This window comes from uncultured Butyricimonas sp. (assembly GCF_959596855.1).
In the GTDB taxonomy this organism is placed as follows: Bacteria; Bacteroidota; Bacteroidia; order Bacteroidales; family Marinifilaceae; genus Butyricimonas; species Butyricimonas muris.
This window is the reverse complement of the sequence record NZ_CAUFYA010000006.1, coordinates 1-57,671: the sequence shown is the minus strand read 5'-3', so window position 1 is coordinate 57,671 and position 57,671 is coordinate 1. Positions and strand designations below refer to the sequence as shown.

General features: G+C 45.1%; 42 protein-coding genes (1 of these 42 running past the window's edge). 14 read left to right on the top strand and 28 right to left on the bottom strand.

What is annotated here, in order from left to right:
• The 10 genes from Q5866_RS04250 to cdd all read right to left on the bottom strand — a co-directional run.
• Positions 1-639 carry the 5' portion of a hypothetical protein gene (locus tag Q5866_RS04250; protein WP_303179042.1) on the bottom strand. Its footprint begins 162 nt before the window's first position, so the window shows 639 of its 801 coding nt (coding positions 1-639); it begins with the start codon at positions 637-639; the stop codon falls past the left edge of the window.
• A gap of 418 nt (positions 640-1,057) precedes the next feature.
• Entirely contained in the window at positions 1,058-2,206 is a 1,149-nt protein-coding gene (locus tag Q5866_RS04245) for a FimB/Mfa2 family fimbrial subunit (protein WP_303179040.1), read from the bottom strand.
• A gap of 36 nt (positions 2,207-2,242) precedes the next feature.
• Positions 2,243-5,203: a FimB/Mfa2 family fimbrial subunit gene (locus Q5866_RS04240; protein WP_303179038.1), complete on the bottom strand. Its 2,961-nt coding sequence runs from the start codon at positions 5,201-5,203 to the stop codon at positions 2,243-2,245.
• Between the two features lie 17 nt (positions 5,204-5,220).
• Positions 5,221-6,027: a hypothetical protein gene (locus Q5866_RS04235; RefSeq protein WP_303179036.1), complete on the bottom strand. Its 807-nt coding sequence runs from the start codon at positions 6,025-6,027 to the stop codon at positions 5,221-5,223.
• Positions 6,028-6,398: 371 nt separating this feature from the next.
• Positions 6,399-7,772, bottom strand: coding sequence for a TlpA disulfide reductase family protein (locus Q5866_RS04230; RefSeq protein WP_303179034.1), 1,374 nt, complete (start codon positions 7,770-7,772; stop codon positions 6,399-6,401).
• Positions 7,769-9,211: a RagB/SusD family nutrient uptake outer membrane protein gene (locus Q5866_RS04225; RefSeq protein ID WP_303179032.1), complete on the bottom strand. Its 1,443-nt coding sequence runs from the start codon at positions 9,209-9,211 to the stop codon at positions 7,769-7,771. The genes Q5866_RS04230 and Q5866_RS04225 overlap by 4 nt, the downstream gene beginning before the upstream one ends.
• 12 nt (positions 9,212-9,223) lie before the next feature.
• Positions 9,224-12,142 (bottom strand): SusC/RagA family TonB-linked outer membrane protein, encoded by a 2,919-nt coding sequence (locus Q5866_RS04220; protein ID WP_303179030.1) that lies wholly within the window; start codon positions 12,140-12,142, stop codon positions 9,224-9,226.
• A 52-nt stretch (positions 12,143-12,194) separates the two neighbouring features.
• The gene (locus Q5866_RS04215) at positions 12,195-13,364 is read right to left on the bottom strand and encodes a FecR family protein (RefSeq protein ID WP_303179028.1); all 1,170 of its coding nucleotides are present in this window, start codon (positions 13,362-13,364) and stop codon (positions 12,195-12,197) included.
• 65 nt (positions 13,365-13,429) lie between these two features.
• Positions 13,430-13,960: a sigma-70 family RNA polymerase sigma factor gene (locus tag Q5866_RS04210; RefSeq protein ID WP_186978098.1), complete on the bottom strand. Its 531-nt coding sequence runs from the start codon at positions 13,958-13,960 to the stop codon at positions 13,430-13,432.
• A gap of 307 nt (positions 13,961-14,267) precedes the next feature.
• Positions 14,268-14,744: a cytidine deaminase gene (cdd, locus tag Q5866_RS04205; protein WP_186978100.1), complete on the bottom strand. Its 477-nt coding sequence runs from the start codon at positions 14,742-14,744 to the stop codon at positions 14,268-14,270.
• Between the two features lie 50 nt (positions 14,745-14,794).
• Here cdd and Q5866_RS04200 point away from each other — a divergent pair, with 50 nt between their 5' ends.
• The 7 genes from Q5866_RS04200 (at position 14,795) to Q5866_RS04170 (ending at position 22,541) form a co-directional block, all read left to right on the top strand.
• Positions 14,795-15,712 carry a glucosaminidase domain-containing protein gene (locus tag Q5866_RS04200; RefSeq protein WP_099294060.1) on the top strand — a complete coding sequence of 306 codons (918 nt, stop codon included), beginning with the start codon at positions 14,795-14,797 and terminating at the stop codon, positions 15,710-15,712.
• Positions 15,713-15,727: 15 nt separating this feature from the next.
• Positions 15,728-16,267, top strand: a complete 540-nt coding sequence (locus tag Q5866_RS04195; protein ID WP_186978102.1) for a DUF4199 domain-containing protein — start codon at positions 15,728-15,730, stop codon at positions 16,265-16,267.
• Between the two features lie 2 nt (positions 16,268-16,269).
• On the top strand, positions 16,270-17,217 hold the full coding sequence (locus Q5866_RS04190) for a glycosyltransferase family 2 protein (protein WP_099294064.1): 948 nt from the start codon (positions 16,270-16,272) through the stop codon (positions 17,215-17,217).
• Between the two features lie 68 nt (positions 17,218-17,285).
• Entirely contained in the window at positions 17,286-18,944 is a 1,659-nt protein-coding gene (locus Q5866_RS04185; RefSeq protein ID WP_186978104.1) for an MFS transporter, read from the top strand.
• 129 nt (positions 18,945-19,073) lie between these two features.
• Positions 19,074-20,021, top strand: a complete 948-nt coding sequence (locus tag Q5866_RS04180; protein WP_303179024.1) for a nitronate monooxygenase family protein — start codon at positions 19,074-19,076, stop codon at positions 20,019-20,021.
• 2 nt (positions 20,022-20,023) lie between these two features.
• Positions 20,024-21,265, top strand: coding sequence for a pitrilysin family protein (locus tag Q5866_RS04175; protein ID WP_303179022.1), 1,242 nt, complete (start codon positions 20,024-20,026; stop codon positions 21,263-21,265).
• Between the two features lie 7 nt (positions 21,266-21,272).
• Entirely contained in the window at positions 21,273-22,541 is a 1,269-nt protein-coding gene (locus tag Q5866_RS04170) for a pitrilysin family protein (protein ID WP_303179020.1), read from the top strand.
• Positions 22,542-22,604: 63 nt separating this feature from the next.
• Here the strand turns inward: Q5866_RS04170 and Q5866_RS04165 are convergent, their stop codons facing one another.
• From Q5866_RS04165 to Q5866_RS04155, 4 genes are all read right to left on the bottom strand, one after another.
• Positions 22,605-24,125, bottom strand: coding sequence for a M56 family metallopeptidase (locus Q5866_RS04165; protein ID WP_303179018.1), 1,521 nt, complete (start codon positions 24,123-24,125; stop codon positions 22,605-22,607).
• An 11-nt stretch (positions 24,126-24,136) separates the two neighbouring features.
• On the bottom strand, positions 24,137-24,493 hold the full coding sequence (locus Q5866_RS04160) for a BlaI/MecI/CopY family transcriptional regulator (protein WP_099294076.1): 357 nt from the start codon (positions 24,491-24,493) through the stop codon (positions 24,137-24,139).
• A 119-nt stretch (positions 24,494-24,612) separates the two neighbouring features.
• Entirely contained in the window at positions 24,613-24,816 is a 204-nt protein-coding gene (locus Q5866_RS21070) for an energy transducer TonB (protein WP_368502010.1), read from the bottom strand.
• Between the two features lie 76 nt (positions 24,817-24,892).
• Positions 24,893-25,585 (bottom strand): energy transducer TonB, encoded by a 693-nt coding sequence (locus Q5866_RS04155; protein ID WP_303179016.1) that lies wholly within the window; start codon positions 25,583-25,585, stop codon positions 24,893-24,895.
• A 100-nt stretch (positions 25,586-25,685) separates the two neighbouring features.
• On the opposite strand from Q5866_RS04155, the gene Q5866_RS04150 reads away from it, so the two are divergent.
• Entirely contained in the window at positions 25,686-26,213 is a 528-nt protein-coding gene (locus Q5866_RS04150; protein ID WP_303179014.1) for a DUF4251 domain-containing protein, read from the top strand.
• Positions 26,214-26,253: 40 nt separating this feature from the next.
• Here the strand turns inward: Q5866_RS04150 and Q5866_RS04145 are convergent, their stop codons facing one another.
• From Q5866_RS04145 to Q5866_RS04080, 14 genes are all read right to left on the bottom strand, one after another.
• Positions 26,254-28,908, bottom strand: a complete 2,655-nt coding sequence (locus Q5866_RS04145) for a zinc-dependent metalloprotease (RefSeq protein WP_303179012.1) — start codon at positions 28,906-28,908, stop codon at positions 26,254-26,256.
• Between the two features lie 7 nt (positions 28,909-28,915).
• Entirely contained in the window at positions 28,916-31,426 is a 2,511-nt protein-coding gene (locus Q5866_RS04140) for a zinc-dependent metalloprotease (RefSeq protein ID WP_303179010.1), read from the bottom strand.
• Positions 31,427-31,437: 11 nt separating this feature from the next.
• Positions 31,438-34,026: a zinc-dependent metalloprotease gene (locus Q5866_RS04135; protein ID WP_303179008.1), complete on the bottom strand. Its 2,589-nt coding sequence runs from the start codon at positions 34,024-34,026 to the stop codon at positions 31,438-31,440.
• Between the two features lie 119 nt (positions 34,027-34,145).
• Positions 34,146-35,066 (bottom strand): hypothetical protein, encoded by a 921-nt coding sequence (locus Q5866_RS04130; protein ID WP_186978118.1) that lies wholly within the window; start codon positions 35,064-35,066, stop codon positions 34,146-34,148.
• 24 nt (positions 35,067-35,090) lie between these two features.
• Complete coding sequence (locus Q5866_RS04125; protein ID WP_186978120.1) at positions 35,091-36,560, bottom strand: RagB/SusD family nutrient uptake outer membrane protein; 1,470 nt, start codon at positions 36,558-36,560, stop codon at positions 35,091-35,093.
• A gap of 11 nt (positions 36,561-36,571) precedes the next feature.
• Positions 36,572-40,243, bottom strand: coding sequence for a SusC/RagA family TonB-linked outer membrane protein (locus tag Q5866_RS04120; RefSeq protein ID WP_255469609.1), 3,672 nt, complete (start codon positions 40,241-40,243; stop codon positions 36,572-36,574).
• A 159-nt stretch (positions 40,244-40,402) separates the two neighbouring features.
• Positions 40,403-41,566 carry a FecR family protein gene (locus Q5866_RS04115; protein WP_186978123.1) on the bottom strand — a complete coding sequence of 388 codons (1,164 nt, stop codon included), beginning with the start codon at positions 41,564-41,566 and terminating at the stop codon, positions 40,403-40,405.
• Between the two features lie 257 nt (positions 41,567-41,823).
• Positions 41,824-42,366 (bottom strand): RNA polymerase sigma-70 factor, encoded by a 543-nt coding sequence (locus Q5866_RS04110; RefSeq protein ID WP_186978124.1) that lies wholly within the window; start codon positions 42,364-42,366, stop codon positions 41,824-41,826.
• A 122-nt stretch (positions 42,367-42,488) separates the two neighbouring features.
• Entirely contained in the window at positions 42,489-43,721 is a 1,233-nt protein-coding gene (locus Q5866_RS04105; RefSeq protein WP_186978125.1) for a nucleoside recognition domain-containing protein, read from the bottom strand.
• An 89-nt stretch (positions 43,722-43,810) separates the two neighbouring features.
• The gene (gene folD / locus Q5866_RS04100; protein ID WP_186978126.1) at positions 43,811-44,686 is read right to left on the bottom strand and encodes a bifunctional methylenetetrahydrofolate dehydrogenase/methenyltetrahydrofolate cyclohydrolase FolD; all 876 of its coding nucleotides are present in this window, start codon (positions 44,684-44,686) and stop codon (positions 43,811-43,813) included.
• A gap of 139 nt (positions 44,687-44,825) precedes the next feature.
• A complete protein-coding gene (ffh, locus tag Q5866_RS04095) occupies positions 44,826-46,151 on the bottom strand; it encodes a signal recognition particle protein (RefSeq protein WP_099294100.1) in 1,326 nt (441 codons plus the stop codon).
• Between the two features lie 116 nt (positions 46,152-46,267).
• Positions 46,268-46,927: an aspartate kinase gene (locus Q5866_RS04090; protein WP_099294102.1), complete on the bottom strand. Its 660-nt coding sequence runs from the start codon at positions 46,925-46,927 to the stop codon at positions 46,268-46,270.
• 48 nt (positions 46,928-46,975) lie between these two features.
• Complete coding sequence (locus Q5866_RS04085) at positions 46,976-47,473, bottom strand: prolyl-tRNA synthetase associated domain-containing protein (RefSeq protein ID WP_099294104.1); 498 nt, start codon at positions 47,471-47,473, stop codon at positions 46,976-46,978.
• A 120-nt stretch (positions 47,474-47,593) separates the two neighbouring features.
• Positions 47,594-48,520, bottom strand: a complete 927-nt coding sequence (locus tag Q5866_RS04080) for a TIGR01212 family radical SAM protein (protein WP_186978127.1) — start codon at positions 48,518-48,520, stop codon at positions 47,594-47,596.
• Positions 48,521-48,794: 274 nt separating this feature from the next.
• Between Q5866_RS04080 and ppdK the strand changes: the two genes are divergently transcribed.
• From ppdK to Q5866_RS04050, 6 genes are all read left to right on the top strand, one after another.
• Positions 48,795-51,527, top strand: coding sequence for a pyruvate, phosphate dikinase (gene ppdK / locus Q5866_RS04075; protein WP_186978128.1), 2,733 nt, complete (start codon positions 48,795-48,797; stop codon positions 51,525-51,527).
• An 854-nt stretch (positions 51,528-52,381) separates the two neighbouring features.
• A complete protein-coding gene (locus Q5866_RS04070) occupies positions 52,382-53,638 on the top strand; it encodes a DUF3575 domain-containing protein (RefSeq protein WP_303179001.1) in 1,257 nt (418 codons plus the stop codon).
• Positions 53,635-54,651, top strand: a complete 1,017-nt coding sequence (locus Q5866_RS04065; protein WP_186978129.1) for a DUF5119 domain-containing protein — start codon at positions 53,635-53,637, stop codon at positions 54,649-54,651. Before Q5866_RS04070 ends, Q5866_RS04065 begins: the two co-directional genes overlap by 4 nt.
• Positions 54,652-54,692: 41 nt before the next feature.
• Entirely contained in the window at positions 54,693-55,793 is a 1,101-nt protein-coding gene (locus Q5866_RS04060) for a fimbrillin family protein (RefSeq protein WP_186978131.1), read from the top strand.
• A gap of 97 nt (positions 55,794-55,890) precedes the next feature.
• Positions 55,891-56,946, top strand: coding sequence for a fimbrillin family protein (locus tag Q5866_RS04055; protein WP_186978133.1), 1,056 nt, complete (start codon positions 55,891-55,893; stop codon positions 56,944-56,946).
• 8 nt (positions 56,947-56,954) lie between these two features.
• A partial coding sequence (locus tag Q5866_RS04050) for a FimB/Mfa2 family fimbrial subunit (RefSeq protein WP_303178999.1) occupies positions 56,955-57,671 on the top strand: 717 nt, incomplete at its 3' end.

Below are 57,671 nucleotides of genomic sequence, written 5' to 3'. Positions count from 1 at the left end.
ATCCCAAACAATAACCGTCCCGCTCACCACGTTTTTTGTCGGGAAACTATAACATTCGTAGCCTCGCCCAAGGTTATAAGAATCCCATTGGGGAATAATAGTATAATCATTCACCTGAATCTCGTCCAACTCCGGACGATCGAAAAAAATATCCATCGCGTAAAATTCATCCTCGTTCACCACGTTCACGACAAGCCCCCCAACCAGACGGTTCATCACCACCGTTTCAGAAGCATTTGCACCGTCCACTCGAGCCACACCTCCAAACAATTCGGGAAGAGTATAATAATCAGATTGCAAAAACAACACTTTCTTGTCCTTATCTCTCAAAACAACATAGTTCGATTGTTCCTCTCTATCATTACCCAACACGAAAAACGTATGTTCGCCGGCATCCAAATCCTTGAACGCTATTGGTTCTCCCGCGGCAAAATAAACCGGTTCACATACTTCATCGGACTTCAAATAAGTAAGGTCATACACCGAAGCAGACATCCCTTCCTCCGGAATCACACCTTCACCGGAACGCACAGCCAACTCCAAACCTCTTTCCGGAATTTCCGTTTGCTCCATTTCACTTTTCTGGGAACAAGCCCCGAAAAGGAATAAACAAAAAACTGCAACTAGAACTTTTCTCATAATTTCGCAATTAAAATTTACACTTGTAATTCTATCTGTCTCTCAATTATTTAGCAATCAACCAATAAACTAATTCATTTTGTTTAATAATGACAAAACAATGTTTCATATATTAAATATCAGATGATTACAGTCTTAAAACATATCAAAAAATGTTCAATTAATGATAACTTAATAATATCCGAAGACAGCACGCCTAATAGAAATACAACTCTCTGTGTATGAATTTTAAAAATAAACAGATGGATAATTACAAATAATAAAAAATGTCTTATATTTGTGAATCATTAAACGAAGGTTATTTGATTCTCAATAAATTATCATATAAACTTTTATAGATAATTATAAATATCACAACATAAAAAAAGGCCAACTAATTTGCAATAAACCAGTTGGCCTTCAAAATTTATCTATAAAACTAATCGGTCACAACGACATCTTCTTCCTCTCCTTTCTCCCAATCCACTTCCGAGCCTCCCGGTCGAACAAAATCTTCCCGCTCGCCAATTTCCACGTCCTCCGAATTTCCCGTTTCCCAATCACCGGGGAACACCTCGAGCGTCACGTCGGTTTCCTTAACTTCAATCTTATCGCCCGGCAATTCCTCCGTCTTCCCAGTTTCATCTTTCGTTTCCACCTTGTTCACGGTCGATTCGAGTTGCCCGTCACCGGAATTGCTCTCGTTCACCTCCACGTTCATGGAAACTTCCGTGTCCGGTTTGGTTTCCGCAACAACATTTATCACTTGAGCCAAAACCACCTCTTGTGAAGCATCCTTCGCGATAATATTACACTGGATATTATTACTCTCCCCGGTACTGCCACTACCGCTCTCGCTCACCACCGCGATATTCATCGTCGCCGAGTAATTCTTATTCTCGTCATCCGCCCGTGAAAAACTTCTTGCCGCTCCGCCTTTCGTCATGGTCACGAACACCGTTCCGGGATTCTTCCACTCCGTGTCCCCGAAAGCAAGCGTTGTCCCCACGTTGGGCACAAGCACTCCTGCCTCCGCGATTTTCCCGGAATTATCCGTCATCTGTACTTTAGTGGTCGAGAGCGTTCGTTTCACGGTAAGCTCCACTTTGACCTCCTCCTCGCCTACCGTCAACGTGTTTTTCGCAAAAAGCACATCTCCAAGCGGGGTGAAATTAGCGGCATTCTCCTTCCTCGTCAATTGAATCTTCATATCGGCAAGAGCCGTACCCACCGTTTCCCCGGAAATATTCCCGTCCTCCGGCACATTCCCCACGAATGCCACCGTGTAGCTTCCCTTCTCCAATTCAACGCTCTTGATGTCCGCCACGGAATTATATTTATAATTTTTCAACAACTTCCCCGCCTGATCAAACACGTACAAACGCACGTGCGAGATAATCCCTTTCAACCCGGCATCATCCAGACTACCGATACCGCTCTTCAAGGCAAATTCAACCTTCACGGCTCCCGCCGGGTTGACCGGTTCCGGTTCCGGCTCCGGTTCAGGACTATCCCCTCCGCTACCGCCACAACCACAGAATCCCAGCGACAGCGACAACACCATGAATATATAAATCAATTTTTTCATACTATACATTTTAACGGTTACTACTCGCACGCTTCATCACTTCATATTCGTGGAATCCCTCGGTATCTCCACCGACTTTGAATGTCCTGTTACGAGAATTGCCCTCTCTCTACCGGTTCGCAATGAATACAAACGCACCAAGATCGTGCACGACGCTACACCGTCCGGCATCTCAAGTACGCCCGTTAAAGTTCCATTTCCAGTCCCATAACTCGGTTCCATGTTCAACCATCCCTCTCCATCAATAATTTCTGAACGAACCTCCCATTCCGTATTAGAAGACACATCCAGCACAAACATATCTCCCGCCATCAAAGAACACGAATCTTTAACACTCGTTTCGAGTCTTTCTTCTTTCGCCTCCGCCTGCTCTATCGAAACGCTCTCCGTGTTACGTTGCCCGACACGCACATTCAACTGTCCGGTACACCTCCAACTTCCATATAAGGCTTCCTTCATAACCACTTTCAAAGTCGCGTTACCACGCCCTGTCAAAATTCCGGCTCCGGTAATACTATCAGCCTGAATAAATTCTCCCTGCCCCGGTATCACAGTCACGCAATCTCCATCACTCGCAAACGAACAAGTCCACTCGGAATCAGTTTTAATCTCAACCTCGTACACCCCTCCCTCAACCGGAACATTAATCCGTTCCGGGGTTACTTCCAGCCATGTTCCGTCAGGACTAAAATCCTTCGATTCAGGAGCATAAACATACAATTCACCGGCATTATATCGCTCCAACAAACCGGTAGGTAATATTCCTGTCAAGTTAGGATTACGCGGCATATCAAGATCCCGCAAACCGGTTAACCCGCTAAATGATTCCGGTATAGAAGTGATCCCGCAATCGAACAAGGTTAAATTTTCTATAGAACTCATTCCCCCCAGCCAAGCTGGAAGCCCACTTTGTCCAAAAACGGGTGAATTAATCATCAGGTCTGTCAAATTCAAGTTCTTTATCGCCTCGATATCTGAAGGCACCATCACCGCATTTGCCAATGACAAATCTTCCAAGACACTCCACTTGCTCACTGACACGGGTACTTGAATACGACTAAAACCATAAAGTCCCAATTCACGAAGAGAACCTCCCGGCAGATTCCACAACCCGTCCGGTATTTCGCAATTCGCCCCACCAACGAGGTACAACGCTTTCAACTCCGCCAATTTACCGAAATCCATCTCTATCGATGCAACACTCGCCTGTGACAATAACGGTAAATAATCATAATCGTATTCATCATCTTCTTCGTAATCCGGCACCCCTATAATCAGCACCTGCAATTGCGTCAAATCCCCGATATGAGCCGGAATTTGAGTCAACGTCTTACTCTTTACTTCCAGATATTTCAATCCGGCAGGCAATTCCGGAAGAGTCGTACTATTCACACTAACACTCAATTCCTCGAGATTACTCAATTCCTTTATAAAAGAGGGAATTTCTGTCAACATACCATAATACTCGCCATCCGACATATTGAAACATTTTAATGCCGTCAGTTCCTTGAAAGAAGCCGGCAAACTCCAAGCAATTGCCTGCTCTCCACTCAACGTTCTCGCTATCGCCTTTGAAGCTGTATTTGCGGCCGCCGCCGTCTTTGCGACACGGTTCCGGCTATAATCATCCTCGTAATCATCCAAATCTGAATAACCGATCCCAACAACACGTCCTTCCGCGTTCAACTCAATCTCGTACCACAAGTTAATATTATCCCCTTTCCAACTCGAGGGAATCTCAACACCAGCCGCTTTCATGGCTTCCCGTAACTCCAACACAGCAGCCTTGTCAGCTGCCGCAACATCCGGCATTTTAGGCAACACGATTACGACACAACAAGTAGTATCAATCACAACATTTTGCACGGGTGCAGGCAACGCATACAATCTATTATACGAAGAATCCTGTATTGTAATATAATCCATGGTATAATTTCCACACGCCACCCGACCGCGAGAATGCAATATGAGCGTATCTCCACTTATATCAATTCCATAATACTCCTCTCCTTTATTACCATGCACACTAAAAGAATTTTCCCTTCCCGGGTCTAAAAAGTTCATGTAAATCTCCTTCACCTGCTCCACGTTCAATGACATTGCTTCCATGACAATTTTCACCTTCAAGCTATCAATATATACTTTTTGAGTAGCTGTGATATCCTCGCTCTCCGTAGCCCCCCATTCTTCCAAACTCATCTGGATATCCACATCAAAAACACCTCCCACGATATTCACCTTCGCGTTGATCGTGTGAATCTTGTTTGCTTCCACTTTATTCTTCAATGTAGACACGTAAGTCTTTATTTCGCCATTCTCCACGATCACAAATTCCAAGCGAGCCAGAGAATCGATACAAGTCGGGAACGCTACCGCCTGCCCCATCATCAGTTCTCCGTCCTTACTCATCGGCACTTTCAATTGTGCTTTCGTGTCTTTAGGTGTCCCGTTAAAACTTACGGATTTGGGCGAACCTAACAAAGTCACGCTTTGCAACTCCACGCCTCCTTTCAACCCACTCACGTTGACATCCAAACGTCCCACCATACGGCTCAAAGAAGCATCACTCGTCTTATCCTCTCCCACCGTGATCTTATCCGTACCGGAGAAAATGCTACCGGGTAAAATAATATCGCCGTTTGCATCCGTTTGCAACGTTACAACAATATCATCCAGACTTTCCAGTCCACTAATCTGCTCTCCGTCAATATTAGAAAGATAAGCAAACGTATAAGTTCCCAAAGGTAATTTCACGGGTGTCACATCCGCCAAACTGGCAAACTCTTTTTTTTGCGAGAAACTACCGTCCTCGTTAAAAATCAATAGATGCAACTTATTAATTTCCTTGCTTAATGCCTCCGCCGACAAATCAGCAGACCTGCTACTGAAAGTCAAGGCAACTTCCTTTCCCGGGACTTCTCCTTCCAGTTGATCTTCCCGGCATCCCGTGAATAACACGGTTGACAATACCACGAGAGTATATAATATTTTTTTCATTTCGTTATCATTTTAGATTATAATTCTGACACTTCCTCAACACAAGTCACCGTATTCCTAACCTTCGCGGAACGGGCGATGGAAGACGCACGCTCCAAAGTAATATTCAATGTCAATTTTTGGTTCTGCTCGATACATTTCGAGGACTCGAAATCAAAATAATACGTATTTCCAAATTCATCATACGCGAATATTTCCCCTTTTACCGGAGTACTCTCGGGGAAACAATAAGCAAGCACCCCGGCTTCCAAATAATAACTATTATAATATTGCGGAACCAGCGCATAATCGCTCAACCAAATAGTATCCTGTTCCGAATACGGTCTTATCAGATTTACCTCTACTCGTGCATACTCGTCTTTATTAAGCACATTCACAGTCAAACCACCCACCAAGCGAGTCATTTCGACCATTTCCACTTCATTAGCACCATTCACTTTAACAACACCCCCAAGAAGTTCAGGTAACCTATAATCTTCCCATCTCAATTGAACTGTTTTCATATCATCTCCATCCAACGACACCAGACAGTTATACTCCTCTGTTTTATTTCCCAAAACAAAAAACGTATGCACCCCGGCATCTAAATCCGTAAAGGATATTTTCTCATCAACAGCAAAATACAACGGTGTACACGGCTCATTTACCCCAAGATCCGTAAGATCATAAACCGCAGCCGGTATCCCTGCGGCAATCAAACTGTCGCCGGAACGTACAGCCAGAGCCAAACCACTACCGGGAATTTCCGTCTGTTCCTCTACATCTTTTCGGGTACAAGCCCCCAAAAAGACCAAACACAAAATTGCAACTAGAACTTTTCTCATAATTTCACGATTAAATTTAAACTTGTATTTCTATCTATTTTTCAATTACTTAGTAAACACATAATCACTCGGCCTTTTCCGTTCGATATGGACGGAGCAACTAATTACACTCTAACAATCAAACGATTATCTCCCCACCACACGCTCAAAAAAGGATCGTTTATTGATAATTCGCCTCGCAACACACGACAATTATCGACAAATTCACAACTATCTGATTGTGAATTTCGAAAATAAAATAGTTATTATTTACTAATAATGAAAAAAGTCTTATATTTGTACATTATTAAACGATCGTTATTTGATTTTAAACAAAACAAAGCCTGATCGTCAAAATGACAATCAGGCTCTATCAGTTCAAAACCAAGAAACTACTCCTTTATCAATTGTTCCAGTTGCATTTTCAATTTAGGATCAGAAGGTCGTTTGGCATAAGCGTCCACGATCTTACCTTCCTTATCAATAATAACAATCCGGGGAACCGCTCGAATCAGGTAACTCTTTGCCAGCGTTGATTTAAAACCGTCCGGCACATTCAAATGATACTCGGCACCTTTCTTGTCCTTCACCATCTGCTTCCAAAGTCCCACCAACTCGTTCCCCGTATCCAAAGACATCGAAACAAACACGATAGGCAGTCCTTCCAGTTCATCCGCCAATTTCTCCATGTAGGGCATCTCGGCACGACAGGGAACACAACCCGTGAACCAAAAGTCCAGCACTTGTACTTTCCCTTTAAAATCGGAAGAAGAATACTCCTTTCCCTTCACGTCGACCGCTTTAAATTCCGGTGCGGGCATTCCCCGCAAAATAGCCTCATTCGCTTCCCGGGCAGCCTGATAACGAGCTTCGATAACCGGCAATTGGGCTACTGCCATAGAATCGGTAATCAGCCGCCGCACGCTCATCATATAATTCGGGAATTGATCCGAATACCCCTTCTGCAACGTAAAATCCAACAGATTTACCAAAAACAGGGAACGTACCTTTTCATCCTCTATCCGCTTACCGTAAATCTCCATAAAATTATCCGGCGACACTTCCAACATCCCCTCTTTTTCCATCCGTTCGAAAGCAGCCAACATGATCTGGAACCATTTCGGCACCCGGGTAATCAGCGGATCATCAAACTTCAAATCTTTTAGAAAATCATAATAATCATCCGGCAACTGCACGTTCTTGTTCATAAACATAGCCATCAACGCCGGACCTTCCAGCAACTGATTGTAAAACCCGTACCTGTATTTCAGCTCTTGTTGCCGAACGAACTCCCGCAGCAACCCGGATTCCCGCAACTTACCAATCACACGTTCCACTCCTTCCTCGTTCATTTTCAGCCATTCGGCAGAATACGTGTCCACCCCGTCAGCGGAAACCCCGATAAAAGCATTCTCCGCCAAAAAAGTATTCTCCGCCGCGTGATCTCCTTTAAAGGTCACCCCGTCAGTATCTTCTACAATCTCCACTCGAGAACCGGGAGTCAGGTACACGGGATAAAAAACCTGCTTCGTACTCACGTACCGGTAATACCCCGGTTCCTTCAAATCGAGCTTCAACACGCGATTCCCCAAAGAATCCGGCATCACCTTCTCGTACCCGCTTTTTTCCTCCGGTTGGAAATAAATATCCCCGTCCACCGATTTCGTGAATGTCACCCTCGTTTCCGGCACATTCCCGTTCTGGCAACCGGTTCCAGCAAAAGCCAGAACCAGTAGCATGAACAACAAATTAAAATCCCATCTCATAAAGTCGTATTTTGAATCAAATCACTCGTTTCCATCGCATTCTTCGGGAAAGGCCAGATCAATAACGGGGAATCGGGCTTCAACGTGTACGTCTTGGTCGTGATTTCTCCCGTGGTAGAATTTTTCATCACGTACTCTTTCGTCAGCGTCTCGTTAAATTCCGCACAGAAACGACGCATATCAAAGAACCCGTTGGAAGTAAGCAACAACTCCCGTTTCCGTTCATCACGAATCAACTGAAATGCCGCTTTCGCATCCGCTGCCTCCGAAGCCTTGTACCCCGCGGGCAAGAATCTCATTTTCCGCAACTCGTCCAGATAATACAACGCATTCGTCTTATCATCCTTCCGAGCGTAACACTCCGCCACCATCAAATACACCTCCGACAAACGGATACCACCGCAATTCCACTTGATATTCTGGCACATCATCGGCATTGCCCCGACCTCCGCCGTCGGACGTGCCGGCATCGCGTACGAGATACACATCACGTAACGCAAATCATTCGTCTTATCATACAAATCGATAATCGGCTTGCGGACATAAGAAGGAGAAGGATCAAACTGATTCAACCCGAACTGGTACAATAAATTCTCCGGATCATCCTCCGTCCGATACACATAGCTACTCCACATGGAAGGCATCATCCCGAGTATAGGATTCTCCGCTATCAATTTCGTGTGTAGAGCGGGCATATCCCACAACTTGTGATAATCCGATTTCAACGCCTCCAACCCGGCAGCCAACGCCTCGTCAATCTCCCTTTTGAACAAATGTACTTTTGCCTTCAAGGCGTACCCGAAATACTTATCCGGACGGGAAACACCCGTCGCACGTTCTGGCAGGTCGGGCAAAGCCGCCTCGATATCACGTTCGATCATCTCGTACACTTGAGCCACAGTGTACTGTTTGCTCTTCGCCTCCAAGTTCAACTCTTCATGGATAATAATCCCGTTATCGGTCGCCGCCGTGTTCTTGTCATAGAACTTGGCAAACTTATTCACCAAAAAGAAATAATTATACGCCCGCATGATCCTCGCCTGTGCCATCCCCGTCACCTTATCCGTTGCGTCCCCTTCCGAATCACCGATATTCGATATAATCACGTTGTATCGCATAATACGCTTGTAACACTTCTCGTACAAATCATCCGTTTCCATGTAATCCGCACGATTCTTCGTTTCGTCCCAGAAGAAACAAATCGCTGGCAACGGGTACTGGTAAGCATCCAACGTGGGCATATTATAACTACACACCTCATCCGCCAGATACCAGAAATTTCCCATATCATAATTCGGGCTTATCTCTTCCAGCAAGCCGAGGTAATCCTCCGTGGAGTTCAACACGGACTTTCCTTTAGGCACTATATCCAGAAAATTATCACATGCAGAAAACAGCATGATTAACCACAAACTGCCTATCGTTATATATCTTTTCATATTCTACTCCCCTTAAAAATTAATATTCAAACCGAAAACATACGTCGTCACCTGCTCCTGCGTGCGTGTCCCCTCGTTAGCGTTGAAAGCCTCTGGGTCAATTCCCTCTTTATTCTTTGCCCAATAGAACGGGTTATTCACCTGAGCCCGCACATTCACGTTCTTCAATTTCAGGGTACGTACCCACTCCCGCGGCAAAGTATAAGAAAGCCCGATATTACGACACTTGATAAATGAAGCACTCAACACGTGCACGTCGGCATATCTCCAATGCAAATCCCGATCTCTCGCCAACCCGTTCGGTCCCATCGACGGCACATCCGTATCCATGTTCTCCGGAGTCCAGCGTTTCGCGATATCTTTATGCATATTTCTCGTGATTTCACTATACACGGAATACAACTTTGGCACATCATTACGCAACGAATGTCCCAGATAATACACGAATTTGGCATTCAATTCCAAAGACTTCCATCTTAAATTCAGCCCTAACGCCCCGTTCCATTTCGGTGCCAATTGTCCTTTCGCCACCAAGGCATGGATATTATCCACCGCCGTGTTGGATTGCACCTCGCCATTCTCATCATACACCGAAGGATCACCCGTTTCCGTCAACCCCGCGTAACGATACGCGTACACCGTCCCGTAAGTATCACCCTGCAAGTAATAGGAATACGGGTATATCAACATATCGTCCGCTACCGTTGGCGTGTAACCGATCTTCTTGATCTTATTCTTGTTATATGCAGCCGTGAACATGGTATTCAACGACCAGTCTTTCTTTTTCAACCAATCGTATGACAAACTCAACTCCATACCCGTGTTCTTCATTTCCCCGTTATTCACGGTTGCATCCGTGAACCCGTAAGACGGATCCAAAGACTTCTTCGCCAACAAATCGGAACTATATCTCCGGTACACGTCAAGAGAACCGCTTAACCGTGAAAAAAGCGAGAAATCAACACCGACATTGAAAGAAGAAGTCTTCTCCCAACGCAATAATTTATTCGGCGCCACAAGTATATCCGTTATGCTCGCGTTAATCCAAAGTGAATTCATATACGCCCCTAATAAATAAGGTGACGAATTTTGATCCACGTTACCCGTTATACCATAAGTCACGCGTAGCTTTAACAAATCAAGATAATTGACATCCTGCAAGAAAGCCTCGTTCGTTATATTCCAGCTAGCACCCAACGACCACAAAGGTCTGTACCTGTATTTCGGGTCTGTACCGAAAAGGTCTGCCTGATCTACCCGGATACTCCCGTTCAGCGTGTAACGTCCCGCGTAAGTATACCCGGCATTAGCGTAAGCAGACACGTAGCGATGCTTGGTATCACCGGTTGAAATATACTCGCTCCGTTTCTTTCTCGTCGAAGTGCTCAACTGCCCGATCACTCCGGCTTGGCTCAAGGTCAACCAATCCATCTGCGCGTAAGTCAGCTTATCATTATCATACCCGTAAGCCTCACTCCCGGACGACCGCCAATGATCTTGTCGGATTTCACCACCGACCAACACCGTGATATCATGATCCTCCCCGATAGTTGTCTGGTAATTCGCCTGTGCCCGGAAATTATAGAATTCGCTCCGGTTATTATCTTTCCTGATATGCCCTTCATCCGGAATATTATACTCGAAATCGCCATAACTGTTTTTAGTGGCAAACTCGTTGACCAGCTTACGCATCATGTAAGAATCCTTCTCGTCATAACGATCTTTATCCGTGTAATTCCTCTCGTACTGGAACTTCAATCCCAAATCCAAACCTTTCATAATCTTGAAATCCGTGTGGGCGAACAGCTTCAAATAAGTATCCCGCGTAGTCTGCATATTCTGGGTAGATGCTTCCAATTCATTATACCCCATAAACTTCAACCCTTCCGTTTCATTTATTTCCTGTGACAGGTAATAATTGTGGAAGTAATGATACACCAGATTTCCGTCGTCATCTTTCAATCTCTCGTAAGGCATAATTTCATTTAAATACCCCGCATCCAAATCATCTATCGATACGGATTGTTTCGTGCGGGAAAAATAAGCATTGGCACCATACGTTAATTTAAACCACTTCGCCAAATCCATTTCGCTCTTCAAATAAACGCTAAAACGCTTGCTTTCGGTGCTTTTCACGTATTGCCCGTAATCCTGATAACGGAACGACACGAACAAATTGGAATTTTCCCCGCCTCTGGCTATCGACAAATTGTAATCCTGCGTCACGGCTGTTTCCAACAACGCCTTCTGTCTTTCCTTACGATAATCGTATTTACGCAATTCGTCCAGTTTTTGATTCAACTGCGCCTCGGTCAGGTTTCCCAAAGACAACTCGTAATACAACTGCTCCACTCCCGTCAATCGACCCGGGTTAGTCGGATCATTCTTGTTACTGAAATAATCGGCAGGATTACTCTTGTAAGTCGGATCGTTCAACAGGAACTCCCGCTCGAAATCAATAACGTCACTGGAAGAAGCGTAATCCTGATAACTCAAACTCGGAAGTGGGTTCACGTAAAATCCGGCAGAAACATTCACATCCGTGGTCTTATCCTTGGCCTTCTTCGTCACGATCACAATCACGCCATTGGAAGCCCGCACACCGTACAACGAGGTAGCGGCGGCATCCTTCAACAAAATATTCAAACTCTCCTCCACGTTCGTCCCCTGCAATTTAGCCGTTACCTTGTAGCGGTTCAAATCATCGTAATTAAAAATAAACTTACAACCGGATGCCTCGCTCAATCCTTTCAGTGCCGAAGATAAAGACACGTCCTCGAAAGTCAGATTCACCTCCCGGTTTTGTGAAACCACCGACGCCACACTCGTGAAAATACACAAAGCAAGCGCAAATTGAATAAGCATAACCTTCTTGATGATTCCGCCAATCCCGCGATTGCCAGAACCATTACAGTTCCTTTTTTTCATCATAAGTAAAAATAAATTAGGTTTCTATAATCCTGTTCTTGCAATAATTACACAATTATTTGTTTCTCTCGGACACAATCAATGTACGCCCGTCCAATCTCACGCTCACCTTGTTCGTTTTCGTCAACAATCCCATGATCGTATCGATATCGCTATCCCTTCCGGACCAAAGTTCAAACCTAAGATCCTTCACGCCACTGCCAACATACACGACATCAAAATCATACCACCGCTTCAAATCGTTCACGATCACCTCGAGCCGCTCGTTCTCGTAGTAGAAATACCCCTCCTTCCAAGCAATATACTTGTGTACGTTCACCTTCTCGATCAGAGGAGCCATTCCCTCCGCGAAATGAGCGTTCTCCCCAGGAGCCAAAGGATACTCCGAACCGTCACCCGCCTGCTTCACGGCAACTTTTCCCTCCACCAACGTCACATCCACTTGGTTGCCCGCGTACGCCTTCACGTTGAACTCCGTGCCGTACACCTTTGTCCGCACGCCCGAGGCTACCACGATAAAAGGCAGATGCCCGTCATGCACCACGGAAAAATACCCCTCGCCTCTCAATTCCACCTCACGTTTTCCGCCCGTGAACACCGTGGGAAACTTCAACTCCGACTCCGAATTTAACCACACTTCCGTCCCGTCGCTCAACACGATCCGGTACTCTCCCCCCTTCGGAACCCTCAACGTGTGGTAGTACACCTCGACAGCCTCCGAAGTCGTGTAACTCACGCCCCGCGTACTATCATCCACCACGTTAACTCCACCTTCCACCATCACGCTCGTGCCGGACGTCGTTCCCAAAACGATTTCCCGTCCCGTTTCCGTGACCAGCACCGCTTGATTCTTTCCCGGCACAACGATATGCTGAAGCCCGGCAATCACGTCCTGCCCGATCTCCCGCGACGAGGACTCGTTCATCAACCACCAACCACTTGCCACGAGGATAACCACGGCTGCAGCCGCGGCAGTCCAACGATAGAAAGCACGGACAGGTGACTGCATTTTCCGGTTGAATTTCTCAAATTCACTCTTCACGTCCAAAGAATCGCCGACTTCGAGCTTCAATCCCGCCTCCAGATAAAGGCGACACTCCTCGTACAATTTCTTGTTCTCCGCGTGACTCAACCATTCCCAAACATACTCATCTTGCAATAACTCCGGATGATTGAGTACATTCAAGGCAAATTCCAGTTGATCATTTTTCTCGTTCGCTTCCATTTCATGTGCTTTTATACATAACACGTAAAGAACCCCGAATCATGTGGGCTAAAAATGAATAATTTTTATTTTTTAACAAATAAGACGTACAACAACACCATTTCCTCCCCGGACAATGATTCTCGTAACAACTTCATAGCCTTCGTGATATGCCACCTTACCGTGTTGATTGAAATATTCAACTCATCCCCCGCCTCCTGATATTTTTTCTTTTCAAGAAAACATTTACGAAACACCGTCGCCGTCTGCACCGGCATATTTTCTATCACGCGCATCACTTTCGCGAGCAACTCCTCGTGCTCCTCGTACTCTTCCTCCGCCTCCGGCAACGTCCGCTGGTAAGCCAAAAACTTCTCCTTGGATTTTTCCCGCCGCAAAAAATCGAGAGAACGAGAACGGGTTAAAGTATACAACAAGGGACGTAATGAAACAGAAGCATCCAACCTCGTGAAATTTTTCCAGATATACTCGTACACGTCCGTGACAATATCCTTCGCTTCCTCCTCATCCCGGACGAAACTCAAGGCATGCACGTACAAATCCTTGTAATAAGTATTGAACAAATATTCAAAAGTATCTTTGTTCTGTTTATTCATAATGTAACTTTTCTCGTTCAAAGATAGCTATTTTAACACTCCGTTCCAAATCACGCCCGTTTTCTCGCACCTTTGTCATTTGAATACCTATAACTACCCTTTTCCTACCCCTTTCCTAAAATTTTGAGCGAGTTTCGGGCGGGATTCAAGTGACTATTAGGCGGCATCGCCCACTCTTCGCCTGATGTTCGCCCACACTTAGCCCACGTTTTAACGAAATATAAGGAAATTTAAAACTCACGCGTGGCACGTCCCCTGAATCAATAATATCGCTCTCGAAAACCTATCTTATCCCTACGCGGGAGTATCACGGGCGGGTATCCCCTAATTTGAAGGAGAAAGGCAATAGCTGACTCGCCTTCACCAGCAAGGTACTCGTGCGCCCGATAAGGATTACGTCAAAATCAGCATGATAGCGCCCGACAATCTCGGACATCACCTGCCGGCAAGCCCCGCAAGGCGTGACATACTCGTCGACCTCGACACCCTTGTCCCGTGCCGCGACGGCTATGGCTTTCACCCCGGCTTCCGGGTAAGCGGAACAGGCATAAAACAAGGCGGTGCGCTCCGCGCAGAGTCCCGAGGGGTAAGCCGCATTCTCTTGATTCGTACCACGGATTACCTCCCCGTTATTCATCAAAACGGCTGCCCCGACAGCAAAACCGGAATACACGCAATAAGCATTTTCCGTGATTTCCAAGGCGGCACGACACAATTCCTCGTACCCTTCCGGGTAAGATTCCCGGTATAAGATGTAATCTATCTTTAATTCCGCTTTCTCCATTCTAATTTTTTTCGTAATTTTACCGCCAATATAAAACTTTATCACGAATCATGAGCAAGATTTACGCTATTTTATTTCTTACTTTTATATGTGTCAACATATGTGGTGCAACGAACGACAGTAGAAAAGCATTCATCAAAAAATACAAATCCATCGCCATTCAGGAAATGGATCGCACGGGAATACCTGCCAGTATCAAGCTGGCGCAAGGGATACTGGAGTCCGGTTGCGGCAAATCCCAACTGGCGGTAAACGCGAACAATCATTTCGGTATCAAATGCCACAACTGGAACGGGGCAAGTTTTATCATGGACGACGACAGCCGGAACGAGTGTTTTCGCAAATACCGGAATCCCGAGGAATCGTGGGTAGACCATAGCGAATTTCTGACCTCCCGCTCCCGGTATGCCCCATTGTTCAAACTTTCCAAAACGGATTACAAGGGTTGGGCGAAAGGACTGAAAAAGGCAGGATACGCCACGGCTCCCGATTACGCGCAGAAATTAATCAAAATCATAGAAGAAGAAGAGCTATATCAATTCGACAAACCCGGGAAAAGGCATCGTCAAAGCCCGGGCGAACTGAATTATAAACTCGGAGACACGAAGAACTACCAAAGCCGGGTGGTCTACATCAACAATATCCCTTGCATCAAGGTGCAGGAGGGCGACACGTTTGAAGGCATCTCCCAGTACTTCGGTATTCCCTTGAAACGTCTTCTGGCTTACAACGACAAAAACGAACTCTCCACGCGTAACGGCATGCACATCTTCTTGAAAAAGAAGAAAAACAAAGCTCCAAAAGGTTACACCTTCCACAAGTGCAAACCGGGTGACACGATGTACATGATTTCACAAATATACGGTATCAAACTGGCGAAATTATTACAATACAATTACATGGAGAACGGGGACAAGCCGCAACCCGGAGAAATGATCTCCTTGAGAGGGGCAGCACAACTATATTGAAAGGAGTCGTGAATAATGGAAAATACAAACGAATCATTCTTTAAACCAAACACGTTATTCGGCGGACTTATCGGCGGCAGTTTCATCATCGCCTCTTTGCTCTTCGCCTACGCGGGCAAAGGAGTAGTGGCGAACCCGCAATTCAATAATATTATCATGATGCTGACCATTTTCGGGGTTTTCATCGGGATAAAAAAATACAGGGACGACCACTTGGCGGGAATCATATCCTACGGGAAAGCCCTTTCCACCGGCATATATATCCTTGCCGTCGCGGCAGTTTGTTACGCCGTTTACACGTTTATTCTTTACTCTTCGGACTCGGAATTGCTGGCTACCTATAAAAAGGTCATGCTCACGATGATGAACGAAGTGTACAAAAACATGAATTTACAGGAATTATTCAACACGAGTTTGAGCGACCTGTTCTTTTCTCCCGTCGTGATCGCTTTTGGAGAATTGTTCAATAGAATACTGGTAGGGGCTGCATTCACTCTCTTTATAGCCGGACTGGTGAAAAGAAAGACGCCCCCGTTTAACCCTCAACAATTTTAGTCATGGATATATCTGTTGTTGTCCCGTTATATAATGAAGAAGAATCGCTCCCGGAACTCGCCGCGTGGATCGAACGGGTGATGGAAGCCAACCATTTTACTTACGAAATCATTCTGGTTGATGACGGTAGCAATGACTCTTCTTGGAAAGTGATAGAAGAGTTATCTGCAAAAGACAATCGCGTACGGGGAATCAAATTCCGCCGCAATTACGGGAAATCCGCCGCCTTGCACTGCGGGTTCGAGGACGCACAAGGCGAAGTAGTGATCACCATGGATGCGGATTTACAGGACAGCCCGGACGAGATACCGGAACTCTACCGGATGATCACGGAAGAGGATTATGACCTCGTGTCCGGCTGGAAACAGAAAAGACACGATCCAATCACGAAAACAGTCCCCACGAAACTTTTCAACGCCACTGCCCGACGCTTCTCGGGTATCAAACTGCACGACTTCAATTGCGGGCTGAAAGCCTATAAATGTGCCGTGGTGAAAAACATCGAAGTGTACGGGGAAATGCATCGCTATATTCCCATACTGGCAAAACAAGCCGGCTTTACCCGCATCGGTGAAAAAGTGGTACACCACCAAGCACGCAAGTACGGCGTTACCAAGTTCGGGTTAAACCGCTTTATAAACGGTTTCCTAGACCTGCTCACGGTAACCTTTATCACGCGTTTCGCCAAGAAACCCATGCACTTGTTCGGGGCGCTGGGCACACTGCTGTTCATCATCGGTTTCTGTGCCGCCGGGTGGATCGGTATCGAAAAACTCATGGCGCTTTCCAACGGACTCCGGGCACCGCTGGTCGCAAACAACCCGTATTTCTATATCGCGCTGACTTGCATGATTATAGGTAGCCAGCTCTTCCTAGCCGGATTTTTGGCAGAACTGGTGTCCCGAAGTGCCAGCGACAGAAATGTGTACAGAATTGAGAAAAAAATTTAAAGATTTTCCATATTTTATTTTACCTTTGGGCGTTTGTGTGCAAGATCAACTTTTTTAAATAAATAATTATGGTAGAAAAAATTCAACAAACCCTTAGAGATTCGGCAGCCATGCGCTGGACGGTTCTCTTACTCCTAGCTTTTGCCATGTTCTGTTCTTATATCTTTATGGACATTCTATCGCCCATTAAAGATTTAATGCAGTCCACCCGAGGTTGGGACTCCACTGCATTCGGAACAATGCAAGGATCGGAAACATTTTTGAATGTCTTTATCTTCTTCCTCATTTTCGCGGGAATCATCCTTGACAAAATGGGAGTTCGCTTCACGGCAATCCTTTCCGGGGTCGTGATGCTGGTCGGTGCCACCATTAACTGGTACGCCGTGACCGAAAGTTTTCAAGGTAGCGGATTAGACACTTGGTTTACCAACAACTTGAATTACATCCCCGGTTTTGACGAATTGGGTATCTCTCCTTTCTATAAAGGAATGCCCGCATCAGCGAAATTCGCGGCGGTAGGCTTCATGATCTTCGGGTGTGGTGTTGAAATGGCAGGTATCACGGTTTCTCGCGGAATCGTGAAATGGTTTAAAGGTCGCGAGATGGCTTTGGCCATGGGGTCCGAAATGGCTCTAGCCCGTCTGGGAGTAGCTTCCTGTATGATCTTCTCGCCGGTATTCGCCAAACTGGGCGGCAATATTGACGTTTCCCGTTCAGTAGCTTTCGGGGTTATCTTGCTGCTCGTTGCACTCATCATGTTCATCGTCTATTTCTTCGCTGACAAAAAACTTGATGCACAAACCGGAGAAGCGGAAGAGAAAGACGATCCATTCAAGCTCAGCGACTTGGGTAAAATCATGTCCAGCATGGGGTTCTGGTTGGTAGCCTTGCTTTGCGTACTCTACTACTCGGCAATCTTCCCCTTCCAGAAATATGCCGTGAACATGTTACAATGTAACTTGACATTCAACCCGGTAGATCCCAATTCTTTCTGGGCGACCAACACGGTGACGATTATCCAGTATTGCATCATGCTTGTCGTGGCTGCTGCCGCTTTTGCCAGCAACTTCTCGAAAACCAAAGGCATGAAGTACGGTCTGTTGGCATTAGCCGTCGTGTCATTGATTATATTCTGTTACATGGGTTACATGCGCCAGAGTGCGGAAACCATTTTTGCCGTATTCCCGTTGTTGGCAGTGGGTATCACGCCTATCTTGGGTAATTACGTGGATCACAAAGGTAAAGCAGCATCCATGCTTGTCATCGGTTCCGTTCTGCTTATCATTTGCCATCTCACTTTTGCCTTCATTTTACCCATGTTCCAAGGAAATGCCATCGGAGGTGTTGTCGTTGCCTATGTCACGATCCTCGTCCTCGGCGCCAGTTTCTCTTTGGTACCCGCCTCACTGTGGCCTAGCGTTCCGAAATTGGTGGACTCCAAAATTATCGGTAGTGCCTACGCTTTGATTTTCTGGGTTCAAAATATCGGGTTGTGGTTATTCCCCCTACTCATCGGTAAGGTATTGGATAAAACTAACCCTCAACTGGTAGCCGATTTGAAAAGCGGAATCATTACCCCCGAAGAAGCCGCAATTTCTTACAACTACACCGCTCCGCTGGTGATGTTGGCTTGCTTGGGTGGAGCCGCCCTGATTTTGGGATTCATACTAAAAGCAGTAGACAAGAAGAAAGGTCTTGGCTTGGAATTACCGAATATCCAGAAGTAAACGAATTATTCTAAATCATATATAAAGCCTTCGTCACGCGACGGAGGCTTTTTTAATGGAAAAATGTTGTCGGCAGAAAGCAATCCAAGTATTTTCTTAAATTTGCATCATATATAACTCATTATAATCATGGAAAACAGAATAACAAAACTTTTCAATATAAAATACCCGATTATTCAAGGGGGTATGGTATGGTGCAGCGGTTGGCGATTGGCTTCAGCTGTAAGTAATCACGGTGGGTTAGGACTATTGGGCGCAGGTTCTATGCACCCGGAAACTCTAGTGGAACATATTCACAAAATGAAGCAGGCGACCGATAAGCCGTGGGGGATCAACGTGCCCCTGCTTTATCCGGAAATCGACCGGCTTATAGAGATCATTATCAACAAAGGGGTAAAAATTGTATTCACCTCTGCCGGAAGCCCGAAAAAATGGACACCCTTGTTAAAATCACACGGGATCACGGTGGTACACGTGATCAGTAGTGCCGTATTCGCCAAAAAATGCGAGGAAGCAGGCGTGGATGCCGTGGTTGCCGAAGGATTCGAGGCGGGAGGACACAACGGACGGGAAGAAACGACGACACTGACTTTAATCCCGAACGTGGTGGAAGCCACCACCCTTCCCGTGATCGCCGCCGGGGGAATTGCCTCGGGTAAATCCATGGCGGCAGTCATGGCACTTGGTGCCGAAGGCGTACAAATCGGGACTCTTTTTGCCGTGGCGACAGAATCATCCGCACACCCGGCATTCAAACAACGGGTACTGAACACTGATGAGGGCGGAACGATGCTAGCGTTAAAGAAACTTGCCCCTACCCGCTTGATTAAAAACGAGTTTTTCGAGCAAGTAAAAGCGCTCGAGGATGCCGGTGCTGACGCCGCACAATTAACCCAATTGCTAGGGAAAGGCAGAGCAAAAAAAGGTATATTCGAGGGCGATATGGTGGAAGGCGAACTCGAAATCGGACAAATCGCATCCATGCTTCATAAAGAACAAACCGTGGCGGAAATGATGAAAAACCTGATAACCGACTTCAACGACACGATGAAGAGATTCGAAAATGTAAAAATGTAAAAATGATAAAATACACCCGACACGTACTGGATAACGGCTTAACCGTTATTTGCAACACGGACACGAGTACCCCTTTTGTTTCCGTGAATATTCTTTACAAAGTAGGGGCAAAAAATGAAGATCCCAACCGTACCGGGTTCGCGCACTTGTTCGAACATCTGATGTTCGGGGGCTCAAAACATATCCCGGACTATGACACTCACGTGCAGAAAGCCGGGGGAGAGAACAACGCGTTCACGAATAACGATTACACGAATTACTATATCACGATTCCCGCGTCCAATATCGAAACAGCCTTGTGGCTCGAATCCGACCGGATGCTGGCTCTCGACTTCTCGCAGAAATCACTTGACGTGCAAAGAAATGTCGTGACCGAAGAATTTAAACAACGCTATTTCAACAATCCTTACGGGGATATCTGGTTAAAACTACGCCCGCTGGCATACAAAGTGCACCCGTATCAATGGCCCACTATCGGGAAGAACATAGACCATATTACCGGAGCCACGCTGGAAGAGGTGAAGGATTTTTTCCATCGTTTCTACGCACCTGACAACGCGATACTCAGTATCAGCGGTAATATCACGGACACGAAAGCGTTGGAACTGGTGAAGAAATGGTTCGGGGATATCGCCCCTGCCCGTTACACGAGGCAAGCCATACCCGTTGAACCGCAACAAACCGAGGAACGTCGCTTGGTTTGCGAGCATAACAAGGTACCCGCTGACGCAATTTACAAAGTTTATCACATGGGAGATCGCCGCTCGGACAACTTCTACGCCTGCGACATCATCTCGGATATTTTATCCAACGGACAATCCTCCCGCCTGTATATCAATTTAATCAAAAACGGGAAATTATTCTCGGAAATCGACGCTTATATCACCGGGGATATGGACCCCGGGTTATTCGTCTTCTCGGGAAAACTATCCGAAGGCGTGGCAATCGAAGAAGCCGAAGCCGCCATACAAAACGAGATTGACCACTTTATCGAAGACCCGATCACCGAACGGGAATTACAAAAAGTAATCAACAAAACGGATGCCCGCATCTCATATAGCGAAATAAACTACCAGAATAAATCGGCAAACCTCGCCTTCTTCGATTATCTGGGAGATATCGAACTTATCAATTCCGAGAGCGAGAGATACGCCCGAGTATCCCTCGACACGCTGAAGCAGACTGCCGGGGAATTATTCTCCCCGAACAATTGCTCCACGTTATGGTATCTCAAAGAAAAATAATATACTCATGAATAGAAATATAGAACCGCCTATTACCGAAATATCCCGCCCGACCTTGTGGGGACACCAACAAATCACACTTCCCAACGGACTGGAAATCGTGTACCTGCACGACCCAAATCAGGAAGTGTTCAAACTTGACATGGTAGTACCCGCCGGGAGTTACAATCAACCGCAACCCGTCGTGGCATCCTCCATGCTCAACATGCTCAACGAGGGCACCCGAAAGCATACAGCCGACGAAATTGCCGAACTTTTCGACTACCACGGGGCTTACGTGGATTTCAACTGCGGGGTACACAAGTCGGAAATAAGCATGATCTCCTTGAATAAATACGCCAAGGAAACGATCCGAATGGTGGCGGAAATGATACTCGAAAGCGTCTTCCCGCAAAAAGAACTGGAGATTTACATACGCAACAGAAAGCAGCAACATCTGGTAAGTATAGAGAAGACCGCTTATCTGGCACGCATGGAATTTATTTATCGCCTTTACGGGGATACGCATCCTTACGCCAATCGCTTCACGCTGGAAGACTTTGACCGGGTAACACCGGAGATATTGATGAATTTCTATAAAGAACGTATGCAAGCCTCCCGGTGCCGGATCATGCTTTGCGGTAATATCAACGAAGGCGTCCTCCGGGAAGTCAGTGAAGCCTTCGCTCCCATGGGTAATTTGCCCTTGCCCGAAACTGAACAATTTGCCATGCATCCTTACGCACCGGGCAGGTACCACGTGTCAAAGCCCGACGCCGTGCAAACAAGCATCCGTATTGGTAAATCGGGCGTATCCTTGCTTGACGAGGAATACACGGACTTTCAGATTCTCAATATGATACTCGGCGGTTATTTCGGCTCCCGGCTGATGTCGAATATCCGGGAAGAGAAGGGCTATACTTACGGCATCGGTTCCTATAACGTCAATTTGCCTCTGGCAGCTTACTGGATGATCGCCACGGACGTCAATGCAGACCAAGCCGAGGCGACTATTGACGAATGTATGAAAGAAATCCGACGCCTGCAAACCGAACCCGTGCCGGAAGAGGAATTACACCTCGTGAAGAGCTATTTTAACGGGGAACTGTTGCGGGAACTCGACGGCGTATTCGCCCAATCGGATGCCCTGAAACATAAACTCAATTACGGGACAGACAACACGTTCTATTTCCGGATTATCGACCGCATCCGCACCTGCACGGCAGAAGACATCACGCGTATGGCAAACAAATACCTCCGACCGGAAGAGATGTATATCATCACGGCGGGGAGATAAAGGGAAGAAGCTGGTCGAATTGTCTTTGTCATTTTGACCAGCCTCCTCTACTACTTGTTCATTCTAGTTTAATCTGAAATTAATCGGTGCTGTATATGATACTCTCACGGGTTCTCCTCTTTGTGTCCCCGGAACCCATTTGGGCATGTTTTGCACAACTCTGATCGCTTCCTTATCTAACAAAGGATGGACAGAACGAAGAACAGTCACACCCGTGATTGTTCCATCTTTTTCAATAATAAATTGAACCGTCACCCGACCTTGGATCTTTTGTTTTTGAGCTTCCTCCGGATATTTTACATTTCTTCCCAAATATTTATTTAGATCTCCCGGGAATTGAGGCATACTTTCCACAACTTGAAAAATATCATTGGAATTTCTTATACTGGCTGTAGTCGAATCTACAGAAACCGAACGAAGATCATCTATAGCAAACACGCCATCCTGCATTTTTACAACTAATTTTTGTTCATCTTTCACATCACGAAGTTGCCCTTTCTTCCCGACATAGGAGAAAAACAATTCCGCACCGGGTTTTACGGTGATCGTAAACTCGCCTTTGTCATTTGTAAAAGTTCCGATATTAGTCCCTCGAATGACCACAATAGCATTCTTCAATGGTTTATTATCAGCATCCATCACAATTCCTTTTGCCACAATAGAATCTTTCCCAACCACGCTTGCGTACTCTCCGTTCTGTTGCACAATTGCCTGAACGTTGCTGGACAAGATCAACAGTCCCACTACCGGAAACAGCAAGGCATACTTGACCAGTCCCATTTTTGATGTTCTTTTTTTATTCATCATCATAATACGTTTTTTTAAAGGTGTCACGTTGAATTTATTAACTATTTGAGCTGCAGCCGAAGTACAAGTAAGGCGAAGAAGATGATACTGGTAGGCTTTCCGGTCAAAACCGGAAGTCACAACCTGTTTATCCGCCAAAAATTCCAGATTACGTCGAATCTCCCGTTTCAATAACCACATGGCAGGATTAATCCAGAATAATGCACACAACAATTCGGAAATCATCACGTCGACAGAATGACATTGATCGACATGTGTTTTCTCGTGTGTCAGAATCTCCTGCAAATCATGGGATTCATACAGGGAGGGATTAATGAATATCCACTTGAAAAAAGAGAATGGCGTAACATGAGCCGGTAAAGCTATAACGGGAGTGGAATGACAGAGCATGCGTTCCCCTTTACCCATCAACCGGAATATAGAAAATATTTGTAATAAAATACGAATCAACAAAACGCTCGCCACCAAGCCATAACACAACCCCACGATACCCGTTACGGTAAATTGCGTTACCGCCTCATCCGGTCTCACCGTTATTTCCGGTAAGAAAACAGTCGTGTATTGAGAAACAGTTTCTTGAATGACCGCCCTCTGTTCTTCCCCGAAAGTAAAAGGAATCAACGGGTAACACAAGGACAAAACAAGAATCGTCAACAAGCAAACCCGACGGCTCGTGAAAAAGGTATCCCGACTAAACAATAGTCTATAAAAAAGATAAAACACGATAAACGCTATATTTATCTTCATCAGATAGATGAATGTTTCACTCGTGAACATGGTTTTTATTTTTATTGTTTCTCGATCAATTTGATAATCTCTTGCAGGTCTTCTGCCGAAATTTTCTGTTCTTTAGCGAAAAAGGTCACCATCTCTTTGTAAGAATTCTCGAAATAATTTCTCACGACTCCCGACATGAACTTTGTCTTGTACTCGTTTTCATCCACGAGCGGCATATACTCGTAAATATTCCCGTGCTTCTTACTTGTCAGAAATCCCTTTTTCTCCAAATTCTTCACGATTGACGCCACCGTCGTGTAAGGCGGCTTCGGTTCTTCCATTTGATTTAGAAAATCTTTTATGACTCCGTTTTTCACCTGCCAGATGATCAGCATCACTTCTTCTTCCTGATATGTCAATTTTTCCATACATCTTTCTTTTACGATTCTTTCGCAAATCTACGAATATTTCGTAATACTACAAACTTTTCGTAAAGAAAAATCACATATTATTTTTCATCACCAACAAATAGATTTAAAACAATATCCTATTGCAAACGAAAGTTGAACGGGACTTTCATCGAAAACCGTACTGGATTTCCATCTTTTTTATCGGGCTTCCAAGTCGGCATATCCCTTACCACTCGCATCACAATAGCATCCAATAAAGGATAAAGCGATTGCTCCAATCTCACGTTTGAAACATGTCCGTCTGTTTCAACTATAAACACAACAACACCCCTCCCCTGTATACCATTTTTTAATAAATATCCTCAATAATTTGTCAGCGATATAAAACAAATCATACTTCAAATAATTCTCCCCGTTTCACAACTTAAAAGGAACCACCATTGTATGCATCACCCTTACAGTTTCCCCTCTTTGCTTTCCGGGTATCCAATCCGGCATATTTTTTATGATCCTTATAGCTTCAGCATCCAATAAATGATAAATTGACCGAAGAACTTTCACATTTGAAATTTTCCCATCCTTTTCTATTACAAACTGAACAACTACTTGCCCCTCAATCTTTTTATCCTTTGCTTCTTGAGGGTATTTCATATTTTTAGCAACATACTCCTTAGGATCTCCTTCCGGAAAACGGGGCATATCTTCTACCACCATAAAAATATCCTCTCCCATCTCTTGATTAAATGCTTCCTTACCTATAATAATTGTTTCTATATTGGGGTCATTATACATTTTTACCACCATCTTTTGTCCATTTTTTACTTTACAAGACTGTTGTAATTTCCCCTTACAAGAAAAAACCAATTTGGCTCCCATCCGTACTTTCATTGAAAATTCACCATCTTCATTTGTGAATGTCTTCATCGAACTTTTTTTCTCAACCACAGAAACATCTTTTAATGGGACATTGCTTATATTCACGACAATGCCCTGCACTATAACAGAATCGTCCTTTACTTTAGCTACACGATTTTCACTAGCAACCCCTTGAAGGTTACAAAATAAAGTGAACAATACCACAAATGGAAATAGTAAAATCAATTTAGTCATAACTCTCAATTTTATTTTCAAAAATATAAATAATAAATCACAATTCAAAACACGCTAAACCATTTTTCTCCCTTTCCGTATACCTCCTAAAACGGGAAACATGAAAAAACTATTATTTATCACCGGACTATTACTCGCTATTATAATCATTCCGGTCAAAGCGCAAAGCAAAAAAGAAATTCGATTTGAGAAAGAGTTTCAGAAAACACTGGCACTTGTCAACAGTGATAAATTTATCGTGAAATTCTATATTGCCACGCCCACGGTGGAAACCCTTTTCACTCCTCCCGGAGCTGGAAATAATATTGATATCGAGCCCAAGAACAGTTACTTGTGGGTAAAAGATTCCCTCGTGGGAGTAAAAATCCCTTATTTCGGTAGCGGAGCCGTGAAATCCGGTTCACAACTGGACTCCATTTCATTCCAAAACATCCTGTTCAGCCGGACGGTGAAAGTCTATTGGGAAGGCAAGAAAAAAGCGATAGCGTACCAGCTTACCGTTATGTCCGGCGGGAACGTGTACTACTTGAACATGCACGTTCAATACGACGGAACCTGCTATCTCTATCTCAGCGACCGAAGACGCTCCCCGATCAGCTATGTCGGTCAGATAGTAAAAAGGGACTGACGAATACTACCACCTATTCGTACAGTCCCCGGCCACGCTCTCAATTCACACCGAGCATCTGATTTATCGTAAACAACATGGCTTGATAATGAGCCTTATCAGCCGGATTTGTCGTTACTATCCTTCGTTCCAGCAAAGATTTGATCTTCAATGCCGAGTCATAATAATACGTCGTTGATTCATCTATCGCATCACATGTCACGGGACTTTGCCACCCGTACCCGTAGCCAAAGCCGGACAGTCGCATTTGTTCTGCCATATAAGCCTTTCCTTCCCGTGCTTCCAATTCCGTCAACTCTTTGGAGTAACGTGCGATCGTTCCCGTTTCATCCAAACCGTAAAGACATATTTCCTGTATCGAGGGAGCATAAGCGACCTCTGCCGAGATTGCGGTCAACCCGATCTTGTTACCCCCGATAAAGGTCAAGGATTTTCCCATCATATTCACCATCGCTTTCTGCATCACCTTATCGCCGTGCGACAACTTCCGATTTCTGATAGCGGCATCCCATACTCCAACATACAAGTCATTAAAAAATTCCGCCATCGTGTAAGGATTCTTTTCCTCCAAATAAGAAGACAACGTCACGTTCATATAAATCTTCGTCAACAAATCGGCGACAGCACTATTCAACGTTGCCGACGCTTTCGAGTGTAACCCGAACTTGGAACATACCTCCCGGTTATCCAGCCACTCGTTATTTTGCAGTTGCCCGATCACCCAAGCTACCGCAGCTTTTTGTTTGGCTTTAGGTACCGGAGTATAACGCTTGGCAGCTGTCCCGTCTTTCGCATCGTTCAAATAAATACCACCGATACAATACGCCGCATTCTGTAGATAACGGCTATACTGGCTCACGATCTGACCATACAAAACCTGACGATACTCCGCCGTTTCATCATCTTGAATCCATTTGTTGAGATTCGACAAGATATATTTCAGATTCTTGATACCGTATTCTCCGGCTTTTATAGGATCATCCCCCAAGTCTTCCTCCAAGGCACTCGGATCATAGCGACTGGCAAGCTGCTGTTTACCGAAACGATACATCGAATCGCCCGCTTTGGCATCAATCCATGATTCCAATACCCGGGTTTCCTCCTTCAAGGAAGTGCTTTCCGGAAAATAAGAATACAACCATTTGATCACAAATTCATCATAAACACCCAAGTCCGGGGGAGTCAAACACACGCCTTTATCACCGGGTTGAGCCACGTAATTAAACCGGGCATAGTCCATGATAGAAGGTGTCGTACCGTATTCGCGGGTAAACTTAGCCGAACGTAGCGAGTCCACGGGGAATGCACTCGACGCCGCCATATTATGCATCAAACCGAGGCAATGTCCCATTTCGTGTGAAACCACGTAAGCCAATGCTTCTTTCAACACGTCGTCCGGCAATCTCTTACCTCGCACTCGCGGGTCTACCTGTGCCGTCTGGATAAAGCGCCAACTCGTCAACATCTTCACGACATCGTTATACACTAGAATAGACGCGTTCAATATTTCTCCCGTGACCGGATCAACCCACGAGGGCCCCATAGCGTTCTGCACGGCGGAAGGCACGTAGCGTATACAAGAATATTTCAAATTATCCGGGTCGAAATCCGGATTGTCCGTCGGGAAATCCTTCACTTGCACCACGTTCTTAAAACCAATTTTCTCGAAAGCCTTGTTCCATCTCATCAAACCCATACGTAAAGGTTCTTTCCACAACTCGGGAAAAAGCGGGTCCATGTAGAACACGATCGGTTTCACGGGTTCCACCGTTTCTCCCCGCTTGAATGCCTCCACATCTTTAGGCTCCAAGCGCCAACGATTGGCTAAAGTATAATACTGCAACTGATCGCCCTCGTTGGAAATCTGTTGTTTGAAAGTAAGAAATACCCCCATTCTGGCATCCGAGTAACGGGGACGCATCCGGTCTTCCGGTAATAATAACAGGGTACGGGTAGCCTTGATCGTCAAAGGACGATTGCTATACAGCATTCTTGTCAACAATTTAGCACTCACGCTATAAGAAAGCGATGATTTGATCGACACGTTATCCTCGAAAGCTTTGATATCCTCCAACGAACACAAGGAACGATTCACCGAGGCCGTGTAGGTCAACGGGTAGGAACCCTCGGAAACAGGAGAAAGGGCAGCCTCGCCGCCACTAAATAAAGCCGTCACATCAAAAACCACCGCCGAACTATCCGGGGAAAAAGCCAACACTTTGTATGCCTCTATAATCGGATTCACGAAATTCTGTGCCACGATCTGTTGCAAACGGACATCCCCGGCATCATAGTTAATCCGGGCATTCACCCGCCTCATGTGCACGGTACTATCCGTCAGCGTGAAACAGATATGCATCGGGCTTTGCGGTTTATACCCGTTTATGGCTATCGTGTTATCACTTGTTTCGGTCGTGGCGGAAGCGAGCAGCATATCCCGTCCCATCACTTTCAAGGGTATCTCGAAATACAACTTTCCATCCACCTTATGCAAGGTCATAAAACCTCCTTTGGCCATTTCGTGGGCTTTTCCTTTAAAAAGCTTCTCGTATTTAGAGAGTTTCTTTACCGGGGGACGAGGTGCAGTCTTTTCCTCCTCTTTGGTTGTTTTCTTTTTATCCTCGGATGCACTGGCGTTCCGGAAACAAGAACCCACGAGCGCCACAGTGACCAACAATATCATCCATCTTTTCATAGTACTATTATTTATATTTTTCTTCTAATATTTTCTCCGTAACCAAAAGCATCGCTCGGTAGTGCGGACGTTCTTCATCCCGTACCGCAGCAACCTTTTGTTTCAACATCCTGTTGCACTCTTTCACCAGTTTATAGTAATAAATCGCCTCGTTCTCCAACACCCGGGTTTCAATCATCCGTTGCCAGCCGTAGCCATTACCGAATGCCGTCAAATCCACCTCTTCCGAAGCGAGTAAAGTGGCAGCCGAGAACTGTTTTCCCCCGATAGTAGCCACCCGGGACTGGCAAGCCCCAAGCCATTCCGTTTGCATCAATTTATCGACTAGCGTCAACTCCTTGTTTTCCATGACCGTTTTCCACACCTCATCATACACGTCCTGCATAAACTCTTCCATCGGGTAAGGATCATCAGACAAATGCGCAGACAATGCCACGTAAGATTTACGGGCGAGTAAACGGGAAATCACATTGGAACGGGTTCTCCACGAATCGGGCAAACCCAAAGAGAACTTTTCCCATAATTCCCGATTGTCCAACCATTCACTATCCCGCAATTGCCGCATAATCCACAGCACGGCGCACTTCTGCCGCTCTCTAGCCACCGGACAGAAACGCTCTCCGGGGGTTCCCTCCTTTATCTCCGTTAAATATATCCCGCCCACGTGAACGAGAGCGCTCATCAGATAGCGCTCGTATTGCGTCACCAACGCCGAGTACAACTGCCGACGATAAGCGGCATCCGAATCATCTTCTATCCAATCCTTTAAACGTGAAACAATATACCGCAAATTCGCTATCCCGTAATCACCCGCCTTCAACACGTCATCCCCCAAATCATTTTCCAATGAAGACGGATCGTAAGCACTCATCCATTGCTGTTTCCCGAAACGATAGACCGGATTTCCCGCCTTTTCATCTATCCATGCTTCCAGCACCCGGGATTCCTCCTCGAAAGAAGCCATATCCCACAAAGGCGTGTACAACCACCGGATAACAAATTCATCATACTCACCCAAATCCGGCGGAGTTAATCGTACACCCCGATCTCCCGGTTGAGCCACGTAATTATATTGCAACCGATCCATGATCGAAGGTGTAATACCATATTTCGAGGTAAAAGAAGCCGAACGCAACGAATCGACCGGGTAAGCGTAAGAAGCAGCCAGATTATTCATCAGCCCCAGACAGTTCCCCATTTTCTGTGCTGCCATAGCTTCCAACGACTCGCCAATCACCTCGTCCGGTATCTTCTTTGCCCTCACGTTAGAGTCTATTTGTGCCGTCTGCACGAACCGATCCCGCTGAATCGCTTTTACCACGTCGTTGAATATCAATATCCGGGCATTCAATATCTCCCCCGATGACGGGTCTACCCAAAAAGGACCGACACCCTCTTCCAACGTGAAAGGAATATACCTCACACACGAGTATTTCAGGTTATCGGGATCAAAATCAGAGTCGTCCGTCGGGAAATCCCTCACTTGAATCACGTTCTTGAAACCGATCTTCTCGAAAGCCTTGTTCCATCTCAATATCCCCCTCTTGATTGGTTCTTTCCACCCTTCCGGAAAATGATTGTCCACGTACATGACGATCGGCTTCATCGGTTCCGTGAGTTCACCCCGCTTGTAAGCCTCCGCATCCCGGGGTTCGACACGCCACCGCCGGGCAAGCGAATAGGAACGTATAGCCTCACCCTCGGCCGGAATATGTTTTCGTTCCGTCAGAAACAACCCAAGACGGGAATCCGACAAACGGGGACGCATCTTATCCTCCGGCAACAACATCAATGTCCGGGTTACCTCCACGGTTACCGGCTCCTGCTTCATCACCGGAAATATAAAATAGTAAGCACTAATCGAGTAGGACAGCGAAGACCTTACCGACACGTTATCGTCAAATGCCTTGACCTCGCCCAAATGAGAATAAGCAGGCGTCATCTTTCCCGTGATCCGGAATTGCCCGGAAGCCGGAACGATCGGGGTAAGCTCCCGCACGTCCGAAATAAATAAAGATGTCACATCGAAAACAACTGCCGAACTATCCCGATTATATGCCAAAATCTTATAACCATATAGTATCGGATCACGATACCCCTGTGCCATCACTTGCCTCATCCGGGGATTATTCTCGTCTACAGTCACGGAAGTTGCCACCAGTCGCAATTGCACCGTACTGTCCTGTATCATGAAGCGCACGTGCATCCCTCCACCGGGCGCATATCCGCTCACGGCAGCCAGATTGTCACTCGTCCCGGAAGTAGCCGAGGCAAGCAACATATCCCGTCCCATCCACTTCAACGGCATCTCGAAATAAAGTTTCCCGTCCATCTTATGCAATGTCATAAAATCACCGGAAACTGTTATATATTTTTTACCTTGAAACAGTTTCTCGTATTTCCCCGGTTGCGCCGTCTCCTCTTTTTTCCGCTTCTTTCGTTCGGAAGCAGACACGGTAGAAACAGACCAAAAGCCCAGAGCAACCAAAACTATACAAGGTATTATCCACTTTCTCATAATCATCTGTTTTAATTCATTCCCGCCTGTTTACCCAAAACCTGCTTTATCATGAACAGCATCGCTTGATAATGCGTTTGCTCCTTTCCCGTGAAACTTTCCATCTTTTCCTCCAGCAAACGCTTTATTTTAAACATAGCCTCTAAATAATAAGTCGGCATCTCTTCCAACGCCCGGGTATCCACCACTCGTTGCCACCCGTACCCATTCCCGAAACGGGACAATTCATGTTGCCGTATCACGCCGATATACCGCTCCGTCATTCCCGTCGGGTCCAATCCATAACACCACGTATCCAACAACGTCGGACAATCTCCATCTGTCAAGCCAACCCGACTTCCAACCATCGTTTTCATCGGTTCCTCCGACTGTTTCACGAATAGCGATTGCAGGATCATATCTCCCGCCGTCAATTCCCGTCCCTCGATAGCACTCACCCATATCCCCGCATACAGATCATTGAAATAATCCCCGACCGGATATCCTCCCGCGAGTGAAGCCGACAAGGTAACCCGGCTACACGAGGCGATCAGTTGCTTGCCGATAATCTCTGTCAAATTCACGGACGAAGCCATTCCCAACGGGAATTTCCGTAACACAAGCGGATCATCCAACCACGCCATATCCCTCAACTGCTCGAACACCCATTTCACAGAAGCTTTTTGTATTTCAGCGGATACCGGTCGATAGCGTTTATAAAAACTTTCCTCTTTGGCGTCGGAAAGATATATTCCCCCTATATTATAGGTCACGTTCCGGATATAGCGATAGTATTGATTTACAATATGATCATACAATTGCTGACGATACTCCGCCGCCGGATCATCTTCAATCCATTCATTCAACCGGGCAAGGATATATTTCAGATTCTGTATACCGTATTCTCCCGCTTTCATGGGATCATCTCCCAAGTCCTCCTCGATTGCGGACGGATCATAACGCCCCATAAGTTGCTGTCTTCCGAAACGATACATCGGATTATCCGCTTTCTCGTCCACCCAACTTTCCAATACCTTCGCCTCGTCCCATATCGAAGTCGTCCCGTAAACAGGCGTGTACAACCACCGGATAACAAATTCGTCATACACTCCTAAATCCGGGGGTGTCAGCTTCACTCCCGCATCACCGGGCTGCGCCACGTAATTAAAGCGGGCATAATCCATAATCGAAGGTGTCGTACCATATTTCCCCGTGAACCCGACCGAACGCAATGAATCCACGGGATAAGCACTCGATGCCGCCATATTATGCATCAGTCCCAAACAATGTCCCACCTCGTGTGCCACGACGTAACTCAACGATTCGTGTAATACCGCTTCCGACAACACCTTTCCCCGTACCGACGGGTCTACCTGTGCCGTCTGCACGAAGCGCCAGCCCCGAATCATCTCGATCACGTTATTATAAATCAATACACTCGCGTTCAATATTTCTCCGGTAGACGGGTCTACCCACGAGGGTCCCATGGCATTAGCCACCCCTGTCGGCACGTAGCGAATACAGGAATACGTCAAGTTATCGGGATCAAACGAACGATCATCCCGGGGAAAATCCCGTACTTGCATCACGTTTTTAAAACCGATCTTCTCAAAGGCACGATTCCATTTCAATACCCCTTCCCGTATCGGCTTTTTCCAAGCCTCCGGGAAAAGTGTATCCACGTAAAAAACAATAGGCTTCACGGGTTCTACCGGTTCTCCCCGTCGATAAGCCTCTTCGTCCCGAGGCTCCAAACGCCAACGATTGGCATAAGTACATTTTCTTACCTCTTCACCCCGATCCAACAGATAACGCTTTTGCGTCAGAAATACCCCTAATCTCAAATCAGAAATCCGGGGACGCATCCTCTTTTCCGGTAACAACAACAAAGTCCGGGTTACCTCCACGTTCAGCGGTTGATCTTTCACCAACGCCATCCGGTCATAAGTAACCGAATAATTATACATCAATCGTGATTTCACAGACACGTTATCTTCAAACGCCTTTAATTCCAGCACAGAAGACAGATTACCATTATAAGAAGCCGTCACCTTCATTCCCCCACTCTCGTCGGGTATCGGTGACAACTGAGGTTCTTCGTTCAAAAACATCCCCGTCATCTCGAACACCACCGCCAAACTATCCGGCGTATACGCCAATACCTTGTAAGCCGCCGCTACCGGATCACTGTAATTCTGTCGAATAATCTGTCCCATCTTCTCTTTATCCCCATCCGCAGCTATCCAAGCATTCACCTTCCTCAACTGTACCATACCGTTCTCCAACGTGAACCGGATATGCAAGGGAGTATTCTCTTTATAACCATTTGTGCATACTGTGTTATCCGTGGAAACCGTAGTCGTAGAAGCAAGTAACAACTCTCTCCCCATTAGTCGCAAAGGATATTCCAAATAAACCTTTCCGTCCATTTTATGTACCGCCATAAATTCACTGATAGCGGTTTCATATCTTTTCCCTTTAAATAATTTATCGTACTCGCTCAACTCCACCTTTACCTCCGCCTTGCCTTTCTTCTTCTTTTTCCAGAATCCGGCATCCGCGGAACAAGGGCAAGCCAACAAATACACGAACCACACACCCCATACTAACCATTTACTCATACATCTTTTTTTAATACGTCGAACCAAACACCCCTCTTTTTAAACACAAAGAGTTTTTAATTCAAGGTGTTATCTTTTGGATAACACCTTGAAAAACATCATATCAATAAAACTCAACACTATTTAAATCTGGCTTTCATATCCGCCACGACTTTCTTCATCAAGTCATACTTTCTTAATACATAAGGATAATCTTTATATTTCTCCTTGAAAGCCGCATCGTCATTCATGTACACCTCGGTCACGTAATCCATCACGTCCCGTAGCTCAGATACAGTTTGACAAGTATTTACATTATTGGTTTCTCTCCGATCAAACGACAAGAATCCGTAATTTTCCACAGGAGCCATTTTAGGAGTCGTTGCTAAAGTCAACCTAAAAGAATAGATAGAACCATTCGGATTAACTTCTTTTCTACACACATTCAGAAATGGTTCTAATTCAATCTTACAACTATCAACCAAATAAGCACCTATTTGCTCTCCCACAACTTCCATCGCCAACCGGTGTAATCCGCTTTCTTCCATATTCTTTAATTCCTTGACATGAGAAACTAAAGTAGTCATTGTACCCCTAAAGCAATTTGCTTCATATTTAGTAGCATTCGATAACGTCAAATCATTCACTAACAAAAAACAACGCGGATATAAAACAGGAGATAGCAATTCCGGCAAAATTCGTGCTTGTATAAATTTCACACCAAGCATCAAGTCATCCCGATCATCACTCAATTCATAAACTACCTTTTTTACTCCTATGTAAATCATGTTATACTCGGGATTTATCACTTCATAATACATTATCGGTTCACCGAAAACATCCATCCCTCGATTTTGACTTCCGATCGTATCCTTATAAAAAATCGGGACACCACTCTCTTTGTATACCTCATATCTTAAATGATCTAACGGATCATCCGAATCCTCAAGAATATACCAATTTTGATCAAAATACGACGGACTCAAGTCACTCTCTTTATAACAACTACCAAAAAGAAATATCCCACATATATATCCTAAAAACAATATTTTCGCTTTCATATTCGATGATTTAAAATTTCATATTTATCTTTCTGGACGAATATTATCCTTTAAAACTCCATCATTTGAAGTAAGCGCATCTTTCGGGAAAGGCAATAACCATCCTCCATCACTAGGATATTCCTCCAACACATACGTTTTCTCAAGTATGGCACTACTTCCCGTCCAAATATAATAAGGATGTTCTATCCTCGTCTTTTTCGGATACTTAGGATGTACCGCATAACGCCTTAAATCAAACCAGCGTTGTCCAGTATAGCACAATTCCCGACGACGTTCTTCTCTAATAAAATTGACTAAATTCTCCCCGGATAAATCAATCGTACCCACGTTAGTCATTCTCTTTCCACGAAGTTCTTGAAGCGTTTCAATTGCTTCCGTTGTTCTATCTAACATAGCCAAAGCCTCTGCCTTATTCAAATACACTTCAGGCAGAATTAAACTAACACTATGAACTTCAGAAGTTCCGGCTTTCATCTGTGCAAAATAACTACCTAAATAATATTTAAAGAAATGCGAATCTTTACCTGTATTAAACCGCAAATCATTATCGGCATCATAACAATTAAGCAAACTAGACGAAGCAGCTGCAGTTTCCATTGTCGATTGCACTAAAATAGGACCATAACTATTGGTAAAAATACATTCGCTTGTAGTTTGTTTCCTCCGTTGTGTATTATAAGCTGCAGCAGTCATTGTATTCAAGTCGATCAAAACCGAACCACCCGGCTTTTCTAAAATAGCATTACATTCATCCAATGCCAACTGATATTCATTCATATACAAATACGTCTTGGCAAGTAATGCCCGAGCCGCATTTTGATTAGCCCTACGAGTAGATTGCTGCACAACACCTTCCAGACAGACAATCGCATCTTTAGCATCTTTCACGATTTGCCGATAACATTCTTCCACGGAATTCCTACTAAAACCTTTATCTTCTATATAGTCAGTCAATTTAATTGGAACCCCCAAATCTATTGAAGCCGTTCCCGGATTATAAGGATGCCCCCAAAGATTCACTAAATAAAAGTAATAAAAACTTCTCAAAAAAAGTGCTTCCCCTTTTATCCGACTATAATCCTTCTCTTCTTTAAACCGTTCGACTTCTCCCAAAATCACATTAACCATACCTATACATTCATAAAGTTTATGCCAGGTCAAAGGACCTTGATAGTAATTAGGTTGATCGTCATCAAAAGGATAAGGTGTCCATTTATAAAACTCTTTTAGTACATGAAACATCACGTTCTTATTATCCTGAGGTGCTTTAGATAAAAAATGTACCACATCGTCATCCATTAAATCCAACCATAAAAAACGATACGGATCCCCGTTTGTATTTTTTTGCAAATACCCGTTTCCTATCAATAGTTCATCTAAATCCTGAGTAGAATGAACGTAACTTAAATTCTGTGATGTTTCTTCCAGAAACTCCCCACAGGAAGAAGTTACTAAAAGTAACGCTATCACGTATAAATATATCTTATTCATATTTCGATTCTTTAAAATGAAACATTTAAACTAAACGAGTAAGTCGGACGCAACGACATTGATATAGTGGAAGCACTTCCCGATTGCGTGGTCGGATCTTGTCCTTTCAGTTTCTTGTTACAGAAAGTGTGTAAGTTTGTTCCTGTCAAAGAGACATAAGCTGATTTCATATGAATTTTTTTACAAATAGCATCCGGCAAATTATAACGCAATGAAATATTTTGTATTTTCAAATAATTACCACTCACAACTCTAGCATCTGAATAATCATACATTTGCCAAATATTCTCTGCAATTTTCTTTCTATCCACAGATTCATTATATGCACCAGTAATCCACCAAGGAGATAAAGGACCTACAGTTGCCATAAAATCCGCATGTCCCAATATTCCGGGAATATTCGTATGCTCCTCATCCCCGGGTTTCCGCCAACGTTTCAAAAATTCTTTTCGTACATTTTCCATCGGACTCGGCGCTAATGTCGAATTCGAACCGGTTACATTGGGATATAATTTCAATAAACGAATTTTCGAGCCAATACTATATGATAAATTCATTGAAAGTGTAAAACGGTTGTAAGAAATACTATTCAAGATCCCTCCTTGTAGGAATGGAACTCTTGTTCCGGAATATTTCATAACTGACATATAACGTTCCTCATTCGTCATCAACTTAAATTGCTCACCATAGTCTATTGCATCATCACCCTCCCCAATGATCCGTTCTAAATTCGGGAACATCGGGCGTCCGTCTTTAGAATCCAATCCGAGGAAACGATAAGAATAAAATCCATTAATAGAACGTTTTACTGTCTGTACCGTTCCATTTAAGTAATCCTGATAAGTAATATCATCATCATCGCGAACAGTCTTATCTTTTGTTTTGACAGCTTTATCAATTAATTTATTCATCACTTGCCCTAACTGCGGATCAAACCGCCAACGGAAACCTTTGCCGTCAGCCCTCATCGTATTAATCGGTGTAAAATTCAACGAGATCTCATATCCTTGATTAACAATTGTCCCTTGATTTACAGTGTACCCTTTTACCCCATTTACCTCTGAAATACTCTTTTGCATATAGGCATCTGTAGTTTTTCGATAGTAATAAGATAACGAACCGTTTATTTTTCTCTTCAAGAATGCAAAATCAATGCTCACATTCGTGCTTGCCGTTTTCTCCCATTTCAAATCAGGATTTGGGAATTGACTTACAGAAGAATACAATTCATTGAATAGAATACTTGATCCCTCCTTCTTAATCACTAACCTAGGTGATACTTGTGGTACATTTCCTTGATAACCGAAAGAAGCACGTAAAGCCAAATCATTTATCCACGATACACCTTTCAATACATTTTCAGATAAATTCCAACGTCCCGCTATAGCCCATATCGGGAAAAATTTATCTTTTGCCCTACTTCCGAATTCGTTCGAGAAATCAGCACGAGCGTTAAAACTAAAATTATATATATTCTTATAACTATACCCAGCAGTCAGGTAAACTGAAACATCATGTGATTTTTGTGTCGTGTATTGCCCTAAAGCCGCTGTTGTTCTCAACCATTCCAAATACTTGGGATACTCGGAGAAATTAACGGACGCAACAGTTTTTCCTCGCTCCTTCATATAGCCGCGTGTCGTCTTAGCATACGTGTTATACGTGTTTGATTTAATCTCACCTCCTGCATTCACATTCAAGATATGAAATTCGTCTTTATCCAATGCTTCACGATAATCTACTTGTCCACGTACAGTATACGCATTACGATCCGTACGACTTTCTTTCAGTTCACCACCAATCGGTAAAGTACTATTCTTTTTAAAATTTACCTCCGTAGCACCATAAGATTGTTTTAAACTTCTCGAATAATAAGAATCCTCTCCATGCCATACCTCTGAATTCGAATTAGAGAAAGCGTATGACATAAGTACTCCTAATTTCAACGTAGGTAAAACTTGATAATCAACTGTAGCTTGGAATGTCAAACCATTTTGGTTTATCTCTTGCGAACTATTATCCTGGTCTTCCAATATATTTACAGGAAAATAAGTGGCACTCTCTTCACCCGGTAATGTCATCTCTTTTTTATAATACCAATAACTTCCGTCAAGATTACGTGCCGGTACGGCTCTACTTGTGTTATATGCAAATTCTGTAATTCCCACATCACTCGGAGTATATTTCTTTTTAGAAACATTGCCTTGCAAGCCAAAAGTTACAGTAAACTTATCAAAGTTACCGGAAAGATTCAAATTTGTAGTATATCCTTTATTTAACTCACCTCGCACATTACCTTCCGTATTGTTAAGACCTAATGAAGCGTAATAACGCAAAGCAGAAGAACCACCGGAAAGACTCAAGGTATGTTTATGCGAGAAAGCATCTTTCATTAATATATCAAACCAATCCGTATTCAATGTTTCATAATAACTCACTTGGCGTTCAAACTCGTCGTAAGAAATACGACCATTCATGTATTCCAAATAAGCTGCTTCATATCCTACCCAAGTATCTGTTTCAGGATAAGACATCCGTTTTTCAATAATCTCCCGCGACAAATCAATCCTCTGCTTCGAGTTCATCATATTCACACTCCTGTCATTATAACTCGGACGTTGAATAAATGAACCGGAAAGAGAATAACTCACCGTCGGCGGTCCTTGCTTACCTTTTTTGGTCGTGATCACAATTACACCGTTCGCAGCCTCTTTACCATAGATTGCGGTAGCGGAAGCATCCTTCAAGATGTCGATCTGCTCGATATCCTCCGGATTCAATCCGGAGATAGCATTACCCAGCAAGTTCACGAAATCCAAATCATTTATATCCTGAGGATCCACGTTTACCGGATCTTTCACCACAACCCCGTCCACGACCCAAAGCGGTTCCTGCGAACCCAACACGGTAGAAGTACCACGGATTCTCAAACGGGGAGCCGCACCAATCTGTCCGGTATTCTGCATAAAGATCATACCGGGGACATATCCCTCCAACATCTGGTCAATCGTCTGCAAACCGGGAGTAATGATATCTTCCGCTTTAATCGTTGTGATCGCACTGGCATTCTTGCGGGCATCCACCCTCGTGTATCCTGTGTTGATCACCACTTCCTCCAATTCCGCCACGGTTTCCCGCATCACCACGTTGATCGTGTCCTTGCCCGTGTACTTAATTTCTTGGGTTTCCATTCCGATAAACGAGTATACCAGAATCATGCCTTTGTCCGACTCGACGAAACGGATGGAATAATTCCCGTCCTTGTCCGTCGCCGTACCTAGTTGCAAACCTTTCAACTGCACGGTCACACCGGGTAACGGAAACTTTTTCTCGTCCGTAACTTTCCCTACTACCCGAATCTCTTTCTTCGCTTGCGCGACATCAGCTTTCGGGCGTATTATAATTAAATCCTTATTAAACTCGTAAACAAATCCTGTATTGGCAAAAATCCGGTTCAATACATTTTCCAGATTCTCGTTCTTTGCCTCAACGGTAAACATCCCCAATCTTTGGGTTTGTTCTGCACTAAACACGAAATAAAAACTTGTTTGCCGTTGTATCTCTTCAAACAAAGTTTTCATCGATACCTCTTTTAAACTCAAGTTCACCTTTTCCTTCTGTGCCCGCACGTTAGCGGTCAACGAGAAAGTAAAGAAAACCAATAGAAATAGACATAACTTCATAATCAGAAAAATTTTTCGTCCTATTCCCGGATAGGGGTGAGGGCATAATCGACTTTTTTTCATAAATTTGTAGATTAATCATTAATACTAGCCTTACGCATTGGTGGAACAATAACTAAGGCATACTTTCAACGGGAGGTGGTGGAACACCTTCCGTTTTTATTCCATCACTGTAATTGTTTTGTCCTTTATTATAAACGTAACTCCCATAATTTTACTTATCGCATCCAAAATCGTATCAATATCTTCGTATTTCTTCATATGCCCCGTGAAACGATGTTTTTTAACACTCTCGTTCGAGTAAAACACATCAACGTCGTACCACAACGAAAGCGTATTCATGATATGCTCCAAGCTCTCGTTCTCGAACATAAACTGCCCGTATCTCCAAGCCACGTAAGGATCTACATCCACTTTCTCCCGTTTAACAAACTCCCCGTCTGACGAAAACTCGATCAACTCGGAAGGTTCAACCCGGTACACCCGTTTTATCATACGCCCCTCTACCCCTATCGAGCCGGAAACCAAAACTGTCTGTACCCCGTTCCCGTACCGGGTATTCACGTTGAACGACGTCCCGTAAACCTCCAGTTTCGTGACATCCGTTATCACGTAAAATGGTCGCTTAACATCTTTCGCCACATCAAAATAAGCCTCTCCCGAAAGATATACCGTTCGTTCTTTTTCGTCGAACACGACCGGATATTTCAAACTCGACGCCGCGTTCAAATACACCCGCGTACCATCAGCCAGTATCACGTTATACTCTCCACCTCTCGGCGTATTCAAGCGGTTAAAACTCTTACCACTCCTTTTCTTGACCGTATCGGAATACACGATACCGCTTCCCATACTTTGTACCCTTACCCCGGATTGCGAAATATCCAAACGATCGCCCTCCATAGATTCCAAGGCAACCTCTTCCCCGTCTTCCAGTATCAGGACAGCCTTGGATGCACCCGGCACAATTGCCAGCGACACCGGCAAGTTCACCTGTTTCACCTCTCTCATCAGATTCCAAGCCAACACTCCCAACAACGGAATCATAATCACAGCCGCATATTTCATCACATGCGCAATCAAAGAACGTTTTCTGTATCCGACCTTTTTCTCGAATTGCCGCAAAGCCTTCACTCGATCCATCTTGTCCCATGCAACCTCTCTCGCCTCCAAAGCTTTCCCTTCCCGGATCTTTTCAAACATCTCTCTGTCCTCGGGATGTGTAGCCAACCATTTCTCCAACTCCTCTCTCTCGGCGGCATCCAAATCCTCGGCAAAATACCGTTGAATAAGTTCTACTATTCTGTAATTACTATTATCCATTTTCGCTTATTTTATACTTAGAACGACAACCATTCAATTTAGGGGGATCGAAAAGGCAAAAATTTAACATTTACAACCTATCTTTATACTCATTTTCTACCGGAATCTAAAAGAAGACGTCCCGCGATCATCATATAAAGCCGAGTTAAAGCCGACTCCTATCGGCTTTATTCATGGTTTATTCCCCGTGTACGCTTCCGGTAACAGACGATCGGGAATCGTTTTCGAGAAAAATCCCCTAGGTTCTCCTATTAAATTTATATTCCTCCCGCTAGAAAGCCCAACATGTAAAAAGCATCGCCCAAACGCTTCTTGAAATAGCGTATAGATTCTTTTTTTGCCGTTTTTACCGTTTCTATCGATATTCTCAACAAGCGGGCAATCTCCTCATTCTTTTTCCCTTGAAGATGTAATTTAAAAACAATTTTACGACGCTCCGGCAATTCCTCCAGCACTTTTTGGAACAAGCGATATATCTCCTCCTCGGTAATCTTTGTCGCCAGTTCCTCTTCCGTTTCGGGATGCTCCAACATATATGAAATATACTTCCCTTCCACGTTCTTGTGTTTCAAATAATCCAGACAAGCGTGTTTCACGGACGTGTAAAGAAAAGTTTTGAAACCATTGTAAGAAGTATGAACGGTCTTACTCTCCCATAAATTCACGAAAAGTTCCTGCACCAGGTCCTCGGCTATCTCCACCCGCTCAACATAACGCATGGCGAAGTAGACCAATGAATTGTAAAATTCATTAAACACCTCCCGGTAAGCTTTCGGCTCTTTCGAGTTGATCTGTCTCATAAATTGTTCATCCCAATGCAAAGCCACTTTTTCGTGTATATAAAATTAGCAATACAATAATAATACAAATAAGTCATAAAATCATTACGACAAATGTAATTTATTTACCCAATTGTTGCGAATTATGCAAAAAACAAATATGCCATCACCAAAGCTGCTATAATGCCTGCCAAATCGGCTATCAACCCGCAGGGAATGGCGTATCGGGTATTCTTGATTCCCACTGCCCCAAAATAAACAGCTATAATATAAAAGGTTGTGTCCGTGGCACCTTGAAAAGTCGAAGCCAGTCTTCCCGCGAAAGAATCCGCCCCGAAAGTGTTCATCGTATCAATCATTAATCCCCGCGCCCCGCTACCGCTTAAAGGCTTCATCAACGCTGTCGGCAAAGCGGGGATAAAATCAGCATCCAAGCCACACGCCAAACACAAACGCTCCAAACCGCCCATCAGCATATCCATTGCCCCGGCTGCCCGGAACACACCCACGGCGACAAGTATCGCCACGAGGTAAGGAATAATCTTTACCGCAATGGAAAATCCCTCTTTCGCCCCGTCGATAAAAGCATCGTATACATTAATTTTACGCCATGCCCCCATGCCGATAAAAGACACGATAATCGAAAACAAAATCACATTACTGGCTACCGTTGAGACAGTAGTGATCGTTTCTTTATCCAAACCCGAAAAGTACCAAATCAAGCCACCTACGGCCAAAGTACCTCCCCCGAGATAAGCCATTACTACCCGGTTGAACAAGTTCAATTTCTGATAAATCGCCACCGCAATCAACCCGGCAATTGTGGAAACATACGTGGCTAAAAGAATCGGGATAAATATATCCGCCGGGTTGGCTGCTCCCATCTGTGCCCGGTAGACCATCACCGACACGGGAATAATCGTCAGCCCGGAAGTATTCAACACCAAAAACATGATCTGTGCATCGGACGCCCTGTCCTTTCGCGGGTTCACCTCCTGCATCTGTTGCATTGCCCGCAATCCCACGGGCGTAGCCGCATTATCCAGTCCCAGCATATTCGCGGCTATATTCATCATGATGGAACCGTATGCCGGACTATCAGGCGGTAACTCCGGGAACAATTTCCGGAAGAAAGGACTGATCAACCATGACATCACTTTCACCGCCCCTCCTCGTTCTCCGATTTTCATGATTCCCATCCACAAAGTCAATACTCCTGTCAGACCTAACGAGATTTCAAAACCCGTTTTCGACATATCGAAAGTAGCTTTCACGATAGCAGAAAAAACTTCCGTGTCACCCATGAAGAGCAACTTGCAGAGAGCCACCAGAAATGCCGCACCAAAAAAGAATATCCAGATATAATTGAGAACCATAACACGAATTGAAAATTGAAAGTTGAAAATTGAAAATTGGAATGACTAGGGAAGCCATTTTCAACTTTCAATTCTCCATCTTCAATTGTTTAATGTTTTGCCCTGCAAGCCTTCACCGTATTTTGCAACAGGCTTACAATAGTCATCGGTCCCACGCCACCGGGAACCGGAGTTATATAAGAACATTTAGGAGCCACGTGCTCGTAATCCACGTCCCCCACGAGTTGCCAGCCGTTTTTGCTCGTTTTGGACGGCAGACGATGAATACCCACGTCTACCACCACGACTCCCTCTCTAACCATGTCTTCTTTCAAAAAATGAGGCACACCGATCGCGACAACCAAGATATCGGCTTGCAAAGTAATCTCTTTCAAATTTGCCGTGCGGCTATGGCACAGGGTTACCGTGCAATTGGCATGCTTGGACTTGCGTGACATCAATATAGCCATCGGGGTGCCGACGATATTACTTCGTCCTACCACCACGCAATGTTTTCCTTCCGTCGGTATATTATAGCGGGCTAACAACTCCACGATTCCCGCCGGAGTAGCAGGCAGATAGGTTGGTAAATCCAACACCATACGTCCCACGTTACAGGGATGAAAACCATCGACATCCTTATCCGGATTGATACGGTTCAAGACTTTCTCTTCGGAAATATGCTTCGGGAGAGGCAATTGCACGATAAACCCGTCTACATCCGGATCATCGTTCAACTTGTCTATAACTTCCAGTAACTGCTCTTCTGTAATATCATTACCGTATCTCAGTTCCGAACTTTTCATCCCAACCGCCTGACAGGCTTTCACTTTACTAGCCACGTAAGTTTCACTGGCACCGTCATTTCCTACAAGCACAGCCACCAAATGAGGAACTTTCTTTCCCTCCGCCACAAAACGAGCCACCTCGTCCGCAAGTTCCTGTTTTATTTGTGCTGCAATCTTTTTACCGTCAATAATTTCCATCTAATTAATTTTAAATTTTAGATTTTAAATTTTAAATTCTACAAGTCAATTTTAAATTTTAGATTTCAGATTTTAAACCCACAAGTCAGTTTTAGTCCCACGTGGTAATTTAAAATCTAAAATTTAAAATCTAAAATTCCTAGCGTCTCCTCATTGGCGCCTTTCCCATCATCTTACCGCCTTTGGACAACATACGCATCATCTTCTTCGATTCGTCAAATTGTTTCAAGAGGCGATTTACATCTTGAATAGTGGTTCCGCTACCCATGGCAATACGTTTTCGGCGAGAGCCGTTCAGCAATTCGGGGTTCTCGCGTTCGGCAGGAGTCATGGAGTGAATGATTGCTTCGACACCCTTGAACGCATCGTCATCAATATCCACGTCTTTCAATGCCTTGCCCACACCGGGAATCATGGATGCCAGATCCTTGATGTTACCCATTTTCTTGATCTGCTGTATCTGGCTCAGGAAGTCGTTAAAATTAAACTGGTTCTTGGCTATCTTCTTCTGCAACTTCATGGCCTCTTCAGCATCAAATTGCTCTTGTGCTTTCTCCACCAAAGAAACAATATCCCCCATACCCAAGATACGGTCTGCCATACGCTCGGGATGGAATACATCCAAGGCTTCCAGTTTCTCGCCCGTTCCGACAAACTTGATCGGTTTGTTTACAACCGTACGAATCGACAAAGCGGCACCACCGCGAGTATCACCGTCCAATTTCGTCAGTATAACCCCGTCAAAATTCAAGCGGTCATTAAACTCCTTCGCTGTGTTCACGGCATCTTGTCCGGTCATGGAATCCACCACGAAAAGGGTTTCTTCCGGTTCAATCGCTTTTTTGATTGCCGCAATCTCGTTCATCATCTGCTCGTCGATAGCAAGACGTCCGGCAGTATCGACGATAACCACGTCTTTTCCGGTAGCTCGAGCTTCTTTCACGGCGTTTTGGGCAATCTTCACGGGATCGTTATTTCCCACTTCGCTGTATACCGGCACCCCAATTTGCTCTCCCAACACTTTCAACTGCTCGATAGCAGCCGGACGGTACACGTCGCAGGCAACCAGTAAAGGATGTTTCCCCCGTTTCGTTTTCAACAGATTCGCCAATTTACCGGAAAACGTCGTTTTACCGGAACCTTGAAGACCTGACATCAAAATAATCGCAGGATTCCCTTTTATATTAATATCGACATGGGTACCGCCCATCAACCGGATCAACTCATCGTGAACAATCTTCACCATCATTTGTCCCGGCTTCACGGCAGTCAACACATTCATTCCCAAAGCCTTTTCTTTCACCGTGTTGGTAAACTCCTTCGCGATCTTATAGTTCACGTCGGCATCCAACAATGAACGTCTTACCTCCTTTAACGTTTCTGCCACGTTAATTTCGGTAATCTTTCCCTGCCCTTTTAAAATCTTAAACGATTTCTCTAACCTATCTGATAGATTCTCAAACATAATTATCAATTGAAAATTATTTCTTTACTCCTAATTTATTCATTCCCCGCAAAATTAGTATTTTTAACGGAAAACACATTGCATTTCATTTTCAATTTTCAATTTTCAATTTTCAATTACTTCCGGCTGATATTTTTTAAAACCACAAACGTTTTATCTATTAAAGAGTTATCCACCACCACGGTAAATTCGTTCGTTGAAGAAATAACTTCAGTCAGGTTGATACCCTCCCACGACAACTCTTTCATGATGCAATAATAAAAACCCGGTTGCAGGATATTTCCCTTGGGCAATTTCAACGTCACGGACGAAAGACCGTTCTGCTTGAAAATACATTGTTCCTCCTTGAAATACTCGTCCACAAGCTCCCCCATCACCTCACTCACGACAAGGTTGGTTTCAAAAACACCCTGCACCATCGTGTAGAACACTTCCTCCCGGCGGGATATGGATTTCAGTACCCGGATATGACAATCAACCAACGTGTTGGAATTTTTAAACGTGTAATCGCACAGGTTACTCCGCAAAATAATATCCCCCATGTTGTTCAGCAACTTTTTCAATTGCACCTGCTCCCGTACCTGCAGGTAAGGAGCCAATCTATTCAATGCCATCACGATCGCTCCCGCGTTAAGCGGTTTCCCCAACACGTTCTCCAATTCCGGCTGAATCTGCCTCGCCAATGCCGAAATATTAATAATCCCGGATGCCAAAGCCTCCGACAAATAAGGTTTATGTTTTATGATTCCTTCTACTGCTTGTGCTACACTCATCATGTTAATTGAAAATTGAAAGTTGAAAATTGAAAATGATTCTTTCCATAATTAATATAATTCTATCCATTCGTAAGAGTTACCCGTGTAATCCATGTAACGGACAAAATCTTCCAGTTTTATCGCTAAAGACGCGTGGTTATCGTTTGGGTGGAAGGATAACTTCTTTGCTTCCTGCAAATGTTTATCCAGAAAGACATACACGTGATGCTCCTCGTCATTCAGCAACCCGAAAGGGCTTACAGAACCGGGACGCACCCCCAAGTATTTCTCCATACGTGCTTCTGAGGCAAAGCTTAACTTCCCCTGTTTCAGCATTTTTTCTATATCATGAATCGCCATCGCATGGTCGCAATGCAAAATAATCAGATAATGCCTATTCCCCTTGTGATTCCGGAAAAACAGATTTTTACAATGCGTACTGTCCAAATTTTTCCAATACTGTTTCGCGATCTCTATTGTCGGAGCTGCAGGATGTTCCTCGTAATCATACTCTATTCCCAATGCCGCCAACGTTTCATACACTTTTTCCTGTCCAACCTTATCCATTTTAGATTTTAAATTTTAGATTTTAGATTCCGACCGCACAATTCTTACACTCTTTTTTCATCATCACTGAATCATTCCATCGGCATTCACAGAATCTTCTCATTTTTTAGTTTTTAACTTTTATCTTTCTTTCCCCTGCCACGTATCCAACTCCCTCAACCGTTTATCCAACTTCGCCGTGAACTCGAAATTTTTAATTCCCCACTTGGGAGCAATTAAATATTCCGGAGGGGACTGATTAACAAATCGCTCCAAATACACATCCGGACGTATCCGTTCAATCACCTCCACCACGAAATCCAAATATTCTTCTTGTGTATATAATTGGAATGCCGACGGATTCTCGGCGTACTCCTCCGCCATACGGGTATCTTTCACGATCTGCAACTGATGCAATTTCAACACTTGTATCGGTAACTCACACAACCGTACGGCTCCCTCCAACATAGACTCCCGGCTCTCTCCCGGCAAACCGAATATCAAATGAGCGCCAATGGCAATTCCCCGTCCCGCCGTGCCACGTATCGCCCTTTCGGAAGCCGCGAAACCATGTCCCCGGTTCACCCTTTGCAACACTTCATCGTTTACCGACTCCACCCCGTACTCCACGCAAACATAATATTCCCGGGCCAATAGTTCCAAGTAATCCAACACTTCATCATTCACCGTATCCGGTCGCGTGCCAATCACAAGCCCCGCTATCATCGGATGCGCCAAAGCCTCCTCGTACCGTTGTTTCAACACTTCCAACGGCGCATACGTGTTCGAATATACCTGAAAATAAGCTAGATATTTTTGTTTATTGTACTTGTGGCCAAAAAAACGGATACCTTCCTCGATCTGTCGGGTAATACCCTCCACGGCACGGCAATAATCAGGATTGAAACTGTCATTATTGCAAAACGAGCATCCCCCGATACCCTTACTCCCGTCCCGGTTAGGACAGGTAAATCCCCCGTCGATCGACAATTTCTGAACCCTTTCGCCAAAAAGCGTTCGGAAATAGGTCGGGTAGTCATTATATCGTTTTTGATCTCGTTCAAACATTAGTTTATCGCAATAATTAACAGCCCGCGAAAATAAACATTTATTTGTTTAGAATTTAACATCGGACACTATTTTTTATTCACGACAATCATTTTCTTTCACTTTATGAATAATAACAAACGTTCGCGTAAATTTTAACTAAAATCTTCTATTCCATTATTCAAGAAAAAAAACTATCTTTGCACCCCTAAGATAGGAATATTTAACAAAGAATGATCATATAAACAAATTCTCCTGAATGTCAGGAGGTAAACGCAAAAAATCTAACAGAACTATGAGTACGAAGTACGTTTACACCTTTGGCGACGGAAAAGCAGAAGGAAAAGCAGACATGAAAAACCTGCTTGGAGGTAAGGGCGCCAATCTTGCCGAAATGAATCTCATCGGAGTTCCTGTACCTGCAGGATTCACTATCACGACAGAAGTTTGTACCCTTTACAACCAAGAAGGACGCGACTCTGTTATCAAATTAATCGAAAATGACGTGAAAGCCGGTATCGAGGCCACCGAGAAGTTAATGAACGCCAAATTCGGATCAAAGGGAGAAGCATTCCCTCTTTTGGTTTCCGTGCGTTCGGGAGCCCGGGTATCCATGCCGGGTATGATGGACACGGTGCTTAACTTGGGTATGAATGACGACGCCGTTAAAATCGTTGCCGAGAAATCGGGTAATGCCAGATTCGCTTGGGATTCCTATCGTCGCTTCGTGCAAATGTACGGAGATGTGGTAATGGGCGTTGCTGCCGGAAAAGGAGAACACAACCCGTTCGAAGTCGAGATCGATAAATTAAAAGCAGAAAAAAATATTACCAACGACACGGACTTCACCGCCGAAGACCTGCAAGAACTGGTTCGCCGCTTCAAAGGTGTCGTTAAAGCAAAAACCGGTAAAGATTTCCCAACCTGCCCGTGGGAGCAATTATGGGGAGCAATCTGTGCCGTGTTCGACTCATGGATGACGGAACGTGCCGTCCTGTATCGTCAATTGAATCAAATCCCGGAAGAATGGGGTACTGCCGTGAACGTGCAGGCTATGGTTTACGGGAACATGGGTGACAATTCCGCTACCGGGGTTGCCTTCACTCGTGACGCCGCTACCGGAGAAGACATCTTCAACGGTGAATACTTGATCAACGCGCAAGGAGAAGACGTGGTTGCAGGTATCCGTACCCCGCAGGAAATCACGATCGAGGGCTCTCGCCGTTGGGCAAAAATGCAAAATATCTCCGAGGCAGATCGTAAATCCAAATATCCTTCATTGGAAGAGGCTATGCCGACCGCTTACGCGGAGTTGGACGCCGTTCAACAAAAACTGGAAGACTATTTCCACGACATGCAAGACCTTGAATTTACCATCCAAGACGGTAAATTATGGATGTTGCAAACCCGTAACGGGAAACGTACCGGTACTGCCATGGTAAAAATGGCCGTCGATATGTTGGCACAAGGAATGATCGACGAGAAGACCGCACTACTCCGTCTGGAAGCAGCCAAACTGGATGAATTGCTTCACCCGGTATTCGACAAAGAAGCACAATCAAAAGCAAAAGTATTAACCAAAGGATTACCCGCGTCCCCGGGTGCCGCGACAGGACGTGTCGTGTTCTTCGCCGACGAGGCAGAAGAATGGAAAGCCAAAGGAGAAAAAGTAATTCTGGTTCGTCTGGAGACCTCTCCGGAAGACTTGCGCGGTATGAACGTATCCGAAGGTATCCTTACCGCTCGCGGGGGTATGACCTCCCACGCTGCCGTGGTTGCCCGCGGTATGGGTAAATGCTGCGTATCCGGTGCCGGAGAAATCGTGGTAGACTACCACAAACGCACGTTCACAGTGAAAGGCATTACCATCAATGAAGGTGACTGGATTTCATTGAACGGCTCCACGGGAGAAGTTTACTTGGGTAAAGTGGCTACAGCAGAAGCATCTTTGGACAAGGATTTCAAGGCTATCATGGAACTGGCAGAGAAACACACGCGTATGTACGTGAGAACAAATGCCGATACTCCCCGCGACGCGCAAGTCGCTCGTGATTTCGGGGCTAGAGGTGTCGGTCTGTGCCGCACGGAACACATGTTCTTCGAAGGCGACCGTATCGACGCTATGCGCGAGATGATCCTTTCGGACACTGTCGAGGAACGCCGTATCGCATTGGCAAAAATCCTCCCGATGCAAAGAAGCGACTTCGAGGGAATCCTTGAAGCAATGGACGGATTTGGTGTTACCATTCGTTTGTTAGACCCGCCATTGCACGAGTTTACTCCCAATGAGCCGGAATCACAAAAATACATGGCAGAGAAAATGGGTATCTCTGTAGAAGTGGTAAAAGAAAAAGTAGACGCCCTACACGAGTTCAACCCGATGTTAGGTCACCGCGGTTGCCGTTTGGGTATTACCTACCCGGAAATCACCGAGATGCAGGCGCGTGCCATCATCGAAGCGGCTTGCAACCTGAAATTGAAAGGACTGAACCCGAAACCGGAAATCATGGTTCCGCTGGTTGGTACCGTGAAAGAATTGAAACAACAAACTAACATCATCCGTTGCACAGCCGACGTAGTATTCGCTGAAAAGGGCATCAAGGTAGATTATATGGTAGGAACCATGATCGAAATACCTCGCGCTGCTTTGACAGCCGATCAGATCGCCGAAGTTGCTGAGTTCTTCTCATTCGGTACGAATGACTTGACTCAGATGACATTCGGATACTCTCGTGATGACGCCGGTAAATTCTTACCCGAGTACATCAAGAAAGGTATTCTGAAAACCGATCCGTTCGCCGTACTGGATCAAGAAGGTGTTGGTCAATTAGTTCAAATGGGTGCCGAAAAAGGACGTTCAGCTAACAGCAAACTGAAACTCGGAATCTGTGGAGAGCACGGGGGAGAACCCTCTTCCGTCATCTTCTGCGACAAAGTGGGAATGGACTACGTGTCTTGTTCACCGTTCCGCGTTCCGATCGCTCGTCTGGCCGCGGCGCAGGCTGCAATTATGCACGCGAAAAAATAAATAAACACATTATTTCTGTTTAAATAAAGGAAGAGGCTGTCTAAAAAGTAAATAGACAGCCTTTTTTTCCATTTTAGAAGGTTGTTCAAAAAGTGCTTAGATGTAAGGCTCTAATTTACAAAGACAGAAACGTAATGTAAAGTTTCTCTGGGAGCGTATAAAGTACGAGACCGAATCTTTGGGAAGCAGGAACGCAGCAGATGAGTACTTTTTGGACACCTTCTTTTCTTTTTCAGTAAAATAATTACAACTCATCCCTAAAAGCCGTGCCCTCCATCTTTCAGCATGAGTTGATTACAATTTCCTTTCATCAGTTTACTTTGGTTTAAGTAAACTTTTCCCAGTGAAAAACCAATGTAATACTATTTAAAAAAGGGATTAAAGCCGGTACAAAGCCGCTTCAAAGACGTTTCAAAGACGCTCGTGAACGTCTTTGAAACGTCTTTGTATCGAAGGTGAAACGTCTTTGTTCCCTTATTACTCCCTTATCTCAACGGCTTCTTGTCGAATATTCTCCGTGCCTAAAAAAAACTACCACAACCCGGAATAAATTTATGCTTGAGTTTCTATCAAAAAATATCCCTAAAAACAACCGGGATATAGTATATGAAAAGCACTCTAAATTACCAATTTTACCGATATATAGCAATAATTTGAGATATATCTAAAAACGATCAATTAATGATACACAAAAATATAATATATTTTTAAAACAGACAAGTCATTTATTATTTTTTTCATTTCTCGCAATCAGAAACTTACATATTTTACGATAATCGACACAATGCATTTCACTGGAAAATCATTTAACGATCGTTTAATGATATTAATAATAATTTGAAACAACCCGAATCATGAAAGTGCGTGTATTTATTTTTACTCTAATAATGCTTTCATTAGCCCGCGTAGATAGCAATATCCACGCGCAAGAACGTTACCATAAAATAGACACGATGAACAATTTCGTGCTTTATTTTAGAATTGACGGGGCAACACTGGACAGTGCATACATGGGGAATAGCGAATCTCTGAAGAAATTGGATGATATCATCAAGAACAAGTTAAGCATTCCCAATCTGGACTCCATCACCATCAAGGCAGCCTCCTCACCCGACGGAAGAGAAAGTTATAACCTGCGCCTATCGGAAAAAAGGGCAGCGTACATCAAGACTTTTATCATGGAAAAATATCCCATGATAAAAAGCGAACTTATCCGTACCCGCCATACCGCTGAAAACTGGGAAGATTTTACCCGTATGATCGAGGATGACAAAAATATCCCGCACCGGGAGAAAGTACTCAAAATCATTCGTTCCGATCGGGAACCGGACGCGAAAGAATGGTTAATCAAGATACTGGAGAAAGGGGAAACTTGGCGATATATCAAAAAGCACTTCCTGCCGGTGTTACGCACGGGAGCCGTTTGCGTGATTTATTACAAGCAGGAGTTCATCCCGGAGGAACCAAAAGAGGAGCTCCAAGTAGAGGAAGTAGTTACTCCTCCCGCCGAGCCGGAACCGGAGCCGGTAGCGCCACCCGTGATCATCACGAAACCCCTGTTCGCCATCAAAACGAACTTACTCTATGACGTGCTTTCAGCCGCGAACCTCGAGATAGAGGTACCCATCGGGAAACAATGGTCGGTAGCGGCGGAAGGCATATTCCCGTGGTGGAAAGCTTCGCGAGCCGACTGGACGATGCAGCTATTGGCGGGACACGCCACGGTGAAATACTGGTTCGGGGACCGCGACGCGCAAGAGGTGCTCACGGGATGGAATATAGGGCTGTACGGCGGTGTCGGGAAATACGACCTGCAATTCTTCGATAAAGACGGGGAACAAGGCGATTTCTTCGACGCGGGAATCCAAGGAGCCTACGCCCACAAGATCGGCAAATGCTTCCGCATGGAGTACAGTCTCGGCGTGGGTTACTTGCAAAGAGATAGCAAGAAATACGATAAAGCGAACAACACGATGCACGGGGACATTAAAGTTTTCAGGTATCCATGGGAAGTCAAAAGACGGCAATGGTTCGGACCCACGTCCGCGAAAATCTCACTCGTGTGGTTGTTAAACAAAAAAACAGTAAAGAAAGAAGGAGGTGTGAAATGAGAAATATAGCTTATATCGCGGGGCTTTGTTTCGCTCTTGCCTGTTCCTCTTGCGACAGAGACAGGCTGTATTACGCCACGGAAGAACAGGGGTTCGTACGCCTGAACGTCAACTGGCAGCCGGCACAACTGGAACCGAACGGGATATCGGTCTACGTGTTTGACCGCGAGAACGGGAAAGCTGTCGGCAAATGCCGGGTATGCAGTGACCCAAACACGATTGACATCGCCCTCCCCGTGGGAAAATTCGACCTGCTGCTCGTCAACAACACGGAAGAGGAGCTGGCTGCAATCAACTTCACGGACATCGATAACCTGTCAACATTCAAAGCCTGCCTGGCGGCTAACGAAGAACCGCTATACTCGAGCCTGCTCTCGAAAGCGGAAGGGACTGCCAGAAGCGCCTACCTGACGGAATGCGACATCCTCGCTAGTGCGCTAGCGAGGGAGATAGAGATCACCCCGCGAGACATCCACTATTTCAAGGAGAAACCGGCGGCAGGGACGCACGAGATAAGCCGCACCGTCGAGGTCACCCCGGAACGGCGGACGGAATTGATCGATATCGAAATCAAGGTGACGAACATCACGTCGACGGCAGGGGCGCCGCGTACCCACCTGACAGCCATGTGCGAGGGCGTGAACCTCGAAACGGCATCCAAATACGGGAACAACGTCACGCACGAGTTCGTGCTGAACAACAAACGCGTAGACCCCGACAACTACAAGGTAGGCACGATATCGAAAAAACTGATTGCATTCGGACCGGAACAGGAGAACGACGCTTGCGTCAACAGGCACCAGCTCATCATGCACTTCGTGCTGGTGAACGGGGAAACCCACACCGTCACGCTTAACGTGCACGATTTGATAGAAACGTCGCACGACGGCACTCAACGCGTTCACAAGATCAGGGCGGAAATCACTCTCCCGGAAGCTATCGGTAACGGTGAGGGAGTATTCCACCCCGACATCGAGGAGTGGGAAGAGATTGAAACGGAATTACCAATTTAAGTTTAGAATAAATATTTACTCATTTCTTAATTTGTTTTATCATGAAGAAAAACTTATTGTACGCACTAACAGCGGTAGCCATGCTTACCGGTTGTGCCAAAAGCGATGTTGTTGATTCGGAAATCAACAAAGAAAGTAACCTGATCGGGTTCTCGACCTACAAGAACATATCGAGAGGTAACCCGGTGGATAACAATACCGAATTCCTGACAAAGGACAACACGTTCGGTGTAACCGCGTTTGTCAACATCGAGGGGGGTGACTCCCCGTACATGGGAACCGCCACTGAAGGAATCAAGATTATATCCGATGGTACAAAATGGACGTACGCGAATACTTCTAATCAAGCATACTGGCCTACAGAAGCGCTTGATTTTTACGCTTACGCCCCGTATGGGAATACAGCTATCACGGCGAAAACATTCGACAAGACAAACGGCTTAACATTAACCTACACCGTGCCTGACGCGGAAACAAGCCAGGTGGATTTGATGTACGCATTGGCTATCGGGAAAACAAAAGAAGAAGGCAACACCGTAACCCTGCCATTCAAGCACGCCTTAACCCAGGTGCATTTCAAGGTCGGGACTAAAACCACGAACTTAAAAGTGGATATAGCTGAAAACGGTATCCAGATTCATAACTTGAAAAACAGTGGAAGTTTCAACACGAAAACCGAAACATGGACACTAGATGCAACAACCGCGGCATATACGGTTACTTCAGACGCAGTAACGGGAAATTATACTGATGGTACCGAAGCAAATCCCTATACCAAAATCGGAAGTGATGATAAAGCCTTGATGTTGTTACCTCAAGGATTCGTGGCAGGTGATGGAGAAAACACGGGAGCCTACCTGACAATCTCTTGCAAAATCTATCAAGTACTTGCTAATGGGGAAACCAAAGTCTACTTGCATGGTAGCGAAAGCGCATTCGCAGATGTTACAGTCGGAATCTCCAGTGCTATTTCTTACACTGAAGAAGGAGAGCAATCCACTAGTGAAATTTGGCTAAGAAACAAGAAAGTGACTTACAACTTGTTGTTCGGTGCCGGTGATGGCGTTTTATTCCCTATCGAATTCGCAACCACGGTTGAAACATGGGAAGACGCTGATGGTGGTGTCATTGAACCCAAATAAGGTACAAATATTCTACAACCCCTAGCCTAACGGCTCACCCGGTGGCGGTTGAATGTCCGCCCCCGGGTACTAGTAAAAACTCAAAAAAAGTCAAACGATGAAAAGAAGAGAATACATTTTATTGTCGGCTGCATTACTGATCGCGTTCACATCGTGCGACAAAAGCATGAACCACACGGACCCCGTCACCGAAGGTGATAAAATAGATTTTGTTGCCGCGGGAACCGGCGAACCTTTTATCTCGCCCCCCCTCGGCAGAGGTAGCGAAACAAATATCGCCACGATGCAGGACTTCGGCGTGTATGCTTACTACGCTGCCGACGGGACATTCACCACGGCGTTAAGCCCCAATTTCATGTGCAACACGCGGATAACGAAAAGCGGTGATGCGTGGGGATATACCCCGGTCATGTATTGGCCCAACAGCGGCACGGTTTCATTTTTCGCCTATTCGCCCTATGCCGCCAAGGGCGACGCTAACATCGGCTTAAGCTCCGGCTTTGCCGACGCGGGCTATCCCCGGCTGACCTACACGGTACCGGATGCGGTGAAAGCGCAACATGACCTGCTGGTGTCCGTCCCCCTGCTCGACCAAACGAAAGCGGACGTGCCCGCCGGAGGAAAACTGACTCTGGCGTTCAAGCACACGCTCGCCTGCGTGGTGTTCCAAGCCAAAATGACAGCCGCACGCGAGCTTCCGGTGAAAGTGACATCCATCACCCTCGGGCAACTGAAAAACAAAGCCGACTTCGCTTACGGCGACACCCCGGGAACATTCTCGTGGACGGCAACCGCCGACGCCGCCGACAAATCCTACACGCTCGGCATCGCCAACAGCCTATTAGCGGACACGGATATCTCTGAATCTTCCAGTTACACTTCCATCTCCCCTGCCGACTCGCGCTTGTTGCTATTACCCCAAGACATAGACGCGGGTGACGAAATCACGGTAACGGTGGTCTACACGCTTGCCGCGGGAGAAACCAAGACCGTAACCAAAACCGCCCCGCTAAGCGACCTTATAAAAAAAGAGTTGGAAGCGGGAAAACGCTATTCAATAAACATCCTCGTTTCTGCCCTGGCAGACGTCACGCTAACATGCACGGTAGAAGAGTGGACCCAAAAAACTGTTAATGTGCCCGATTTCAAATAAAAGAAGATATGAAAAAGTATATATACCTGTTATGTGTTTTGAGTTTCGTTTTAACTGCCTGCCGGGACGATAAATTCGGCTCGGAAGAAAGTAGCGGAAGCGCGGCGTTAAAATTGAAGTTCAACACCTCGAACAATATGTCGAGAGCCGTGTCGAGTGACGAGGAAGAACGACGGATACAAAATGCTTACGTGTTTATCTTCAACCAGGACGGGACAAAAGCGTTCGGACGATTTTACGACGGGATCAACCAACAGAACACGCATCAAATCGAGATAAAAGACATCCCCGCCGGAAGCGGTAAAACCATAGCCGTCATAGCCAACATCAACACGGCAATTTTCGACCTGACGACAGCAACCCTGGACGCGATAACCACGCAACCCGATTTACTGGCATTGACTTCCCGTATGCAAGACGGGTTCATCGAGAGGGGTTCCCAATTCCTGATGAGCGGAACGACAACTGCCGACTTAACCGCTAACACCACCAACCCGGTAAACGTCCCCTTGAAGAGAGTGGACGCCAAAATCCGTTTCAACGTGACGACAGCAGAGGGGGTGACCTTCACCCCGCTCGACTGGCAAGTCGTGACAGTACCCCAAGTCGTGAACGTGCTCCCGACCGAGGTGCAAGGACAATTTGAATTCGAGGGCAATTATTTCAACAGCAATTGGAACAACTTTGAAATCACGGCAACGAACACCAACACCTTCGCGTTCTAC

What these genes read in the sequence shown, in the direction of transcription:
- Q5866_RS04195 (WP_186978102.1), top strand. Translation starts at nt 15,728, where the DNA reads ATGGAAAATACAAACGAATCATTCTTTAAACCAAACACGTTATTCGGC.
- Q5866_RS04150 (WP_303179014.1), top strand. Translation starts at nt 25,686, where the DNA reads ATGAAAAAACTATTATTTATCACCGGACTATTACTCGCTATTATAATC.
- Q5866_RS04145 (WP_303179012.1), bottom strand. Translation starts at nt 28,908, where the DNA reads ATGAAAAGATGGATGATATTGTTGGTCACTGTGGCGCTCGTGGGTTCT.
- Q5866_RS04215 (WP_303179028.1), bottom strand. Translation starts at nt 13,364, where the DNA reads ATGGAAGCGAACGAGAAAAATGATCAACTGGAATTTGCCTTGAATGTA.
- Q5866_RS04065 (WP_186978129.1), top strand. Translation starts at nt 53,635, where the DNA reads ATGAGAAATATAGCTTATATCGCGGGGCTTTGTTTCGCTCTTGCCTGT.
- Q5866_RS04105 (WP_186978125.1), bottom strand. Translation starts at nt 43,721, where the DNA reads ATGGTTCTCAATTATATCTGGATATTCTTTTTTGGTGCGGCATTTCTG.
- Q5866_RS04240 (WP_303179038.1), bottom strand. Translation starts at nt 5,203, where the DNA reads ATGAAAAAAATATTATATACTCTCGTGGTATTGTCAACCGTGTTATTC.
- Q5866_RS04220 (WP_303179030.1), bottom strand. Translation starts at nt 12,142, where the DNA reads ATGATGAAAAAAAGGAACTGTAATGGTTCTGGCAATCGCGGGATTGGC.
- ppdK (WP_186978128.1), top strand. Translation starts at nt 48,795, where the DNA reads ATGAGTACGAAGTACGTTTACACCTTTGGCGACGGAAAAGCAGAAGGA.
- Q5866_RS04080 (WP_186978127.1), bottom strand. Translation starts at nt 48,520, where the DNA reads ATGTTTGAACGAGATCAAAAACGATATAATGACTACCCGACCTATTTC.
- Q5866_RS04125 (WP_186978120.1), bottom strand. Translation starts at nt 36,560, where the DNA reads ATGAATAAGATATATTTATACGTGATAGCGTTACTTTTAGTAACTTCT.
- cdd (WP_186978100.1), bottom strand. Translation starts at nt 14,744, where the DNA reads ATGGAGAAAGCGGAATTAAAGATAGATTACATCTTATACCGGGAATCT.
- Q5866_RS04110 (WP_186978124.1), bottom strand. Translation starts at nt 42,366, where the DNA reads ATGAGACAGATCAACTCGAAAGAGCCGAAAGCTTACCGGGAGGTGTTT.
- Q5866_RS04055 (WP_186978133.1), top strand. Translation starts at nt 55,891, where the DNA reads ATGAAAAGAAGAGAATACATTTTATTGTCGGCTGCATTACTGATCGCG.
- Q5866_RS04130 (WP_186978118.1), bottom strand. Translation starts at nt 35,066, where the DNA reads ATGAAAGCGAAAATATTGTTTTTAGGATATATATGTGGGATATTTCTT.
- Q5866_RS04160 (WP_099294076.1), bottom strand. Translation starts at nt 24,493, where the DNA reads ATGGAAAAATTGACATATCAGGAAGAAGAAGTGATGCTGATCATCTGG.
- Q5866_RS04135 (WP_303179008.1), bottom strand. Translation starts at nt 34,026, where the DNA reads ATGAGTAAATGGTTAGTATGGGGTGTGTGGTTCGTGTATTTGTTGGCT.
- Q5866_RS04165 (WP_303179018.1), bottom strand. Translation starts at nt 24,125, where the DNA reads ATGTTCACGAGTGAAACATTCATCTATCTGATGAAGATAAATATAGCG.
- Q5866_RS04090 (WP_099294102.1), bottom strand. Translation starts at nt 46,927, where the DNA reads ATGATGAGTGTAGCACAAGCAGTAGAAGGAATCATAAAACATAAACCT.
- Q5866_RS04230 (WP_303179034.1), bottom strand. Translation starts at nt 7,772, where the DNA reads ATGAGATGGGATTTTAATTTGTTGTTCATGCTACTGGTTCTGGCTTTT.
- Q5866_RS04140 (WP_303179010.1), bottom strand. Translation starts at nt 31,426, where the DNA reads ATGAGAAAGTGGATAATACCTTGTATAGTTTTGGTTGCTCTGGGCTTT.
- Q5866_RS04170 (WP_303179020.1), top strand. Translation starts at nt 21,273, where the DNA reads ATGAATAGAAATATAGAACCGCCTATTACCGAAATATCCCGCCCGACC.
- Q5866_RS04235 (WP_303179036.1), bottom strand. Translation starts at nt 6,027, where the DNA reads ATGAGAAAAGTTCTAGTTGCAATTTTGTGTTTGGTCTTTTTGGGGGCT.
- folD (WP_186978126.1), bottom strand. Translation starts at nt 44,686, where the DNA reads ATGGAAATTATTGACGGTAAAAAGATTGCAGCACAAATAAAACAGGAA.
- Q5866_RS04120 (WP_255469609.1), bottom strand. Translation starts at nt 40,243, where the DNA reads ATGAAGTTATGTCTATTTCTATTGGTTTTCTTTACTTTCTCGTTGACC.
- Q5866_RS04115 (WP_186978123.1), bottom strand. Translation starts at nt 41,566, where the DNA reads ATGGATAATAGTAATTACAGAATAGTAGAACTTATTCAACGGTATTTT.
- ffh (WP_099294100.1), bottom strand. Translation starts at nt 46,151, where the DNA reads ATGTTTGAGAATCTATCAGATAGGTTAGAGAAATCGTTTAAGATTTTA.
- Q5866_RS04190 (WP_099294064.1), top strand. Translation starts at nt 16,270, where the DNA reads ATGGATATATCTGTTGTTGTCCCGTTATATAATGAAGAAGAATCGCTC.
- Q5866_RS04175 (WP_303179022.1), top strand. Translation starts at nt 20,024, where the DNA reads ATGATAAAATACACCCGACACGTACTGGATAACGGCTTAACCGTTATT.
- Q5866_RS04245 (WP_303179040.1), bottom strand. Translation starts at nt 2,206, where the DNA reads ATGAAAAAATTGATTTATATATTCATGGTGTTGTCGCTGTCGCTGGGA.
- Q5866_RS04200 (WP_099294060.1), top strand. Translation starts at nt 14,795, where the DNA reads ATGAGCAAGATTTACGCTATTTTATTTCTTACTTTTATATGTGTCAAC.
- Q5866_RS04185 (WP_186978104.1), top strand. Translation starts at nt 17,286, where the DNA reads ATGGTAGAAAAAATTCAACAAACCCTTAGAGATTCGGCAGCCATGCGC.
- Q5866_RS04085 (WP_099294104.1), bottom strand. Translation starts at nt 47,473, where the DNA reads ATGGATAAGGTTGGACAGGAAAAAGTGTATGAAACGTTGGCGGCATTG.
- Q5866_RS04060 (WP_186978131.1), top strand. Translation starts at nt 54,693, where the DNA reads ATGAAGAAAAACTTATTGTACGCACTAACAGCGGTAGCCATGCTTACC.
- Q5866_RS04225 (WP_303179032.1), bottom strand. Translation starts at nt 9,211, where the DNA reads ATGAAAAGATATATAACGATAGGCAGTTTGTGGTTAATCATGCTGTTT.
- Q5866_RS04210 (WP_186978098.1), bottom strand. Translation starts at nt 13,960, where the DNA reads ATGAATAAACAGAACAAAGATACTTTTGAATATTTGTTCAATACTTAT.
- Q5866_RS04180 (WP_303179024.1), top strand. Translation starts at nt 19,074, where the DNA reads ATGGAAAACAGAATAACAAAACTTTTCAATATAAAATACCCGATTATT.
- Q5866_RS04155 (WP_303179016.1), bottom strand. Translation starts at nt 25,585, where the DNA reads ATGACTAAATTGATTTTACTATTTCCATTTGTGGTATTGTTCACTTTA.
- Q5866_RS04070 (WP_303179001.1), top strand. Translation starts at nt 52,382, where the DNA reads ATGAAAGTGCGTGTATTTATTTTTACTCTAATAATGCTTTCATTAGCC.